At 31.3% G+C, this 56,490-nt stretch carries 60 protein-coding genes, 1 other RNA gene and 1 riboswitch; of the genes, 17 read left to right on the top strand and 44 right to left on the bottom strand.

Translation table 11 applies throughout. The features are described from left to right. Together ACP5FO_RS01850 and ACP5FO_RS01855 are read right to left on the bottom strand one after the other, a co-directional pair. A partial coding sequence (locus ACP5FO_RS01850; RefSeq protein ID WP_428156939.1) for a sulfurtransferase occupies window positions 1-807 on the bottom strand: 807 nt, incomplete at its 3' end. A 75-nt stretch (window positions 808-882) separates the two neighbouring features. Next, complete coding sequence (locus ACP5FO_RS01855; protein ID WP_428156940.1) at window positions 883-1,755, bottom strand: patatin-like phospholipase family protein; 873 nt, start codon at window positions 1,753-1,755, stop codon at window positions 883-885. An 86-nt stretch (window positions 1,756-1,841) separates the two neighbouring features. On the opposite strand from ACP5FO_RS01855, the gene ACP5FO_RS01860 reads away from it, so the two are divergent. After that, entirely contained in the window at window positions 1,842-2,726 is an 885-nt protein-coding gene (locus ACP5FO_RS01860; RefSeq protein WP_428156941.1) for a ketopantoate reductase family protein, read from the top strand. Here ACP5FO_RS01860 and ACP5FO_RS01865 read toward each other — a convergent pair. After that, window positions 2,723-3,115, bottom strand: coding sequence for a TlpA disulfide reductase family protein (locus ACP5FO_RS01865; protein ID WP_428156942.1), 393 nt, complete (start codon window positions 3,113-3,115; stop codon window positions 2,723-2,725). The genes ACP5FO_RS01860 and ACP5FO_RS01865 overlap by 4 nt on opposite strands. Before the next feature lie 149 nt (window positions 3,116-3,264). Here ACP5FO_RS01865 and ftsH point away from each other — a divergent pair, with 149 nt between their 5' ends. Both ftsH and folP read left to right on the top strand, forming a co-directional pair. Beyond that, window positions 3,265-5,061, top strand: a complete 1,797-nt coding sequence (ftsH, locus tag ACP5FO_RS01870; protein WP_428156943.1) for an ATP-dependent zinc metalloprotease FtsH — start codon at window positions 3,265-3,267, stop codon at window positions 5,059-5,061. Then, entirely contained in the window at window positions 5,051-6,247 is a 1,197-nt protein-coding gene (gene folP, locus ACP5FO_RS01875; protein ID WP_428156944.1) for a dihydropteroate synthase, read from the top strand. The genes ftsH and folP overlap by 11 nt, the downstream gene beginning before the upstream one ends. On the opposite strand, the gene feoB is transcribed toward folP, so the two are convergent. Together feoB and ACP5FO_RS01885 are read right to left on the bottom strand one after the other, a co-directional pair. Next, window positions 6,236-8,128 carry a ferrous iron transport protein B gene (gene feoB, locus ACP5FO_RS01880; protein WP_428110196.1) on the bottom strand — a complete coding sequence of 631 codons (1,893 nt, stop codon included), beginning with the start codon at window positions 8,126-8,128 and terminating at the stop codon, window positions 6,236-6,238. The genes folP and feoB overlap by 12 nt on opposite strands. Continuing rightward, the gene (locus ACP5FO_RS01885) at window positions 8,125-8,349 is read right to left on the bottom strand and encodes a FeoA family protein (RefSeq protein WP_428110199.1); all 225 of its coding nucleotides are present in this window, start codon (window positions 8,347-8,349) and stop codon (window positions 8,125-8,127) included. The genes feoB and ACP5FO_RS01885 overlap by 4 nt, the downstream gene beginning before the upstream one ends. 105 nt (window positions 8,350-8,454) lie before the next feature. Here ACP5FO_RS01885 and ACP5FO_RS01890 point away from each other — a divergent pair, with 105 nt between their 5' ends. Beyond that, window positions 8,455-9,084, top strand: a complete 630-nt coding sequence (locus ACP5FO_RS01890) for a site-2 protease family protein (protein WP_428110202.1) — start codon at window positions 8,455-8,457, stop codon at window positions 9,082-9,084. Then, window positions 9,085-10,080: a tryptophan--tRNA ligase gene (gene trpS / locus ACP5FO_RS01895; protein WP_428110204.1), complete on the top strand. Its 996-nt coding sequence runs from the start codon at window positions 9,085-9,087 to the stop codon at window positions 10,078-10,080. On the opposite strand, the gene accC is transcribed toward trpS, so the two are convergent. From accC to ACP5FO_RS01920, 5 genes are all read right to left on the bottom strand, one after another. Then, on the bottom strand, window positions 10,068-11,417 hold the full coding sequence (gene accC / locus ACP5FO_RS01900) for an acetyl-CoA carboxylase biotin carboxylase subunit (protein ID WP_428110208.1): 1,350 nt from the start codon (window positions 11,415-11,417) through the stop codon (window positions 10,068-10,070). The two genes, trpS and accC, sit on opposite strands and share 13 nt — an antisense overlap. Window positions 11,418-11,422: 5 nt before the next feature. After that, complete coding sequence (accB, locus tag ACP5FO_RS01905) at window positions 11,423-11,896, bottom strand: acetyl-CoA carboxylase biotin carboxyl carrier protein (RefSeq protein ID WP_428110211.1); 474 nt, start codon at window positions 11,894-11,896, stop codon at window positions 11,423-11,425. Window positions 11,897-12,065: 169 nt separating this feature from the next. Continuing rightward, window positions 12,066-12,821 (bottom strand): enoyl-CoA hydratase/isomerase family protein, encoded by a 756-nt coding sequence (locus ACP5FO_RS01910; RefSeq protein WP_428110214.1) that lies wholly within the window; start codon window positions 12,819-12,821, stop codon window positions 12,066-12,068. Between the two features lie 359 nt (window positions 12,822-13,180). Beyond that, window positions 13,181-14,074: a methylisocitrate lyase gene (prpB, locus tag ACP5FO_RS01915; protein WP_428110218.1), complete on the bottom strand. Its 894-nt coding sequence runs from the start codon at window positions 14,072-14,074 to the stop codon at window positions 13,181-13,183. A 1-nt stretch (window position 14,075) separates the two neighbouring features. Next, window positions 14,076-15,446 carry an MmgE/PrpD family protein gene (locus ACP5FO_RS01920; RefSeq protein ID WP_428110222.1) on the bottom strand — a complete coding sequence of 457 codons (1,371 nt, stop codon included), beginning with the start codon at window positions 15,444-15,446 and terminating at the stop codon, window positions 14,076-14,078. Between the two features lie 165 nt (window positions 15,447-15,611). On the opposite strand from ACP5FO_RS01920, the gene ACP5FO_RS01925 reads away from it, so the two are divergent. Genes ACP5FO_RS01925 through hemW form a run of 3 tightly spaced genes read left to right on the top strand, consistent with a single transcriptional unit; the run spans window position 15,612 to window position 18,179 of the window. Next, complete coding sequence (locus ACP5FO_RS01925; RefSeq protein ID WP_428156945.1) at window positions 15,612-16,574, top strand: tRNA methyl transferase PRC-barrel domain-containing protein; 963 nt, start codon at window positions 15,612-15,614, stop codon at window positions 16,572-16,574. Continuing rightward, the gene (locus ACP5FO_RS01930; RefSeq protein WP_428110231.1) at window positions 16,564-17,076 is read left to right on the top strand and encodes a hypothetical protein; all 513 of its coding nucleotides are present in this window, start codon (window positions 16,564-16,566) and stop codon (window positions 17,074-17,076) included. Before ACP5FO_RS01925 ends, ACP5FO_RS01930 begins: the two co-directional genes overlap by 11 nt. After that, window positions 17,073-18,179: a radical SAM family heme chaperone HemW gene (gene hemW / locus ACP5FO_RS01935; RefSeq protein ID WP_428110236.1), complete on the top strand. Its 1,107-nt coding sequence runs from the start codon at window positions 17,073-17,075 to the stop codon at window positions 18,177-18,179. Before ACP5FO_RS01930 ends, hemW begins: the two co-directional genes overlap by 4 nt. Window positions 18,180-18,220: 41 nt before the next feature. Here the strand turns inward: hemW and ACP5FO_RS01940 are convergent, their stop codons facing one another. Beyond that, the gene (locus ACP5FO_RS01940) at window positions 18,221-18,511 is read right to left on the bottom strand and encodes an RNA recognition motif domain-containing protein (protein ID WP_428110239.1); all 291 of its coding nucleotides are present in this window, start codon (window positions 18,509-18,511) and stop codon (window positions 18,221-18,223) included. A gap of 157 nt (window positions 18,512-18,668) precedes the next feature. Here ACP5FO_RS01940 and ssrA point away from each other — a divergent pair. After that, window positions 18,669-19,036: a transfer-messenger RNA gene (gene ssrA, locus ACP5FO_RS01945) on the top strand. Between the two features lie 3 nt (window positions 19,037-19,039). On the opposite strand, the gene ACP5FO_RS01950 is transcribed toward ssrA, so the two are convergent. After that, the gene (locus ACP5FO_RS01950; protein ID WP_428156946.1) at window positions 19,040-19,888 is read right to left on the bottom strand and encodes a tetratricopeptide repeat protein; all 849 of its coding nucleotides are present in this window, start codon (window positions 19,886-19,888) and stop codon (window positions 19,040-19,042) included. A gap of 125 nt (window positions 19,889-20,013) precedes the next feature. Here ACP5FO_RS01950 and ACP5FO_RS01955 point away from each other — a divergent pair, with 125 nt between their 5' ends. Beyond that, the gene (locus tag ACP5FO_RS01955; RefSeq protein WP_428107845.1) at window positions 20,014-21,087 is read left to right on the top strand and encodes a mechanosensitive ion channel family protein; all 1,074 of its coding nucleotides are present in this window, start codon (window positions 20,014-20,016) and stop codon (window positions 21,085-21,087) included. Next, window positions 21,062-23,260, top strand: a complete 2,199-nt coding sequence (locus tag ACP5FO_RS01960; RefSeq protein ID WP_428107850.1) for a bifunctional alpha,alpha-trehalose-phosphate synthase (UDP-forming)/trehalose-phosphatase — start codon at window positions 21,062-21,064, stop codon at window positions 23,258-23,260. The genes ACP5FO_RS01955 and ACP5FO_RS01960 overlap by 26 nt, the downstream gene beginning before the upstream one ends. A gap of 1 nt (window position 23,261) precedes the next feature. On the opposite strand, the gene ACP5FO_RS01965 is transcribed toward ACP5FO_RS01960, so the two are convergent. Together ACP5FO_RS01965 and ACP5FO_RS01970 are read right to left on the bottom strand one after the other, a co-directional pair. Then, a complete protein-coding gene (locus tag ACP5FO_RS01965; protein WP_428107854.1) occupies window positions 23,262-24,491 on the bottom strand; it encodes a glycosyltransferase in 1,230 nt (409 codons plus the stop codon). An 8-nt stretch (window positions 24,492-24,499) separates the two neighbouring features. Continuing rightward, window positions 24,500-25,153: a DUF5752 family protein gene (locus ACP5FO_RS01970; protein WP_428107856.1), complete on the bottom strand. Its 654-nt coding sequence runs from the start codon at window positions 25,151-25,153 to the stop codon at window positions 24,500-24,502. 112 nt (window positions 25,154-25,265) lie between these two features. Between ACP5FO_RS01970 and hisC the strand changes: the two genes are divergently transcribed. Genes hisC through cmk form a run of 3 tightly spaced genes read left to right on the top strand, consistent with a single transcriptional unit; the run spans window position 25,266 to window position 27,805 of the window. Further along, window positions 25,266-26,354 carry a histidinol-phosphate transaminase gene (gene hisC, locus ACP5FO_RS01975; RefSeq protein ID WP_428107858.1) on the top strand — a complete coding sequence of 363 codons (1,089 nt, stop codon included), beginning with the start codon at window positions 25,266-25,268 and terminating at the stop codon, window positions 26,352-26,354. Continuing rightward, window positions 26,347-27,195, top strand: a complete 849-nt coding sequence (locus ACP5FO_RS01980; protein WP_428107861.1) for a prephenate dehydrogenase — start codon at window positions 26,347-26,349, stop codon at window positions 27,193-27,195. The genes hisC and ACP5FO_RS01980 overlap by 8 nt, the downstream gene beginning before the upstream one ends. Further along, a complete protein-coding gene (gene cmk, locus ACP5FO_RS01985) occupies window positions 27,188-27,805 on the top strand; it encodes a (d)CMP kinase (RefSeq protein ID WP_428107864.1) in 618 nt (205 codons plus the stop codon). Before ACP5FO_RS01980 ends, cmk begins: the two co-directional genes overlap by 8 nt. Here the strand turns inward: cmk and trxB are convergent. The 9 genes from trxB to nadA are packed head-to-tail and all read right to left on the bottom strand — an operon-like array spanning window position 27,802 to window position 34,419. Continuing rightward, a complete protein-coding gene (trxB, locus tag ACP5FO_RS01990; RefSeq protein ID WP_428107867.1) occupies window positions 27,802-28,722 on the bottom strand; it encodes a thioredoxin-disulfide reductase in 921 nt (306 codons plus the stop codon). The two genes, cmk and trxB, sit on opposite strands and share 4 nt — an antisense overlap. A gap of 44 nt (window positions 28,723-28,766) precedes the next feature. After that, window positions 28,767-29,090, bottom strand: a complete 324-nt coding sequence (trxA, locus tag ACP5FO_RS01995; protein WP_092128182.1) for a thioredoxin — start codon at window positions 29,088-29,090, stop codon at window positions 28,767-28,769. Window positions 29,091-29,143: 53 nt separating this feature from the next. Next, the gene (coaE, locus tag ACP5FO_RS02000; protein ID WP_428107872.1) at window positions 29,144-29,749 is read right to left on the bottom strand and encodes a dephospho-CoA kinase; all 606 of its coding nucleotides are present in this window, start codon (window positions 29,747-29,749) and stop codon (window positions 29,144-29,146) included. Continuing rightward, a complete protein-coding gene (locus tag ACP5FO_RS02005) occupies window positions 29,740-30,345 on the bottom strand; it encodes an endonuclease III domain-containing protein (RefSeq protein ID WP_428107875.1) in 606 nt (201 codons plus the stop codon). Before ACP5FO_RS02005 ends, coaE begins: the two co-directional genes overlap by 10 nt. Next, complete coding sequence (locus ACP5FO_RS02010; protein WP_428107878.1) at window positions 30,335-31,072, bottom strand: SIR2 family NAD-dependent protein deacylase; 738 nt, start codon at window positions 31,070-31,072, stop codon at window positions 30,335-30,337. The genes ACP5FO_RS02005 and ACP5FO_RS02010 overlap by 11 nt, the downstream gene beginning before the upstream one ends. Beyond that, the gene (locus ACP5FO_RS02015; RefSeq protein ID WP_428107882.1) at window positions 31,069-31,896 is read right to left on the bottom strand and encodes an NAD+ synthase; all 828 of its coding nucleotides are present in this window, start codon (window positions 31,894-31,896) and stop codon (window positions 31,069-31,071) included. Before ACP5FO_RS02015 ends, ACP5FO_RS02010 begins: the two co-directional genes overlap by 4 nt. Then, window positions 31,883-32,680, bottom strand: a complete 798-nt coding sequence (locus ACP5FO_RS02020; protein WP_291492658.1) for a nitrilase-related carbon-nitrogen hydrolase — start codon at window positions 32,678-32,680, stop codon at window positions 31,883-31,885. The genes ACP5FO_RS02015 and ACP5FO_RS02020 overlap by 14 nt, the downstream gene beginning before the upstream one ends. After that, window positions 32,681-33,508: a carboxylating nicotinate-nucleotide diphosphorylase gene (gene nadC / locus ACP5FO_RS02025; protein WP_428107889.1), complete on the bottom strand. Its 828-nt coding sequence runs from the start codon at window positions 33,506-33,508 to the stop codon at window positions 32,681-32,683. After that, complete coding sequence (nadA, locus tag ACP5FO_RS02030) at window positions 33,505-34,419, bottom strand: quinolinate synthase NadA (protein ID WP_428156947.1); 915 nt, start codon at window positions 34,417-34,419, stop codon at window positions 33,505-33,507. The genes nadC and nadA overlap by 4 nt, the downstream gene beginning before the upstream one ends. A 106-nt stretch (window positions 34,420-34,525) precedes the next feature. Then, a riboswitch (cobalamin riboswitch) is annotated at window positions 34,526-34,693 on the top strand. 57 nt (window positions 34,694-34,750) lie between these two features. Between nadA and ACP5FO_RS02035 the strand changes: the two genes are divergently transcribed. Both ACP5FO_RS02035 and ACP5FO_RS02040 read left to right on the top strand, forming a co-directional pair. Beyond that, window positions 34,751-36,703 carry a TonB-dependent receptor gene (locus ACP5FO_RS02035; RefSeq protein ID WP_428156948.1) on the top strand — a complete coding sequence of 651 codons (1,953 nt, stop codon included), beginning with the start codon at window positions 34,751-34,753 and terminating at the stop codon, window positions 36,701-36,703. Next, on the top strand, window positions 36,678-37,430 hold the full coding sequence (locus tag ACP5FO_RS02040; protein WP_428107898.1) for an energy transducer TonB: 753 nt from the start codon (window positions 36,678-36,680) through the stop codon (window positions 37,428-37,430). The genes ACP5FO_RS02035 and ACP5FO_RS02040 overlap by 26 nt, the downstream gene beginning before the upstream one ends. Here ACP5FO_RS02040 and ACP5FO_RS02045 read toward each other — a convergent pair. The 20 genes from ACP5FO_RS02045 to ACP5FO_RS02140 all read right to left on the bottom strand — a co-directional run bounded on the left by ACP5FO_RS02045 (window position 37,417) and on the right by ACP5FO_RS02140 (window position 55,281). Beyond that, window positions 37,417-38,604: a 3-deoxy-D-manno-octulosonic acid transferase gene (locus ACP5FO_RS02045; RefSeq protein WP_428156952.1), complete on the bottom strand. Its 1,188-nt coding sequence runs from the start codon at window positions 38,602-38,604 to the stop codon at window positions 37,417-37,419. The two genes, ACP5FO_RS02040 and ACP5FO_RS02045, sit on opposite strands and share 14 nt — an antisense overlap. Next, on the bottom strand, window positions 38,597-40,333 hold the full coding sequence (locus tag ACP5FO_RS02050) for an ABC transporter ATP-binding protein (RefSeq protein WP_428107902.1): 1,737 nt from the start codon (window positions 40,331-40,333) through the stop codon (window positions 38,597-38,599). Before ACP5FO_RS02050 ends, ACP5FO_RS02045 begins: the two co-directional genes overlap by 8 nt. Further along, window positions 40,330-41,262 carry a tetraacyldisaccharide 4'-kinase gene (gene lpxK / locus ACP5FO_RS02055; protein ID WP_428107905.1) on the bottom strand — a complete coding sequence of 311 codons (933 nt, stop codon included), beginning with the start codon at window positions 41,260-41,262 and terminating at the stop codon, window positions 40,330-40,332. Before lpxK ends, ACP5FO_RS02050 begins: the two co-directional genes overlap by 4 nt. Next, window positions 41,249-41,836: a lysophospholipid acyltransferase family protein gene (locus ACP5FO_RS02060; RefSeq protein ID WP_428107908.1), complete on the bottom strand. Its 588-nt coding sequence runs from the start codon at window positions 41,834-41,836 to the stop codon at window positions 41,249-41,251. The genes lpxK and ACP5FO_RS02060 overlap by 14 nt, the downstream gene beginning before the upstream one ends. Beyond that, window positions 41,833-42,948, bottom strand: a complete 1,116-nt coding sequence (gene lpxB / locus ACP5FO_RS02065; protein ID WP_428156949.1) for a lipid-A-disaccharide synthase — start codon at window positions 42,946-42,948, stop codon at window positions 41,833-41,835. The genes ACP5FO_RS02060 and lpxB overlap by 4 nt, the downstream gene beginning before the upstream one ends. Beyond that, window positions 42,945-43,721 (bottom strand): acyl-ACP--UDP-N-acetylglucosamine O-acyltransferase, encoded by a 777-nt coding sequence (lpxA, locus tag ACP5FO_RS02070; protein ID WP_428107913.1) that lies wholly within the window; start codon window positions 43,719-43,721, stop codon window positions 42,945-42,947. The genes lpxB and lpxA overlap by 4 nt, the downstream gene beginning before the upstream one ends. 11 nt (window positions 43,722-43,732) lie before the next feature. Then, window positions 43,733-44,164 carry a 3-hydroxyacyl-ACP dehydratase FabZ gene (gene fabZ, locus ACP5FO_RS02075; protein WP_428107916.1) on the bottom strand — a complete coding sequence of 144 codons (432 nt, stop codon included), beginning with the start codon at window positions 44,162-44,164 and terminating at the stop codon, window positions 43,733-43,735. Continuing rightward, the gene (gene lpxD / locus ACP5FO_RS02080) at window positions 44,151-45,185 is read right to left on the bottom strand and encodes a UDP-3-O-(3-hydroxymyristoyl)glucosamine N-acyltransferase (RefSeq protein WP_428107920.1); all 1,035 of its coding nucleotides are present in this window, start codon (window positions 45,183-45,185) and stop codon (window positions 44,151-44,153) included. The genes fabZ and lpxD overlap by 14 nt, the downstream gene beginning before the upstream one ends. Further along, window positions 45,182-45,700 (bottom strand): OmpH family outer membrane protein, encoded by a 519-nt coding sequence (locus ACP5FO_RS02085; RefSeq protein WP_428156950.1) that lies wholly within the window; start codon window positions 45,698-45,700, stop codon window positions 45,182-45,184. Before ACP5FO_RS02085 ends, lpxD begins: the two co-directional genes overlap by 4 nt. A 28-nt stretch (window positions 45,701-45,728) precedes the next feature. After that, on the bottom strand, window positions 45,729-47,975 hold the full coding sequence (gene bamA, locus ACP5FO_RS02090; RefSeq protein WP_428107928.1) for an outer membrane protein assembly factor BamA: 2,247 nt from the start codon (window positions 47,973-47,975) through the stop codon (window positions 45,729-45,731). Continuing rightward, entirely contained in the window at window positions 47,959-48,579 is a 621-nt protein-coding gene (locus ACP5FO_RS02095; protein ID WP_428156951.1) for an ABC transporter ATP-binding protein, read from the bottom strand. The genes bamA and ACP5FO_RS02095 overlap by 17 nt, the downstream gene beginning before the upstream one ends. A 50-nt stretch (window positions 48,580-48,629) precedes the next feature. Then, complete coding sequence (locus ACP5FO_RS02100) at window positions 48,630-49,820, bottom strand: FtsX-like permease family protein (RefSeq protein WP_428107932.1); 1,191 nt, start codon at window positions 49,818-49,820, stop codon at window positions 48,630-48,632. A 9-nt stretch (window positions 49,821-49,829) separates the two neighbouring features. Continuing rightward, window positions 49,830-52,211, bottom strand: coding sequence for an endopeptidase La (gene lon / locus ACP5FO_RS02105; protein ID WP_428107935.1), 2,382 nt, complete (start codon window positions 52,209-52,211; stop codon window positions 49,830-49,832). Between the two features lie 3 nt (window positions 52,212-52,214). Further along, window positions 52,215-52,559, bottom strand: a complete 345-nt coding sequence (locus ACP5FO_RS02110; RefSeq protein ID WP_428107939.1) for an Hsp20/alpha crystallin family protein — start codon at window positions 52,557-52,559, stop codon at window positions 52,215-52,217. 2 nt (window positions 52,560-52,561) lie between these two features. Beyond that, window positions 52,562-53,326 carry an outer membrane protein assembly factor BamD gene (locus ACP5FO_RS02115; RefSeq protein ID WP_428107941.1) on the bottom strand — a complete coding sequence of 255 codons (765 nt, stop codon included), beginning with the start codon at window positions 53,324-53,326 and terminating at the stop codon, window positions 52,562-52,564. Window positions 53,327-53,347: 21 nt separating this feature from the next. Then, a complete protein-coding gene (locus ACP5FO_RS02120) occupies window positions 53,348-53,650 on the bottom strand; it encodes a DciA family protein (protein WP_428107943.1) in 303 nt (100 codons plus the stop codon). 4 nt (window positions 53,651-53,654) lie between these two features. Beyond that, a complete protein-coding gene (locus ACP5FO_RS02125; RefSeq protein WP_428107946.1) occupies window positions 53,655-53,927 on the bottom strand; it encodes a hypothetical protein in 273 nt (90 codons plus the stop codon). Window positions 53,928-53,936: 9 nt separating this feature from the next. After that, complete coding sequence (gene rpmE / locus ACP5FO_RS02130) at window positions 53,937-54,137, bottom strand: 50S ribosomal protein L31 (RefSeq protein ID WP_428107949.1); 201 nt, start codon at window positions 54,135-54,137, stop codon at window positions 53,937-53,939. Between the two features lie 62 nt (window positions 54,138-54,199). After that, a complete protein-coding gene (locus tag ACP5FO_RS02135; protein ID WP_428107951.1) occupies window positions 54,200-54,385 on the bottom strand; it encodes a hypothetical protein in 186 nt (61 codons plus the stop codon). After that, complete coding sequence (locus ACP5FO_RS02140) at window positions 54,382-55,281, bottom strand: class I SAM-dependent methyltransferase (protein ID WP_428107954.1); 900 nt, start codon at window positions 55,279-55,281, stop codon at window positions 54,382-54,384. The genes ACP5FO_RS02135 and ACP5FO_RS02140 overlap by 4 nt, the downstream gene beginning before the upstream one ends. 209 nt (window positions 55,282-55,490) lie before the next feature. On the opposite strand from ACP5FO_RS02140, the gene ACP5FO_RS02145 reads away from it, so the two are divergent. Then, the gene (locus tag ACP5FO_RS02145; protein WP_428107957.1) at window positions 55,491-56,198 is read left to right on the top strand and encodes an RsmE family RNA methyltransferase; all 708 of its coding nucleotides are present in this window, start codon (window positions 55,491-55,493) and stop codon (window positions 56,196-56,198) included. On the opposite strand, the gene ACP5FO_RS02150 is transcribed toward ACP5FO_RS02145, so the two are convergent. Beyond that, window positions 56,191-56,424, bottom strand: coding sequence for a CC/Se motif family (seleno)protein (locus ACP5FO_RS02150; RefSeq protein ID WP_428107959.1), 234 nt, complete (start codon window positions 56,422-56,424; stop codon window positions 56,191-56,193). The genes ACP5FO_RS02145 and ACP5FO_RS02150 overlap by 8 nt on opposite strands. Window positions 56,425-56,490 lie beyond the last annotated feature (66 nt).

A 56,490-nucleotide genomic window follows, 5' to 3' on the forward strand; every position in this document is an offset into this window, starting at 1 on the left:
TGCTAAGTGGCCGGTATTGCAATAGGAAATTATCGGTTTGTTTATATTAACACCTGCATTTTTTAGGATTTCTTCTATTTGAGCTTTTGGTTTTATAACCCAATAATTTTTTTCTTTTTGCATATAGTTTGCAACAGAAACCCATTTGGCACCCTTTAAGTGACCAAATCTTGCTAGCCTTTTATCTTTTGTGTCCTGCCCGCTAAATTGTTCATAATTTCTTGCATCAACAAATTGGACAAGATTTTCATGATTCAATGCCCATTCAACAAATGGAAGAAAAGAAAAAACTGTTGTTCTGTTTCTTTCAATTACAAAATTTGATTTAGGCAATCTATACTCACCTTTAGCGATTGGCTTTTTCTCATCTACCCATTTTTCATACCCACCATCCATGTAGTAGATATCTTTTATACCAGCCCAATACAAAATAGCTGCAACTCTTGTTGCATTTGTTAAAAAGAAATGCGGTTTATCAAAATTTTCACCAGAATACACTATATAAGTAGCATCCCTTTCTAAACCAAAATTTGATAATTTTTCTTCGAGTTGCCTGTTATAGGGAACCAAACCTACCACTTCACCTCTTTTTTCGCTTAACATAGCATTTGTTAAGTTAATTGCTTTAGGCAGGTGACCGTTTAAATAATCTTTTTCGCTTCTGGTGTCAATTACAATAACATCCTTGTTTGCACTAATAAGTTGAGCAGCTTGGTCTGTTGTAATAACTTCAAGTTTTGCAAATGCCAGATTGAAAAAGCCAAAAAACAAAGTAGCCAAAATAACCAAAAACCACTTACGAAACATGTGGACCTCCTTTTAATATAATCTTGTAATATAATAATTTAGTTATTAAATTTGTCAAGTATTTATTTAACTTACTTATATACTTATTTTTTCTTTATAAAATTCCAGAGTATTTTTTGTGGCAATTTGACCTATCTGAATCAATTGTGAGGCTTTGTGAAAATCATACATTTTACAAACATCCTGAGGAATTTCTATTAAAATATCTACTTTGTTTTCAGCCAGTCTATAAGATTTGAGAGCGTTTTGCATTATATCAAATGATGTAGCTGCTATATCAAAAATAGAATATTGCTTTTTTTGATCTTTTTTAAATTTTTTTGAAATTTTATTAAATTGTTTTAATAGCAAATTTTGCTGTTTTTCTTCATCTTTTTGTATTGTTATGTCATACTTAGTTTTAACATTTGAATTTATATCAACTGCAATAACATAATCACTTTGAGTGTTTCTTAGTGCACCAACCGGTAAATTATTTAGTATTCCGCCATCAACATACAGATGACCATCTTTTTCAACTGGATAAAAAATAGATGGTATAGCACTTGAAGCTTTTATTGCAAAAAGCAGATCACCTTTATCAAACCACACTTCCTTTTTATTTACAATATCAACACTAACAGCACAAAATTTAACTAGTAAATCTTCTATTAAAATATTTGACCCAAGCATTTGCCCAAGTACATTAAAAAGCTTATCTGTTTTAACCAAACCACCACCTACACTAAAATCAAGTAAACCAATAATATCCATTTTGTAAAGGTTTCTAACCCATTCTTCATATTCGTTTAATCTATTTGCTGCAAACATAGCGCCCACTACGGCGCCCATTGAGGTAGCTGCTATTGCATTGATTTTAAAACCATTATTAATCAATTCTTTTATTACACCAATATGGGCATAGCCTCTTGCAGCGCCACCACTTAGTGCAAGTGAAACTGTCTTCATTGACAACAAAATACATTTTTTTTATTTATAGTCAATTTTTTGACAAAAATTTGTGTTTGCTTTAAATTACAAAAAGGAGGCTTGCAATGAATATTTTAATTTATGGTAGTGGTGCTTTGGGTTTACTTATGGGATATTTTTTAGAAAAAGAAAACTCTGTTGACTACATAGGCAAAAACCCATCACAAAAAACTTATAATATCAATATAGGCTCAACTGTTAATACACATACATTTAATATTAAGGACAAAATTGATAAAAAATACGATTGCATTATTCTGGCTACAAAATCTTTTGATGTTGATTATGCCATCGAAAATATTCTAAAAGCCACACAAAATACACCTATATTAACAGTTCAAAATGGCATTTACACAGAAGAAGTATTGCTATCAAAACTTGATAAAACGCTTATTTTTCCTATTGCAAGTTTAATTGGCGCAACAATAAACGACAATGTGTTAGATAATTTTATGAATAACGGTCAAAAAATAGGTTATTTTTTAAATAAGCAAAAGGCTATGTATTTTGCCCAAAATTTTAATAAATGTGGATTAAATACAATGGTTGTTGATGACATAATGAGTGAAAAATGGTGGAAGTTTACATTTTACTGCAGCTGTGCCATTATAAACGCTCTAACTGGCCTTAAAAGCTTCGAAAAAAGCGAACTTGAATTTTCTTCAAAGCTATCTAGAGAAATTGTTGATGTATTTGACAAACCTCACGGCATAGATTTAGATCAAATTGCCGATCAAGTAATAGATTTTGCAAGCAAATTTAAACCAGAAGTATGGAAAGCAAGTGTTGGCGAAGACTTAAGAAAAGGTAAAAAAACAGAAATTGAATACCTAAATGGCTATGTAGTTAAAGTGGCAAAACAAACTGGCAAAAATGCCCCTTATAACGAAAGTTTATATAACATTGTAAAAATACTTGAAAAAACAAAACTCTTTGGGAGTCTTAACTAAAGCAACAAATTTATGTTTGTACTTAAAAAGTAAAAATCTCTAATTCCAACAAACCTTTCAATTATATTGCCGTTTTTGTCAACTAAAATTGTAGTAGGAGTATAGGCAACACCTCCAAGTTTTGATAAATCTGATTGGTTTATTGTATATACAGGATATCTGATTCCATAATAATCAATAAACGAATTTAAACCGTCTGAATTTAAACTTATACCAATGATTTTAACATTTTTATTATTTTTGTAGTAATTATAGAGCTTATTTAAAGAAGGAATTTCTTCTTGGCAAGCAGGGCAATCTGTTTGAAATATATTTATTAAAACAACTTTACCTTTTAGTGATAATAGGTTTATACTGCCAGTGTTAACACCATGTAGATTTATATCCATGCTGGTTTTTTTTGGGCTACATGAAACTATGGCAAAAAAAAGTATAAAAAACAAAACCCATGTGAACTTTCTCACAATGTAGAATAGTATCATATTATCTTGAAGAATACAATAATTTTTGATATAAGATTTAGCGGGAGGAATGAAAGATGGTGAATTATAGAAATATTGTCCTTTGGCTTGCTATTATCATAGCGACTATAATTTTATTTAATATATTCAATAAATCTCAGTATAGCCAAAACCAAATGAGTTATAGTGAATTTATCAATGAAATTAATTCAAATGCTGTTAAAAAAGTTACGATAAAAGACGATAAGGAAATCTACTTTTCTATAAATAATCAAAATTATAAAACTTATATTTTGCCTATTAGCGGTCAAAATATTATAGATTTGTTGGCTAAGCATAATGTAAAAATTAATATTGTACCAAAAGAAAAGAACACAATGCTTGATATTTTTTTAATGTATTGGGCACCTATGATTGTCTTTTTGCTTTTATTTTTTTACTTTTCAAACCAGATGCAAAAAGGTGGCAAAGTTTTATCATTTAACAAGAGCAATGCTCAACTTATAACATCTGACAAAAACCCTATAACTTTTAAAGATGTGGCAGGCGTAGAAGAAGCAAAAGAAGAATTAGAAGAAATCATAGAATTTTTGAAATACCCAAAAAAATTTATTCAACTTGGCGCAAAGATACCAAAAGGTGTTTTGCTTGTAGGAGCACCTGGCACTGGCAAAACATTGCTTGCAAAAGCTGTTGCTGGTGAAGCAAAAGTACCTTTTTATAGTATAAGCGGTTCTGATTTTGTAGAAATGTTTGTAGGCGTTGGTGCAAGCAGAGTTAGAGATTTATTTGCACAGGCAAAACGCTCCGCTCCCTGCATTGTATTTATTGACGAAATAGACGCAGTAGGCAGACAGCGAGGAGCTGGCATAGGTGGTGGGCACGATGAAAGAGAGCAAACTCTAAATCAATTACTTGTAGAAATGGATGGCTTTCAAACGCACGAAAGCGTCATTATAATGGCTGCAACAAATAGACCAGATGTATTAGACCCAGCACTATTAAGACCAGGTAGGTTTGATAGAAGAGTAATTGTATCAAAATCAGATGTAAAAGGGAGATTTGCAATATTAAAAGTTCACACAAGAAACATACCTCTTGCTGACAATGTTAATTTAGAAATAATAGCCAAATCAACACCTGGATTTTCTGGAGCTGATTTATCAAACCTTGTAAATGAAGCGGTCCTTTTTGCTGCCAGAAAAAATAAAAAAGAAGTTGAGATGGAAGATTTTGAGCTGGCAAAAGATAAAGTGCTTATGGGACCAGAGAGAAAAAGCGTTATTATTAGCGATGAAGAAAAAGAAATTACGGCATATCACGAGTCAGGACATGCAATTGTAGCTAAACTTTTACCAAAAACGGATCCAATCCACAAAGTGACTATAATACCGCGAGGCATGGCTCTTGGCGTAACACAACAGCTTCCTGAAGGCGATAAATACACCTATGATAAAGAGTATTTAATTAATAGAATATGTGTACTCCTAGGTGGCAGAGTATCAGAAGAAGTTATGTTAAATACTATAACTACAGGAGCTGGCAATGACATTGAAAGAGCCACAGATATAGCAAGAAACATGGTTTGCGAATGGGGTATGAGCGAACTTGGACCACTAAATTATGCTACAAGCAAAGATGAAGTATTTTTAGGTAGAGAAATTGCGACACACAAAAACTTTAGTGAAGATACGGCTCGTCTTATTGATAGAGAAATCAAAAGAATTATAGATGACGCATATCAAACTACAAAAAATATAATATTGCAACACAAAAGTCATATTACAAAAATGGCCCAATCACTTCTCGAAAAAGAAGTTATAACATCAGCTGATATAGATGAAATCTTAAATGAACCACAAAGTGAAGTTTGATCTAATAAAAATATACTCAAAAGATCAGGCAAAACAATTAATGCAAAACATTAAAGCTGACAATATTGGCATTGAACTAATGATAAATAAAACAATTAACCTTTCTTTTTTAATTTATGATTGTGATTTTTATATAGCAAATATTATAAAACAGGAAGCCCTATCATGCGGTATTGACGCATGTGTGTCAAAAGATACTATTACAGCAAAAACTGCAAAAACTGACTGCTTAGTTTTTGGTGACATAAAAAGGCTATATCAATTATCCAATAAATTAAAAATTCAAAACTTTAAAGATTTAAGAGATTTGGGCGAAAAATTAAACAATCAATTAGATGCTTATTTTGGTGAATTTTTATGGAAAGTAGGTGAACAAGTCTTTGATCTAAAGAAAAATTACCTTATTATGGGTATACTTAATGTTACACCAGATTCATTTTACGATGGTGGAAAATATGATACTGTAAACAAAGCATTATTTAGATGTGAACAAATATTAAATGAAAAGGCAGACATTATTGATATTGGTGCTGTATCAACACGACCCTTTAGTGAAACAGTAACACTTGAAGAAGAAAAAAAGCGTTTATTTCCTGTTTTAGAAGCCATTAAAAAAAGATTTCCTCAGGCAATTTTATCTGTTGATACATTCAATTCAAGTGTTGCAAAAGAAGCTTTTGAGTATGGTGTTTCAATAATCAATGATATAAGTGGTTTTACTTTTGATGAAAAAATGAGCGAGTGTATATTGGATTGTAATTATTCTTGCGTTATAATGCATATAAAAGGCAAACCAAAAATTATGCAGGAAAAACCAATATATCAAAATTTAATTACAGAAATAAATGAATTTTTTGAAAACGCTATCAACAAATTACTAACAAATAACTTTGACACAAAAAAGATTGTGTTGGATCCAGGTATTGGTTTTGGCAAAACACTAAGTCATAATATTGACATAATTAAAAATATAGAAAGTTTTAAAATATTTGGCAGACCTATATTAGTTGGCTTATCAAGAAAAAGCTTTATTGGCAACATTTTAAATAAAGATGTAAATGAAAGACTATTTGGTACAATTGGAGCAAATGTTGCAAGTTATTTTAATGGTGCGCGCATCTTTAGAGTCCATGATATTGCAGCAAATAAAGAGGCTCTTGAGTTAGCTTATCAGCTAAATAACTAAAAATATCAAATGAGCAATAAAAGCTAATATCGTAGCAATCAGTACACTTGATACCGTAATTACAATTGTGCCTTTAAGCCTAATTTCTCTATACAGCGTAGAAATAGTTGCCAAACAAGGTATATAAAACATAACAAATATAGTAAATACAAAGATTTGTTCAACGCTAAGCATTTTTGAAACAGCAGAAATTGAACTTAAACCCAAAGCCTGTGCAAGCATAAGTAGCGTTAATTCTTTTTTAAATATGCCAAAAATTAAAACAATGCCAATAGCAATAGGTAAACCCAAAAGTTCCATAAATGGAGCAAAAACATAATTTATATATTTTGCAAAATTAAAATAATCAATTAACGAAAGCACAATACTTCCGCCAACCAAAAGCGGTATGGCTACATAAACAAAGTCTTTTATTCTATACCATGTTTTTATAATCGTTGTTTTTAATGTTGGTGTCCTGTATGGAGGAATATCAAATAAAATCTCAGGACTAATCCCAGGCAATATCTTTTTTAGAATTGCTCCAGCAATACCTATCACAACAAGATTTAATAGGTAAAGCAAAATTGCATACACAGGACCAATAAAAAATGCTACAAGTCCCATGATTACTGTGGTTCTTGCAGCGCACGGTACAAGTGTAGCCAAAAAAGCACTGATAAATTTTTCCCTTTTGTCCCTTATTATCCTCGTAGCCATAACAGCAGGAACACTACATCCATACCCCATAATAAAAGGTATTACGCTTGTTCCATGAACACCAATTTTATGCATTAATGAATCCATTAAAAAGGCTATACGAGATAAGTATCCACTATCTTCAAGTATGCTGAGTATTACAAAAAAAGGTACTAAATACGGCAAAGCAATACCAATTGCAGCGCCTATGCCATCAATTGCACCTTTTGTTAGCGACAGCAAAAATGCATTATGGATGTTTGCTTGCAAATATTCATCTGTAAATGAAAAAAACTTATCAATTAAACTCTCAAATGGAGAACCGCCCTCAAATACTATAAAAAAAATAGCTATAAATATTATAAATAAACTTACATAACCCCATATAGGATGCAACAAAATTTCATCGATTTTTTCGCTTATTGGTAAACCTTTTGAATCTTTTACTTTTGCACTATATTCAAAAATATCAAGACACAAAGCATGCCTTTCTTTTGTAATTTCAGCACCATTGTTTAATAAAACCCTCGTAGTTTCAAGTAAATCTTGACACTTTGGATACCAGCTGACGATTTCTTCGCATGCAGAAAAACCTTCTATGGCTTTTATTGCAACAAGCTTTGGAGGCAAAATCAATGTAGTTGCCTGAGATTTAAGACATTGCTCCAAACTTTCTATAAAGCTTTCAAGTCTTTTTGAATATATGCATCTTTTAATGGGCTTTTGAGCTATTAAGGCTGCACTAATTAAGTCTTTGATACCTTTTGCCTGTTTTGCGATTACAGGTATTACTTTTACACCAATTGAATCTTCAAGTTTTGATATGTCAATTTCTATACCTTTCTTTTTGGCTTCATCCATCATATTTAATGCAACAACCATTGGTTTGTTTAAAGAAATCAACTCTAGTGTTAACTCTAGGCCCCTTGTAATAGTAGATGCATCTAAAACATTGATAATACAGTCAAAATCCATGCTCGAAAGTGCCTTTACACTTTCCTTTTCGGCATCATCGTACCAACTTAATGAATAAGTACCCGGTAAATCTACAAGCTCTATAGATTTGTTTTGAAAGTAAAATTTGCCAATTGTATATGAAACTGTAGCACCTGGAAAATTAGCACTTATACTTTTATATCCGGCAAGTTGATTAAATATTGTGCTTTTACCGCAATTTGGCTGACCTATTAGAGCTATTCTCATAATATTTCAACTATAATTTTCTTAGCTATGCCACGTCCTAACACTACATCATTGCCTTCAATTGAGACAATTAAAGGGCCAGAAAAAGGTGCAAGTCGCTTTATTTTTAAAATAACCCCTGGTATTATTCCCAACTGAAATAATCTTTCTTTGGATCTGCAACCGGATTCAAATCCTACTACTCTTACTTCTTGCATTAATTCACAATCTATTAGCCTCATAAGACAATTTATATATTAAGCAAATGCACTTGTCAAATGCTTTTGTTTAGTAGTTGACATTTTAAAAATTTTAGTGCAATATAAAAATAGTTTTGGAGGAAAAGTTTGACTGCGAGCATTATTTTAGCTCTGCCTGTTTTGTTATTGGCTATCGTTATTCATGAAGTTTCACATGGATATGTAGCATATCGCTTTGGTGACTCTACAGCCAAAAGAGCAGGAAGACTTACGCTAAATCCTATAGTGCATATTGATTTATTTGGTACAATACTTTTGCCAGCGCTTTTGATTTTTGTACATTCGCCTATACTATTTGGTTGGGCAAAGCCAGTGCCTGTAAATTTTTATGCACTAAAAAACCCCAAGAGAGATTCAATATTCGTTGCTCTTGCAGGCCCTGTATCAAATATTTTAATGGCAATTTTTTTTACACTGGTTTACTGGTTTATATTTGCAGCAGCTGCCAACCCTACTCTCTTTTTGGAAGATTTGCGTATTATGTGCTTATACGGAGTACAAATTAACATAATTTTTGCATTGTTTAATTTAATACCAATTTTACCTCTTGATGGAGGGAGAGTACTTGCTGGATTACTTCCAAATAGACTTGCATATCAATATTCAAAATTAGAGCCTTACGGTATGTACATTGTAATATTGCTTCTTTTCCTTGGTGTTTTAAACTTTATAATAGCTATATCAAACCCAATTGTCAGTTTTTTATTAGGAGGCTAAATGGCAGTAGTTTTAAGCGGTATGAGACCAACTGGGAAATTGCATTTGGGAAACTTGTATGGAGCTTTACAAAATTGGATAAATTTACAGGATAAATATAAATGCTACTATTTTGTGGCAGACTGGCATGCACTAACTACTGGTTTTAATGAATCAAAAGAGATTTATGATAATACGCTTGAAATGATTATAGATTGGCTTGCATTTGGGTTGGATCCTAACAAAACTACGTTGTTTATACAATCTCTTGTGAAAGAGCACGCAGAGCTTTTTTTGCTACTATCCATGATAACACCTGTAGGAAAATTGGAGCGTGTACCGTCTTACAAAGATCAAATTGCTCAACTTGGTGAAAGTAGAACCGCAAATTATGGCTTTTTGGGTTATCCTGTTCTTATGAGCGCAGATATTATTATTTACAAAGCAAACTATGTACCAGTTGGCATAGATCAAATAGCACATTTAGAGTTTACAAGGGAAATCGTTAGAAGCTTTAACAATATAGTGGAAAAAGAAATATTTATTGAGCCAGAGCCACTTTTAAGCGAATTCCCAAAGATACTGGGCACTGACGGTCGTAAAATGAGCAAATCATACGGTAATGCAATTTATTTAGCCGATAGTGAAGAACAATCCACAGAAAAAATTAAAACAATGTTTACAGACCCACGCAGACTTAGAAGAACCGATCCTGGTGTGGCAAAAGATTGCGGTGTATTCGCACTTCACAGTATCTTTACAGACTCTCAAACTTGCAACGAAATAGAGGTTTCTTGCGCAAATGCTTCTATTGGTTGCACAGATTGTAAAAAAATACTTATTAAAAACCTAAATGAAAAATTAAAACCCATAAGAGAAAAAAGGGAACAATTACAAGAAAACAAAAAGAATGAAATTATCGACAACATTAAAGAATCTAGCAAAAATGCTTCAATTATAGCAAAGTCAACTCTAGATCTTGCCAAAGAAGCAATCTTTAGCAATTATCTGGAGTGATTTAAAAATAATCTATCTATAAAATTTGTGTCGTAAGTATTGTTTATAAAATCCTTCGAAGACAGCAGTTTCTGAAAAAAGCTTATATTTGTTTTTATGCCTTCTATTTTAAACTCGCTTAAATTATTCAGCATCCTTTTGCGAGCTTTCTCACGCGTATTGCCACTTACTATTAATTTTGCTATCATAGAATCATAATATGGACTTACATTGTAACCGCAATATATATGAGTGTCTATGCGCGTATGGGAACTTGATGGCAAAAACAAGAAATTAATTTTACCAGGAGATGGAATAAATCTTTCTGGATCTTCGGCATTTATCCTGCATTCAATTGCACAGCATTTTGGTTTTAGATCTTCTTGTTTAAATGATAATTCATAACCATAAGAAACCATAATTTGTTCTTTTATTAAATCTACATCGTAAACAGTTTCACTTACGGGATGTTCTACTTGAATACGTGTATTGATTTCAATAAAGTAAAAATTTTTTTCTTCATCAAATAAAAATTCAAGTGTGCCTGCATTCCAATATTTTAATATTGAAGCTGCCCTAACAGCCGTTTCTAAAAATTCTGCCCTTTTTTGTTCATCTAAATATGGACTTGGGGATTCTTCAAGTAACTTTTGGTGTCTTCTTTGCAGCGTACAATCTCTTTCGCCAACATGCACGATGTTGCCAAATTTATCTCCAATTACTTGTGCTTCAATATGTCTTGGATGCTCTATAAATTTTTCTACATAAATATCTTCTCTACCAAAAGAACTTTTGGCTTCGCTTTGCGCTGCATTAAATTCATTAATAAGTTCATTTTCGTTGTGTACAACCCTCATCCCTCTGCCACCACCGCCCCATGATGCCTTAAGGAGTATAGGATAGCCTATTGTGTTTGCTACAGACTTTAATTCATCAAGATTTTTCACCGCACCATCGCTGCCTGGGATTGTTGGTATGCTATTTTCTTTTAAAATTTGCTTAACTTTTGATTTATCAGCCAAATTAGCGATTGTTTCTTCGTCTGGTCCAATAAAAACCACATCCAAATCATTGCAAATTTTGACAAAAGTTGGGTTTTCACTTAAAAAACCGTATCCTGGATGCACCGCATCTGCACCAGAATTATGAATAGCTTGTGCTAAGGAAAATAAATTCAAATAACTTTGCATAGATTGGGCCGGACCTATGCAGATAGCCTCATCTGCAAGCATAGCAGGTATTGAGTCTTTATCTTCAACTGAGTAACCAATGCAAGTTTTAATACCCAACTCTTTGCAAGCCCTGATAATTCTTAAAGCAATTTCTCCTCTATTTGCAATAAATATTTTCTTAAACATAGTTTTTAGTTCACCTTTCTTACCAAAAATAAAGGTTGGTCGAATTCTACTTTCTGGGCATTTTCAACAAGAATCTTTTCTATAGTACAATCAAACTCAGCTTCAAGTTCGTTCATTATTTTCATTGCTTCTAAAATGCAAAGCACCTCACCTTTTTTTACTTTTTGGCCTTCCTCAACATATGGCTTTGCATCAGGGGCTGGCGCTCTATAAAACGTTGAAACCATGGGAGATCTTATCTCGACTAAATTTGGATCTTGAGTTTTATCAGATGTTTCTATACTCTGAGCCTGTATAGATTGAGTTTGATATTGAGGTATAACCTCTGTTACTCTAAAATTATCTTGCGAAGAGGCATTTTCTGGAAACGCCTCTTTCTTTTTTAAGGTAATTTCTAGCTCGTCATCTTTGTAGTTAAACTCAACAAATTGACTGTTCTCAACAATCTTAATAATATCTTTCAAAGTCTTAATATCCATTTTTTCCTCCTTTTTACATACTGTATTAAAAATATCATAAATTTATTTTTTTTACAACTTTTAAATGATAACTTAGAATAAATACATTTTTTAAGTAATACTAATTAAATTTCTTTTTTTTAAAAGACTTAACAAATTGTTTCAAATGAATTATTTATAATTTGGATTATCAATCCCTTCTTTTTTTTAAACTTTTCTCTATCGTTTGTTTTGTAATATTTGTATTAGCTAAATAATTAAATAGATCACTAGAATAATCAACTGCCTTGTCAAATGGCATATCCATTAAGTTTTCCATGCCTGTTTTTGTAATCTCAATTGCAGATGCATTATTTTTAGCTACAGTCAAAGCTAATTTATGAGTTTCTTCATCCAACTGCTTTTCATCAACAACCTTATTGATCAATAACATTCTTTTTGCTTGATAAGCATTTAGAGTTTTACCGGTAAAAAGCATCTCCATTACAATTTTTTTACTCAAAGAAAATCTAAGAGGTAAACTAGCTCCAATACCAGTTAAACCTACATTAATAGCAGTTATTCCAATTTTAACAGACTTTGAACAAACTGCCATATCGCAAGCAAATAACAGTCCCGCTCCATTTGCAACAGCAAAACCATTAGCACTTGCTATAGTTGGTTTTTTTAAACGATGAATAGTATGGTAAAATTCATTCATAGAATAAATAAATTCTTTCATCTGTCTAGCATTTTTATCTTTAAATTCTTCTAATGAAATACCTATACTAAAATACTTTCTACTACCTTGTATAACAATAACTTTTATTGACTCATCATTATTGAGATCTTTTAATGCATCGTTCAAATCCCTTGCTAATTCTATATCAAACGCATTAAACTGTTTAGGTTTATTTAGTACAACCCAGGCAATAAAACCATCCTTTTTAATTAAAACACTTTCCATTATACCTCAAATATCAGCTTAAGTAACCATGCAAATAACGTCTGGATAGCTACTCTAAATATCTTTAAACTTACCGTACATACACATCAAACCAAAAAACCTAAACGTTAGATTGATAATAAAATTTATCAAAAACTAACTATATTAGCAAAAATCTTTATTTATCATGCTATATTAAACCTTGCCATAAATCCCCCTCTTTTTTAGTAGCAATGATAAGATTAATTTAAAACTAACCTACCAGTTAACTTTTATATTTTAACAAAAAACTCACTTCAAGTAAAGAAAAAAATAAAAATTTTTAGCTTTGATGTCTTAATTTTTTTAGCATTTCTTGTTAAATAAATATTTATATATTTTTATTCATCTATTGACAAAAATACGTTTTTATCTAATTTTTCATACTCAAAATATCTTATAAGCCTATATAATTCTTCTCGAGTTTGCATTCTATCAAGCACATTTTTTTGAGAACCAGATATTTTAATAAATTCAAAAACCTCCTTTATGGCTTTGTTTGCAATTCTCAAAGCACTTACGGGAAAGATTACTATTTTGTAGCCAAGCTCTCTAAATTCATCTACACTAATATATGGGGTTTTGCCAAATTCAGTCATATTTGCCATAAGGGGCACATTTATGGCTTTTGAAAAGGCTAAAAACTCATCTTTGCTTTCTAAAGCTTCAGGAAATATTATATCGGCACCAGCTTTTTCATATATTTTTGCTCTAAAAATTGCCTCATCTAAGCCATCTACTGATCTTGCGTCAGTGCGGGCAACAACAAGCAAATCTTTTGCACTTTTTTTTGCAGCTTTTATTTTTTCTTCCATATGATGCGCATCGATTAGCTCTTTGCCAGATAGGTGACCGCATCTTTTTGGTAGCTTTTGGTCTTCAATCTGAATAGCTGCAGCTTTCGACTCAAACATTTCTTTTGCTGTTTTAGCGACATTTAGCGACTCGCCAAAACCCACATCCACATCCACTATCATAGGCAAACTGCAAGCCCTGTAAATGTATCTTGTCATGCTCGCCACTTCATTGAGTTCAATCAAGCTTAAATCCGGCAAACCCAAACTTGCGCTTAATGCAGCACCAGATAAATACAAACATCTAAACCCTACCTCGCGCGCAATCAAACCAACTATGGGATTATACACACCAATAGCAACTATGGTATCTTGTTCTTTTAATAGTTTCTTGAGTATTAAAGAAGGGTTATTGTCCTGATTTTCTACAAGCCAACTCATACTACAACCATGTCAATCTTAAAAAATCATCAATATCGTTGAATTTTTCAATATTAAACACCGCATCAACAATCCTTTCCTGTTCTTTTGGGTTTAAAATTTCTTGCGTGCAAGTTTTAAATTTTCTTATCACTTCTTCGTCGCTCATTGGGTTTTTCGCATGCCCTTTTGGATATTTCAAATCTTTAGTGTATGTTTTACCATCTTTGGTTTTTAGCGTAATTTTATTTGGTATGCCATCGGGGTAGCCTTTTGTAAGCTCGTCATTTTCTTTTAAGATTACCTTGTTTTTTAAGATTTCTTTTATTTTTTCATCTGAAAGTTTTTCTTTGCTAAAAGAATATTTTGAAATATCACCATCAATTAAACCTACCACAGTGATATACTGCAAACTGTGGTCTGCTGTTTCTTTTGTTTTTGGCTCCCATTTTTCTTTGTCTTTTGCAATAATTTCATAGGCTGCCTTAAATGTTTCTATCGTTATAGAATCTATATCCTTAGATGATTTTATATAGGGCGACAATTGCTTTGCAATATCAACTGCGCTTTGAGCATGGTATTCTACAGGATAAAACTTAATGTGCGTATCTAAAATACGCCTAGGAGACTCCAATCTAAATAAAGACTCAAGGGCTTTATCGTCAAAGCTAAAAGAATTAAGCAGTTGATTAAAAAACCCCATCTCTCCAACAAAAGGTTCATAAGGACCGCTTACACCTTGTTGAGCCAAAAAAACAGCAAATAGAGCATTTTTTGCAGAATTGGCAGCTGCTGCGCCTTTCCACATCGAAAGCTCGCCAGCTCTTGTTTGTCTTAGGGAAACATTGGGTATTGTTGCAATCGAAATAGCGTGCTCAATTTCTTGTTTTTTTAAGCCAAGTAGCCTTCCAAGACCGCATACTTCACCAATTGTTATATAGTTAACATGGTCAAACCCGTGAGCACGCAAACTCGCAGCATCGCATAAATTTACAGAAATCTCATATGCAATAACGATGGCTTTTAAAAACTCCGAGACGCTCTTGTGCTTATATTGAGCCAAAGCCAAAAGTCCTGGGATTAAATCCGAAGGGTGTAGCGGTTCTTTTGACAGATATGTATCGTTAAAATCTAAATACCTAAGTAGCACACCATTTGCAAAAGCCGCAGTCTCTGGTGTTGTATAAAAATTCAAACCAAATAAACTTGAGCCATTTTTAAAACCAAAGTTGTAAGCGTAATTTCTCGCCGCTTTCGGCGTGTCTTCACCAAAAGCGAGATACATTACACCAAAAGAATCCAGTATCCTTCTTTTTGATTCGTGCAATGTTGATTGCTCAAAATCATTTACACTACAAACATAATTTGCGAACAGGTCTGTGTATTTATCCATATTTTACCTCCTTATTTATTATATTATATTAAAAAAATACATGAATAAAAGTTATTTTTTAAAACAATATTTTTGCAATGTATAAATTTATATGGTATGATTTTTATGTGAAAGTTTTGGTTAAAAAAATGAACAAAGTGTCCTTATTAGCTAAAATTAGATAAAATGAAAAGTGTGCTTGTCGGCGTAAGTGGTGGCGTAGATAGCACATTTGCTGCTATCTATCTATCAGAGACTGGATACCGTGTAACTGCCATAAATTTTTTGCTAACAAATAAAGACAAAATCTCACAAAGTGTCGTAGATTTGCTTAAAAAACACAATATTGATTTTTATATACTTAATATAAAAGATTATTTTAAAAAAACAGTAATTGATAGATTAGTAAATGATTATAAAAATGGTTTTACACCCAATCCGTGCAGTATTTGCAACCCACTTGTGAAATTCAAAATCTTAGCAGAAGAAGCAGATAAACAAGGTATAGATTCTATAGCAACAGGACATTATGCAGATTTGAAAGAAGGTTTTATAAAAAAACATTTTTCTATCAAAGATCAATCATACTTTTTAGCATATCTGCCAAAAGAATACATACAACGCATAATTTTTCCACTCAATAGTTTTGAAAAAAAAGATATAAAAATTAATATACCGATCGATTTAAAAGAAAGTAACGATTTGTGCTTTGTAAATAATTATAGAAATTTAATTGACAATACAAAAAAAGGTAACATTTTGTACAATGATAAAATAATTGGGACTCATGATGGTTTTCACAACTATACAATTGGTCAAAGAAAGGGAATAAAATATTCTAATGAGCCCTACTATGTAAAAAACATTGATATTTTAACAGGCGACATCTACATTGCAAAAAAAATTGAACTTTATTCGAAACAATTTTATATCAACAACATCCATTTGTTAAAAGATGAAGAATGGTTTAAAAAAAATAAAATAGAGTGTTTAGTGAGATATCGCGCAAAAAGCACAATGGCTGAATATGAACCAATAACAAAAAAAGTATTGTTAGATGAAGAAGCATTTGCCATAACAAAAGGTCAGATTGCTGTATTTTATCATAATGACCTGATTGTTGGATGCGGAAGAATAGATGGGATTTGAAGATTTATTTAAAAAATTTGTAAAAGTAAAATTTGTTAGAAATTTAAGATACGAACCTCACATAATTGAAACAATAAAATATATTAATCCAGAAAGTTTCGATAATATTTTAGTGTTTTATAAAGAAGTAGATTACTTAAAGTCAATTTTGCTTGAGCACCTATCAAAAGAAAATATTTTTGAGTGCAATGTAGAAAATTTAGATAAATGCTCATTCGATGTCAAATTTGATTGTATTATAGTGTTTCTTTGCAAAAATAGTGCTAACCAAAATTCAATATATGAAATCATAAATAATGTAGCCGAAAAGAGAGCCAATGTCTTTGTAGTAGATTACTTATTGGGTAATAAGCTTTTTAATCTTGCATTAAGGTTTTCTGATAAAATTTCATACCAAGACATAAAGCAGCAAACTTTATCTGTATTTGAAAAAAATTATCGTTTAACTGATGAGTTAAATAGTAAAAAAAATAACATATCGATTAAAAAATATTCAGTATGAATTTGCATGTCTATTTACACATACCATATTGCTATAAAAAATGCCCTTACTGTTCTTTTATTTCTTACGAAAAATCCTTTGACACAAAACAAAACTATTTAAATACCCTAATTAAACAAATTGAAAATTTTTTTGCCTTTGAGAATGAATATATTATTAAAACAATATATATAGGTGGTGGCACTCCATCGCTATTAAAATTCAATGAAATAAAATCAATTTTGGATACTCTTAAAAAAAATAGAATTTCTAAAGACTGTGAAATAACAATAGAAATTAATCCAAATAATGCAACAAAAAGCTACTTAGAACAATTGAAAGAAATCGGTATAAATCGAGTAAGTTTGGGCATTCAGTCTTTTATTCCTAAAAAGCTGCTTTTTTTAGGCAGACTTCACACCGCTAATCAAAGTTTTAAATCTATAGAAAATGCAATTGAATTTTTTGACAATACTAGTATTGACTTGATATATGGTTTTGAAGATTTTAGAGATTTTCAAGAAGATTTGCATTATGCATTAACTTTCCCAATAAAGCATATGTCTGCGTACATATTATCTATAGAAAAAGGCACACAGTTTTATAAGCAAAATATTTACTTATCGGAAGAAAATATAGAAAAGCAATTTTTATACTTAGTTAAATTTTTAAAAGCAAACAAAATATATCAATATGAGGTTTCAAACTTTTCAAAAAAAGGCTTTGAAAGCAAGCATAATCAAGCTTACTGGCAAAATTACAATTATATAGGTTTTGGCGTAAGTGCAAGTTCATTTATCAACGGTATAAGGTTTAAAAATACAAATAAATTAAGTGAATATATAAAGAAAATTTCAGAAAACAATAGCCCTATTGATTATAAAGAAAAATTAAGCACTAACAAAAAAATCAAAGAGGCTTTTGTTTTGGGTTTGCGTACAATTAAAGGCGTAAATATAAAAAGTTTTAACCAAAAAAACAATTGTGATGTAGAAAAACTCTACAAACCTCAACTACTTAAACACTATAATCTAAAAACATTAAAAAAAGTAAACGGTTCAATAAAAATTGCAACTACCAAAAAAATCCTCATTTCAAATTATATTTTATCGGATTTTATTTAAATATTTATTGCAGAGCTTAGAAGCCCTGCAATAAAAGAAGATTAAAATCTGTTTCTTGAATTAGAATAGTTAGATCTTGGTCTTGAATTTGGGCTTGACTCCCTTGGTTTTGCTTCATCAACCCTTATGTTTCTACCGTCTAAATCTGTGCTGTCCAATGCTTCTTTAGCTTTTAAAGCATCATCTTTTGATTCCATTTCTACAAAACCGAAACCTTTGCCTTCAATAACTTTAACCGATACCACACTACCATAACCTGAGAAAACTTCTTTAAGTTTCTCTTCCGTTGTTCGGTAATTTAAATTACCGACGTACAACTTGTTCGTATTCACAAAACACACTCCAAAAAAAGAATTTTCCGATGAGACCGCTTTATAGTCTTCACCAATTAATATTTAGTATAAACATTTAATAATCAAAAGTCAATAAAATTTTTAAAACTTGACAAAATAAAAAATTTGATTATATTAAACCTGCCCCAAAATGCTTGGGGGTGTATTTGGATTCGACGGGATGTAATAGTGGTTGGGGATCATGCCGATGTCTTATCTGATCGTTAAACAGGTAAGAAAAAATAAACGCAAATTCTGAATTAGCTTTAGCTGCTTAATTAATTGCAGCTAGGTGGTTTTAACTTATCGCTTGCTTTGGGTTAAAGCTGCCTAATACTTTAAGCAAGCATCACCAAATTGAGTTTGTTTGCGCACTCAAGCGGTGATTAACGAGCGCAAAATCGGACTCTGATGGTTTGGCCTTTGCCAAAAGGAGTCTTAAAATTAAAAAAGGCCTAAGCATGTAAAAAGTTTCCAGCTGCGAGACATTACTGGACGCGGGTTCGACTCCCGCCACCTCCACCAAAATTAGCTACCATAAATTTCGTCTTTTATTATTTTAGATTTTAAGTCGTATATTAAAGTTGAGAATTTGTCTGTTCGCTGAATGAGGTCCACACATTGATAAGCAGCCTCTCTTTTGTTGTCTTTTATATACAACAAACCAGCTTTATAGAAATCAACCGAAGCACTTTTTGGATCATCTTGTCTTTTGTACACTAAACCTCTATTAAAATAAGCATCTACATAATCTGGATTAATTTCAATAGCATTTGTAAAGTCAGACTCGGCAGCCGTTAAGTTCTTCAGAGTGTAATATACGATCCCTCTGTTATAGTATGCTTTATAACTAAGCGGTTTTATTTGTATTGCTTTTGTAAAGTCATCAATGGCATCCTGATAAAAAGCCAATTTATAATTTACTACACCTCTATTTATATAAGCTTTATAAAAATTTGGATCTTTTTGTATAGCTTTTGTAAACTCTGTTCGTGCTTTGTTGTAGTATAGATAAGTATTATCATTTTCTAGTTTATTAGAAGCCAATTTGTTATAAACCACACCACTATTATAATATGCCTTAGAATTATCCGGATTAATGCTTTGAGCTTTTTTAAAATCCTTTAGAGCTTCATCACATCTATTTAGCTCATAATAAATTATACCTCTATTTATATACGACATGTAGTTGTTTGGGTTTTCTTGAATTGATTTGGTATAATCATTTATCGCTTGTTGAAACTGGTTTTGTTCATAGCTACTTTGAGCTTGAGTAAAATATTGCATAGATTTTGCTATATTTGATATCTCTTGAGCATAAGTACTACCTGAAAATATTAGCGCTATAACACCTATTGTTAGGATAAGCTTCCTCATTCTAAACCTCCAAAATATTTCGCTATAATTAGGTATATACAAAATAATTACTCAAAATGCAACAAAAAATTTAGTTTTTTAAACCAAGTTGACATAATCAATAAATTTTGATATAACAAAAAATTATGATAAACAACTTATTAATAAACGATAAACTATTAATCTTAGGTTTATTAATTTTTTCATTTCTTATGGGTCTTATCTTAAATAATGGTATAAGTAGAATATATAAATTTATCGCAAAAAAAATTCCAATCCGTGATGAAATTAAAAAGTATTTTTATTTTCCAGCATGGTTTCTAATAAGCATTCTGATTTTTAGTATAGCCAGTTCTGTAATAAATTTTAAATTGGAAAGTAGCGATTATATTATTACAAAAACTATTCAAATTTTATATATTCTATTTTTTGGTATATTGTCAATTAGAACAATATCTTTTTTGGAATATATTTTAAACGAAAAACAACCAAAAGATATTGCTGATTTCCATAAAAGACAATTAAATACACAACTAAAAATTATAAAAAGTATTGCTACGGCTATTATTTCAGTAATTTGTCTGGCATTAATTTTTTTAAGCTTCAGTTCTTTAAAAAGCTTAGGTTCAACAATTTTAACATCTGCTGGCATTATTGGCATAATTGCTGGATTTGCAGCACAGAAAACACTTAATTTGCTATTTGCAGGCATTCAAATTGCAATCAGTCAACCAATTAAAATAGGGGATGTTTTGATAGTAGAAGGAGAATGGGGAACAGTCGAAGAAATTACATTAACTTATGTAGTACTGAAAATCTGGGATTTAAGAAGATTGGTTATACCTATCAATTATTTTGTTGAAAAATCATTCCAAAACTGGACAAAAACAAGTACACAACTTTTGGGAACAGTGTATATATACCTAGATTATTCAATAGAAGTTGAAAAATTAAGAAAAGCTTTAAATGATATTCTAAACAATACCTTACTTTGGGATAAATTTGCAAGTGGTATTCAAGTTACTGATGCTAACGACAAAACTATACAGGTCCGTGCACTTGTTAGTGCAAAAAACTCTTCAGATTTGTGGAATTTACGATGTCTTGTTAGAGAAAAACTTATTGAGTACATAAAAAATGAAGCACCGCAAAATTTACCAAAATTAAGAAATATACTTCAATTGGAGGAAAAGAATGAGAATAGTGATAGTATCAAATAGACTGCCTGTAAATATTATAAAAGACAAAAAAACTAACAATAACAAATTTCAAAAAAGCTCTGGGGGTCTTGTAACAAGCATCGGTGCATATACTGAAAAAATGACAGATCTTTCTTATGCCTGGATAGGTTGGCCTGGTGTCAGTATAACAAACAAACAAGATAAAGAAGAAATAACAAGCTCACTTAAAGATATCCACAGCTATCCTGTTTTTCTAAGTGAAAAAGAAATGGATAAATTCTACTTGGGATTTTGTAACCGCACTATATGGCCATTGTTTCACTATTTTCCCACCATTACTGATTTTAATAAAGACCAATACGAAGAATATAAATCTGTAAATGTAAAGTTTCTAAAGACTTTAAGTGAAATAATAAATCCACAGGAAGATATTATATGGATTCATGATTACCATTTAATGCTTTTGCCAAATTTACTAAGACAAGAATATCCCAATTTAACAATAGGTTTTTTCTTGCATATACCTTTTCCTGCTTACGAGGTTTTTCAACTCTTACCATCTAAATGGCGGCTTGAAATTTTAGAAGGCATGCTTGGTGCAGATCTAGTTGGTTTTCATACCCACGAATATGTAGACAACTTTTTAAGAGCACTATTGCGTTTTAAAGGACTTGAAAATAACTTCGGTATTGTTAACGACAAAGGTAGACTTGTTAAAATTGGTACACATCCAATAAGTATAGATTATTTAAAATTTAGCAATACATCCAAAACTCCATTCGTAGTAAATAAGGTCAAAGAAATACACAGTCAATTTAATAATCAAAAAATTTTATTTAGCGTAGATAGGCTTGACTATACAAAAGGTATATTAAATAGACTACTGGGGTTTGAACATTTTCTCGAACATAATCCTAATTGGATTCAACGCATAGTGCTAATAATTATAGTGGTGCCTTCACGAATAGGTGTATATCATTACCAACAAATGAAAAGACAAATCGACGAGACAATTGGCAGAATCAACGGCAAATTTTCAACTGTTGACTGGATCCCTATTGTATATAAATTTGATTCTTTAGACTTTGAAAATTTGATTGCTTTTTATAATGCCAGCGATATCATGCTCGTAACACCACTTCGAGACGGAATGAATTTAGTAGCTAAAGAATTTATTGCCTCAAAAACAAATAAAGAAGGCGTCCTTATTCTAAGCGAAATGGCAGGATCGGCAAAAGAATTACTAGAAGCAATTATAATAAACCCAAACAGTGTAGAAGAAATTTCAGATGCAATAAAGCTTGCTTTAGATATTCCAAAAGAAGAGCAAATACAAAGAATAGAAAAAATGCAAAATAGAATAAGCAGGTACAATGTTTTTAGATGGGTTAGCGATTATTTAAATGAATTAAACAAAATTGTACTCTCTCAAAATCAAATGGAATCACAATTTATCAATGAAAAAGTAGAAGAGAAAATTATTTCTTTGTACTTAAAATCTAAAAAAAGGATTATTATACTAGACTACGATGGAACATTAGTAGAGTTTACAGAATCGCCTAAATCTGCTTTGCCTACAAAGGAATTAATTCACCTTATGCATACACTACTTCAAAGCAACAATGTAGTTGCTATAGTTAGCGGACGCGATAAAGAAACTCTTCAGCATTGGTTTGAAAATTTGAATATTATACTTATAGCAGAACATGGAGCTTTTTATAAATACCCTAACACTAGTTGGAGACTCTATCAAAACAATATTGATTTAAATTGGAAAAAAGCTATAAATAATATATTACATCTATACACGGATAGATTGCCTGGCTCTTTTATAGAAGAAAAAACATTTTCTACAGTATTTCATTACAGAAATGCTGACTCTGAAACTTCTTTGTCTTTTATACCAGAGCTTAATGGGCACTTGCAAAATTTTTTAGCAAACACAAATTTAAAAGTATACAAAGGAAATAAAATATTAGAAATTAAACCTTCCAGTATTGGAAAGCACAATATAGTAGAAATCTTGAATCTTAAAGAATATGATTTTTGTCTAGCGATAGGCGATGATTATACCGATGAGGATATGTTTAAAGTTTTGCCAGAAAACGCTATCACAATAAAAGTTGGTGAAATTTCAACTTTAGCAAAATACAACATAAAAAACCCTCATCAAGTAAGAAAGTTACTAGAAAAACTTGCTAACGCCATTTAAATTATAAAGTTACGTTTGTGTTTGACTGATCTAATATAACAAGTAACGTTAGGTATTCCCTTACATGTCTGGTAATAAGAAAATTATCTTTTACAAATTCTCTGCCTTTTCTTTTAAGTCTTTTAAATAAATCATCATCACTTAAAAGCTGCTTGATTCTAAGCGCTGCACCTTCTGGCGTATTAACTAGAAAACCATTGTAGTGATCTATAACTTGAAGCCTTATTCCTCCAGTGTTACCACCAATAACAGGTTTGCTTTTCCATAATGACTCTGCAACTGTCAAACCAAAACCCTCTTTTGTTGATTTTTGTATGACAATATCAGCTGCTCTTTGAAGCGCATTGATTTTAATATTTGCATCGGGTGGCAAAGACAAAACATGTATATCCTTATCAGAGTTTGCAGCAGTAAGCGTTTCTTCTAATACAATACTGCCTTCTGGATCATCATCTGCACTTCCACCTGCCAGAACAAGCTGTATAGACGGAATAGATTTTTTTACTAACTTGTAAGCGCTAATTACACCTATTGGGTCTTTAAATCTATCAAAGCGTGAAACTTGTAATAATACAGGTCTTGAAGGATCTATATTAAATTCTGTATAGACTTCCTCTATATCTTCTTTATTTAAATCTTTATTTTTGTCACTTAATGGATTTATGCTTGGAGCAATTATGTATTGCGGATGAGGTAAACTTCTTGCAAAATCAACCAATGAAAAAATACTTGCATCGTAGTAGCTAACAAATTGTTTTAGAAATTTCCATACCTGTCTATTTGGCCTTGAAATATCAATATGGCATCTCCATATCCATTTTCCTTTTCTGTTTGGAAAAAACTTTATCAATGCTGCTGGTTGTGGATCATGAATAAAAACAAAATCTGCTTCATTTAGTAAATCATATAACCTTTGAGCGTTTTCTTCATTTGTTTGTTCATACACTTTAAGTAGTGTATCTGGCACAATCTGATTTTTAACTCCTTGTAATAAATTATGAAACATTTTTGTACATTTGTAAAAATCGGATTGACCAACAACAATTTCCCATACAGCGTCCAGACCTAACTCATGTTTTAGCGGCAATATATTTGTCAATAATTCTGCAACACCACCGCCAATTTTTGTTGAATTTATATGGACAATTTTTTTTCCTTGTAAAAAACTTGATAATTTAACCAGATGATCTATTTCGCTTATACCTACTATTGATTCTAATTCGGAAAGCATCTAAATCCTCATTTAAAATACATATTAAAAATTTTTGATATCTTTTCTTTTAATTTAGATAATGGCAAAAAAAACGGATCGATATTAATTATCATATCAATAAGCTCTTCATATCCATCAAATAATGCTATCCAATTTGAAAAATCATCACGATGATTTGGCGTTCTTCTTCTTGCATCAATGAAATGAAAGTACAAAGAACCATAAGATAATTCATCAATTGTATCCAAAAATCCTCTGGGCTCATCTATAATTTTAGATGTATTGAATACAACCATACCAAGCTTTAAAAAATAAAAAGGCTCCTGGGCGTTGGTATACAGTAAAACTGTATTTTGTTCTAGAGAATTTTGTATAATGTCAAGTAGCTCCTGACGCAAATCATCAATAGAACCAAAATCTTGTGGCTGCAAAACAGATAACTTTTCTGCTAAGGCTTCATCGTGAATTTGTTCTGCTACCCATTGAGCAAAATCATTGTTAAATTCGGGTGTACTAAAAGATGTACGAAGTAGCTTACCCCAAAAATGGTAGTAAATAGAATCTGTATCAATATTCAATAGTTGCGTAAATAATTCTTTTGTGTTAAGTGCATGTTTGCCTGTTGCAATCGATAAAATAGAACAATCTTTTATTTCAAAAGGTAAAATATTACTTTCCATAACTCTCTCCAACATATTTCATATTATATACCAAATAAATAAATAATCAACTATTGCAATTTTTGTTGCAAAAAAATACGCTACATTGTATAAATAAAAAAGGAGGCAAACAATGAAAGTAGCTGACTATCTTTTAAAAATTACACCTTACGAAGGTGGTAAACCTATAGAAGAATTGCAAAGAGACTTAGGATTAAGCGATGTAATAAAACTCGCTTCAAACGAGAATCCTCTTGGACCATCAAAACTTGTTATTGAAACAATATGCAAAATGGCAGCTAGTATAAATTTGTATCCCGACGGCAATGCCTATTATTTAACACAAAAATTAGCTAAACACTTAGGCATTAGTGAAAAAAATCTGATATTTGGAAACGGTTCAGACGAAATAATAGAACTATTATACAAAGCATTTGCTACCAATCAAAACGATGAAATATTATACTGCTACCCTACTTTTATAGAATACCGTATAATTGGTATGGCTTTTAACAAAAAAATTATAGAGCTTCCGTTAAAAAATTTTGCATACGATATTGATAACTTGATTAAACATATTAATGAAAATACAAGAATTATTTTCATTAATACTCCAAATAACCCAACAGGAACACTTACAGGACTAGATGACATATTAAAAATTATAAACAAAGCATCAAAAGACACGCTTATTGTAATAGATGAAGCTTACTATGAATACGCAAAGCCTTCAACGCATTACAAAGAATTACTTGATCTTTATAAAAAAGAAAATGTTATAATTTTAAGAACCTTTTCCAAAGCATATGCGCTAGCTGGCTTAAGAATTGGCTATGGTATTGCAAACGAGTTTATTATTCAAACACTTAATCGGGTAAGACCACCTTTTAATGTAAATATTGTAGCACAAGCAGCGGCGATTGCTGCCCTTGATGACAAAGAACACTTAAAAAAAAGTATACAAACTAACGAAGAAGGAAAACAATTTCTATACGAGCAATTCAATAAATTAAACCTATTCTATGTACCCACTTTTGCCAATTTTATCTTATTTTCAACACCAATTGACGCTTCAATAGTTTATGAAGATCTATTAAAAGAAGGTGTTATTGTAAGAAGCATGAAACCTTACGGTTACAATAATTTCTTAAGAGTCACAGTTGGAACCCGAAAAGAAAATGAAATTTTTATACAAAAACTTAAAAAGGTTTTGCATGTTTAATACCATTGGTATTGTTGGACTTGGGTTAATCGGTGGCTCTTTGGGTCTTGCAATTAAACATAAAAAGCTTTCAAAAATTCTAATTGGCTTTGACAGAAATGAAGAAAACCTAAATAATGCGCTAAACCTAGAACTTGTTGATATAAGCGCAAGTTCTTACAAATCTTTTTCAATTTGCGATTTTGTAATAGTTAGCGTTCCTCCTTCTCAAACAGTCCAGGTAATTTTGGATTTATTTAATGTGTTAAAAAAAAATACTATAATAATAGATGTAACAAGTGTAAAAAAACCCATTATAGATAGCATTAAAGACTTTATTCCAAAGGATATAAGCTATGTCCCAACACACCCGATTGCAGGCACAGAAAATTTTGGGCCTAAATCGGCTTTTAGGCAATTATTTGAAGATAAGTATTTTATAATAACACCAATTGCTGATGTTACCTTTGCAGAAAAAAAAGTTGAAGAGTTTGCAAAAACAATTAACATGAAAGTAAAATATATGGATGCAGAAAAACACGATAAGGTGTTTGCATATGTTAGCCATCTACCACATGTCATTGCTTATAGTCTTGTAAATCTTATATGGCAAAAAAATGAAGATGATGAAGCGTACGGCTTTGTCGGCGGCGGGTTTAGAGATTTTACACGCATAGCAAAATCAAATGAAAAGATGTGGAGTGATATATTTTTACTAAACAAGAATAATATTTTAACTGCTATAAATGATTATATTGGCAGTTTATCGGACTTAAAAAAATTCATTGAAAATAGCCAGGAAGACAAGCTTTTAGACTTTTTAAAAAATATTAGGCTCTTTAAAGAAAAATTAAATGTCTAATTTTATTTTAACTGTTGATGGACCAAGTGGCAGCGGTAAAAGCACTCTTTGCAAAATACTAGCAAAAAACGATTGCTTTATACATATCGATTCAGGCAAAATTTATAGAGCTATTTCTTATTTATTGGATGTAAATTTCAAGCAAAGTACATTAAACAACCTAAAACTAGACTTTAAGTTGGAAAACTCTCAAATATTGTTAATATACAATAATATAATATTAAATGAATTATTGGCTGACGAAGAGATCGCAAAAAAAGCTTCATTGATTGCACAAAAACCTTTTATTAGAGAATATGTGAATAATTTCATAAGAAGAATTGCCCATCATGGAAGGTTTGTTATAGATGGCCGTGATGCAGGCAGTGTAATTTTTAAAGATGCTAATTTGAAATTTTTTCTGACAGCCGATGTAATAGAAAGAGCAAAAAGACGCTCAAAAGAATTAAATACAGATTATAATCAATCTTATAAAGCATTAGTCTCCAGAGACGAGCAGGATACACAAAGAAAAATTGCCCCTCTTATTGTACCGCAAGGGGCAATAATAATAGATACAACGTTTTTATCTATAGAGGAAGTTTACAATAAAATAAAAAGTTACATTTAAGCTTTCATTTTTTCTATGTATTTTTGAGCATTAGATGCGGCAATAGCACCATCAGCGCAGGCTGTTACAACCTGTCTTAGAGATTTTTTTCTAACATCGCCTGCTGCAAAAATACCAGGAATGTTTGTTTCCATTTCTTCATTTGTTATTATGTAGCCATACTCATCTGTTTGTATTAAATCAGAAACAAATTTTGAGTTTGGAGTAAGGCCAATGTATATAAATATACCATCTATATCTAATCTTGATTGTTGTTTTGTTTTTACATTTTCAATGAGGACACCTTTAACAAATTTATCACCTAAAATTTCTTTAACAGAACTATCAAATACAATTTCTATTTTATTACTTTTCTTTACTCTATCCTGTAAAATTTTTACAGCCCTAAATTGGTCTCTTCTGTGAATTAAATATATTTTTTTTACAAGGTTTGCTAAATATAAAGCTTCTTCTAAAGCAGAATCACCACCTCCTACTACGGCAACTGTTTTGCCTTTAAAAAATGCACCATCGCATGTCGCGCAGTAAGAAACGCCTTTTCCAATAAACTTTGCCTCTCCTGGACAACCCAATCTATCTGCGCTTGCTCCTGTTGTTAAAATAATTGTTTTTGTTGTTATACAGCTTTTATTTGTAAGTATTACCCTTTTGCAAGAGATATCGTTTTCTATCTTCTCAACACCATCATAGCTAATTTCAACTTCAAATTTTTTTGCTTGTTCTAAAAATTTATCTATTACATCCATGCCACTTATACCTTCTGGAAATCCAGGGTAATTTTCTAAGTCAGCGCTAAAAACTATCTGTCCACCGAATACTTTTTCTTCCAAAATAATTGTCTTTAAACCACTCCTTGCTGCATAAATACCTGCTGTTAAACCAGCTGGTCCACCACCTATTATGACAACATCATACATCCAATACCCCTTTTAAAAATTGGACCGAGAAAACCTCGATCCAATTATAAAATTTTATCCAACCTTTGAGTGAAATATTCTTTTGGTGCAGCACCGATAATCTGATCTACCACTTCTCCGTTTTTGAAAATCATAAGTGTTGGTATGCTCATAATTCCATATCTAACAGCAATATCAGGCTCTTCATCCGTGTTTAATTTTCCTACTTTAAGTTTACCTTCATATTCATGTGCAATTTCTGATACTACAGGCGCAACCATCCTGCATGGCCCGCACCATGGAGCCCAAAAATCTACTAAAACCGGAATATCCGATTTTAATACCTCTTGTTCCCAGTTATCAGTAGTCAACTTTACCTCGACTGCCATAATTCCTCCTTGAATAAATCTCGCCTAGATTCTATAACGAAAAATACTTTTTGTCAAATGTAACTCATTAACTTAATTTTTTCAAACAGCCTGGCAACTTGTTTTTTTGTGTATTCTAACGAATAAGAATTATCAATTACAAAATCAGCTTTTTGTTTTTTTTCTTCTATATCCATTTGTAAATTGATTAGTTTTAACGCTTCAGTGTATGTTAAATTTTGCCTTTTCATTAATCTTTCTATTTGTATTTCTTTTTTTGCATAAACAACTATTGTTTTATCAAAGCTGCTTTCTAAGTGCTTTTCAAACAACAATGGAACATCGTAAATAATTATAGCATTTTTTTCTTTTTTTAATATAGATTCTTCAATTTCTTTTCTTTTTTGCTGAACATAAGGATGAATAATCGACTCCAAAAGAGTCAATTTTTGTTTATCATTAAATACAATTGCGCCTAATTTTTTTCTATCTATATCACCGTTTTCATCAAGTATTGATTCTCCAAACACTTCAACTATTTGCTTATGCGTTTTTTGTGTTTTTTTTAGTGCTGTGTGTGATATCTCATCTGAGTCAATAACATACGCGCCAAGTTCTCTAAACATATTAGCAACGGTTGATTTACCGGTGGCTATTGAGCCAGTTAAACCTACGCGCATTTAATTGGGCACTCCGTACAGTATGGGTTTTTTCTGCAATATGTTTTGGCTAATTTTACAATCAAAGCGTGATATTCTTTAAACAATTCAACATCTTTTGGTAAATTTTGCATAAAAAAAGACTGAACCTCTTCATATTTGCTTGAGTCAAAAAGCTTTTTTCGCTTTAAAAGTCTTATTGTATATGCATCTATAACAAAAACAGGCCTTGAAAACGCATAAAGCAAAATTGAATCGGCTGTTTCCAAACCTATGCCTTTAACATTTAAAAGCATTTTTCTAAACTGCAAAGTATCTGTAGTATTTTCATCAAAGTTTCCAAAAAATTTTGCAATTTCTTTTAAATAAACGCTTTTTTGTTTATAAAAACCTGCAGGTTTTATTAACTGTTGTATATATTCTAAAGGCATGTCTCTAATTTTGCAAAGATTGCAAAAACCTTCTTTTTTTAGATTAAAAATAGCTTTTTCTACATTTTGCCAGCTTGTATTTTGCGTTAGAATTGCTCCAATTATTATTTCATCTTTCGTTTCAGCTGGCCACCAGTATTGCTTGCCAAAAAATTGTAAAAGCGATTTGTAAATTTCAATGAGCATTAAGTTCGCTTAAAATCTCTTCCAAAATTTCCGAAGCGCTGCCTTCTAAAAATACATCCACAATCTTATCAGTATACTCACTAAATGTTTTGTTAATTTCGATAACTTTTGCACCTTTCTTCTTTGCCATAGCTGGTAAAAAGGCTGCTGGATAAACCAATCCGCTTGTTCCAATAATTATTAACAAATCACAATTGTTCATTAATTGTTCACTTTTTTCCTGTGCTTCTTTGGGTATCATTTCACCAAAGAAAATAAAATCAGGTTTCAATGGCACTTTGCAGTATGGACAATATGGAGCGCTTGATAAATCAAAATCGCTTATATTAAATTTTTTACCACAGTTTCTACAAACAAGCATTCTTGAGTTACCGTGGTATTCAACGATGTTTTTGCTGCCTGCTAAATAGTGCAAATTATCTATATTTTGGGTTATCAGCGCTTTTATATAACCTAATTCTTCAAGTTTTGCAAGAGCAAAATGAGCTTTGTTTGGCTTTTTGTCTTTGAGTACTTCAAAAAAAATTTTGTTGATCAAAGCCCATGATTTCTCTGGGTGTTTATAAAAATAATCTATTTCAAACATGCTTGGATCATACTTTTCCCATAGACCATCTTCTCCTCTAAATGAAGGAACACCACTTTCTACACTTATTCCAGCACCAGTAAAGCAAACTGCAAATTTTGATTGTTTTATCAAATATGCTGCTCTTTTAACCTGACTCATATTTGCCCCCAATCCCTTAAAAATCTGAAATCCCAGTTTATGCTTCTTCTACTAACTTTAGCTATGATTGGCGGCAACCTTTTAAACTGGTTTTTCCTTACTCTTTCAAATATACCATTTACAATGTTTTCACTAAAGCCTAGATTAACCACTTCATCAATGCTCAATCTCTTGTCAAATAAGTGATACAAAATCAAGTCTGCCTCATCGTAAGAAAAACCCAATTCTTCTTCATCGCTTTGACCTACCCATAAATCGGCAGTAGGTTTTTTATCAATAATGGATTGAGGCACTCCCATGTATTTTGATAAAATTCTCACTTGCGTTTTGTACAAATCACCAATTGGGTTTAGGCTTGATGCCATATCACCATACCATGTACCATAACCAAGCAATAATTCTGTTTTATTGCTTGTTCCAACAACAAGTGCATTTGTTTCATAACTTTGATCAAATAAAATTATCATTCTAAGTCTAGCTAAAATATTGCCTATTCTTACTTTATCAAAATTATTTTCAATATAGCTATCAGCCATATTTGTTATATCAACTTTTTTATAATTTATCCCAAGTTCGTTTATTATTTTAAATGCATCATCAACACTTTCAGCAGAGCTAGTTTTATATGGCAGAATAATCGCATATACATTTTCTTTTCCTAAAGCTTCTTTTAATAAATAAGCCACCAAACCAGAATCAATACCTCCTGACAAACCAATTACTGCTTTTTCAAAACCAACTTTATGGATCTCGTCCCTTAAAAACTCAATTAAATAATCTGCAATTTTAGACTCATCAAAACTCAACACCTTATATGGATCCATAGCTTTTATCCTTTAATAGTGGCATAAATTCTTTAGCGTGCGCAATATCACTTAGCTCTAAATCAAGTATATACAGATTCTCTTTTAGAAAATCTCCTTTAAATATACACTCACCAAATGAATTGTAAACGAGAGAGCTACCAAAAAAACCCACGCCATCTTCAAAACCTACCCTGTTTACATATATTACAAAGTTGCCGCTTAATGATGAGATATTGTTGCAAATATTGTCCCATATTTTTGTTTTATCTGCCTTATTTTCATAAATCCAGTAAGGAGAAGCAGAAATGATAATTGTCAAATCACTTTTACTTTGTTCAACAAAATGGTGAACACTTAAATGAAATGCTTCTTCACATATAAGTATATTTACTTTGCCAAATTTTGTTTGAGTTGTTTCAAGTGTATCACCCTTTGCAAAGTATCTTGCTTCTTCAAACATTCCGTAGTCTGGCAGGTATACTTTTTTTCTGTTTGTTAAAATAAGGCCATCTGATAAATAAACAGCACTATTGTAGTATAAATTATCTTCTTTTTGAGAATAACCAAGCACAATATCTATAAAATTACTTTTTTGAATAATATTGCTTAAATCTTTGTTTTGTAAGTTTATGCTAGCATAACTAACCAAATCACGAAGCGCATACCCGCTTGTGGCTAATTCTGGGAAAATAATTAGCTCGCTTTTTTTGTTTATAGCTTCATCTATAAAAATTTCAATCCGCTCTAAATTTTCTTTTACCTTGCCAAGTTTTGGCTTGAATTGAGCAATAGCAATTTTCATTTAAACACCAATTTTCATATTTACATCTACCCAAACGGCATGATGTATTATAGAACCACTTGATATAAAATCCACACCTGTTTTTGCAATCTCAACAATATTATCCTCATTAACATTGCCAGATGCTTCAAACAAAACTTCACCTGCAAACATTGATACACAGTTTTGTATAGTTTCTACATCCATATTGTCAAGCATAACCACATCAACTTTTAATGATACAGCTTCTTTTACTTCTTCAATGTTTGAGGTCTCAACTTCTATTTTTTTCATAAAGTTTGTTTTTCTAGCAAGTTCTACTGCTTTTGTTATACTACCAGCAATTTTTATATGATTATCCTTAATCAGAATTGCGTCAAACAAACCAATGCGGTGATTTAAGCCACCCCCAACAAGAACTGCATATTTTTCAAAATATCTAAAGCCTGGTGTAGTCTTTCTTGTTTCAACAATTTTAGCTTTATAGTCTTTTATCAAGTGGCTATAAAATTTAGTTTTGGTTGCAATGCCAGATAATCTTCCAATGATATTTAAAATAAGCCTTTCTGCCTGTAGCAATGCACTATCTTTTGCTTCAATTACAGCAATATGACTACCAGCTTTAACAAATTGACCTTCTTGAACATAAAACTCAATTTTGGCTTCTTCTTTTAAAACATCAAAGATCGGTTTTATAAAAATCAAACCCGCAACTATAAAATCTTCTTTTGCTTTAATTAATGCTTTTGTTTTAGATCCATTACATATACTTTCTGTAGTTACATCGCTATAGTAAATGTCTTCTAATAGATATGACTTGAGTAAATCTTCCAAAAATAATCTGTTCATTGTCTTTTTATGGATATCATGCGTTCAATTGGCTTCTTTGCTTTTTGAATTTGCTCATCTGTAAGAATTATCTCATAAACTTCTCTTTCAAGTGCATTTAATACATCTTTTAATGTTGTTTTTTTCATATTGGCACAAATAGATTTCGAACCTAATGTATAAAAAGTCTTATCTGGCGCTTGTCTTTTAAGTTCAAAAACTATGCCGCTTTCGGTTGCTATTATAAACTCTTTTGCACTGCTTTTTAAGCAATAGTTTATAATCCCGGCAGTAGATCCTACAAAATCTGCAAGCTCAATAACCTCCATTGGAGATTCTGGATGTACACATACTTTAGCTTCAGGGTGAATTTTAAGCAAATCCTGTATGTCTTTTCTTGTAAAACTATCATGAACCAAACAGTACCCATCAAATAAATAAATTTCTTTATCTGCTACATTTTGTTTTACATATTCACCTAAGTGCTTATCTGGTACAAAAAGTATCTTTTTGGCTTCCAGACTTTTTACAACATTAATTGCATTTGCTGAAGTACAACAAATATCTGAAACCATTTTAACATCTACATTTGTATTAACGTAAGAAACAATGCTCACATCACCAATTTCATTTTTCATATTAAGCACTTTTTCGGCTGTTGCCATATCAGCCAAAGGACATCCAGCGTCTATAACTGGTAAAATTACCTTTTTTTGAGGCGATAAAATCTTAGCAGTCTCTGCCATAAACTTAACACCACAAAACACTATTATATCAGCATCAGTTTTGGAAGCTTCTATTGATAAAGCCAAAGAATCACCAATAAAATCAGCTAATTCCTGCACTTCATCTCTTTGATAATAATGTGCTAAAATAATAGCATTTTTTTCTTTTTTAAGCCTTGTTATTTTAGATTGTATTTTTTCTTCCATAAAAACCTCGCTTTTTAGTATATAAAATTTAAATATTTAATCAAGCTTTTTATACCGCTTAAACTCATACTTTTATTAACAAATTGACAAATACTTAACTATATGCTAAAAATGAAGTGTTGCAAGTTCAAGGGAAGAAAGGGTGAGATTCCCTCGCTGTACCCGCAGCCGTATTAAGGCAAAAAGCTTAAGAAACAGCCACTGCCTCTTTGGTGGGAAGGCCTTAAGCCATAAGCCTTTAAGCCGGAAGACCTACTTGCAGCAAAAGTATCTTTTTATGCGGCGGGAGCTCTGCTAAAAAGATTGTAAATTTTCATATAGGAGGCTTTATATGTGGTATAAGTTAATGGTTGGTTTTGTATTGGTGGGATTTTTGTGTAATTTTGCTTTAGCTGATGAAAATGTTGTTGTAACTGCTTCTAAAGTAGATACACAGATTGCTAAAACGCCTTCTTTTGTTGAAGTTGTTACCCAAAAACAAATTGAAGATTCTGGCTCTATTTTCACACAAGATGCGTTAATTGGCTTACCTGGTATATCAATTTCATCAAATGGTCCATTTGGTGGTCAAACCTCTTTTTATATGAGAGGGCTTAGAAGTTACTATACAAAGTATCTAATGGATGGCGTAAATATAGGCGATCCATCTGGCCCGCAATCTTTCTTTGATATGTCCTCACTTTTGCCATACAATTTAAGCAGAATTGAGATTGTTCAGGGCTCTCAAAGCGGACTATATGGAGCTGATGCAATTGCTGGCGTGGTAAATTTTATCACAAAAAAAGGCGAAGGTAAACCTCATGCAACCTACACTCAAATGTATGGTTCGTTTGGCACATACGCAGAAAACCTATCTTACTCTGGTAAGGTTGGAAATTTTTCTTTTTATTTAGATGGCACCAGATTTGACACTACAGGTACATCAAAAACCAATTCTTACAATCCCCAAACTGATTCATATTCCTATGGAGGCAAAAGGGATGGATATCACCAAAGTGCTTTCAATTCAAGGTTAGAATATGATTTAAATGATTTTAAAATTGGTTTACTCATTAATGCACAAAAAGTACAAAACTATTTAGATCAATATAGTCCAACATATTCTAAACCAGACAATAGCTCATGGTTAAACACGACATATCCAGGCAAATCCTATAGAGAAGATAGCGAAACCTACCTTACAAAAGTTTACGCTCAAAAAACTTTTGATAAGCTGACATTAAAGCTGGATGGTTATTATTTTCAAAACTTAAGATACTATAAGGATAATTACAGCTACCCATATCCGGCTACTATACCGGCTCCACAAAGCGACTTTTACAGCAATAACTACAAAGGCTATCGCTATGGAAGTGATCTGCAACTTGAGTATGTTTTCAGTAAAAATTTTAAAACCGTAGCTGGCTTAAACTATACAGTTGATAGAATAAGCTATGACTACCCGAGTTATTTTAGTAAAAACAGAGACAATGTAGGTGCTTTTGTCGAATTTTTGCCAAGCATAGGCAATTTAAACCTTCAAGCAGCTTTTAGAGAGGATCATTTTCAAACATTTGGAGACCATGGCACATACAAGCTTGGCGCAAGCTACTTAATTGAACCTACAAACACAATTTTAAAAGCCAACTGGGCAACAGGTTTTGAAGCACCTACTTTATTTGAGCTTTATGCATCCGGCGTTCCTGCATGGTTTTTTAGCGGAGGAAATAGAAATTTATCACCAGAGCAATCAAAAAGCTGGGATATAGGATTTATGCAAAACCTATTTAACAATAAAGTCATGCTAGGCGCAACATACTTTAGAACAACAATAACAAATAGAATTGAATACTATACAAACCCAAATACATGGGAGTCTACATATAAAAACGTTCCAGGCAATACAGTAGCAACAGGTATAGAATCCTACATAAAAGTAAAACCAATAAAACAAATTGAATTAGGTCTAAACTATACCTATACAGACAGTACAAACCCAAACACAAATATGCAGTCGGCACGTATACCATACAGCATTACATCGGGCTATATAAACTATTCACCAATAGAAAACCTAACACTCCACTTAGATGGTAGATATATAGGCACAAGGTATGACAATGATTCTCACACACATCAAACAGGCAGATACACAGTATTTGATGCAAATATTGCATATAACATTACAAAAGACCTGAAGGCATCTGTTGCTATCTACAATATTTTTAATAGATTCTACCAAGATGTTTGGGGTTACACAACACTAAAGCGCAGTGCCTATGCAACGCTTAACTACACATTCTAAACCCATAAGCTGGGCTTTAGCTTTTTTGCTAAATATGGCAATAGTCATGGGCTTTGCCCAGCTTTTTAAATTTTACCATATAAAAACATCAAAAATATACACAGTAGATATTTATAATGTAAATCAATACCAAAAAACAATAAGAGCTAATCAAACTTTAACACAAATCAAGCCAGAAAATACAAAAAAGTCTTTATTTCAAAAAATACCAAAAAACGATATATCAAATCAAACTATCAATCATAATCGCACATTAATTACACAAAAAGCTCTACCACTTAAAAACGATAGGAAATTTTTCGCTAACGCTCAAAATGACAATGCAAGCTTTCCGCAAACAATAACAAACAAATCAGGTAGTCAACCCCAAACAAGTCCCATACAAAACCCACAAACAGCCACTTATGATGCAAACCCATCAAACACATCTACTGACCCAATTGACATTCAAAGTACTCCTCAGATTGCAAATTGGATTGAAAAACATAAATTTTATCCGCAAGAAGCTATTTTTAAAGGTGAAGAAGGTAAAATTAAACTGGTTTTTTTGATTGATAAAAACGGCTATCTAAAAAACATTTCAATATTGGAAAAATCCCCATACGATAGTTTAAACAAAGCAGCAATAAAAATAATACATAATTCTTCACCAGTTCCTCAAAAACTATTAACAAATGTAAATTTGCCATTTTATGCAAAGATAAATATAATATTTAAGCTTGAGTAAGTTTCAACAGTAAACTTTTATAGCAATTTTCAATTTCTTCTTTCTTTTTATCAAAACTCAAAATACGCAAGTTTTGAATCTTTAGTATATGTTCTTTTAAATTATTAATATTATCTATTTGAGTCAAACACCCTAAATTTTTTAAATACTCAACTTCTTGAGCAAAACTATCCATAAACCTTCCACAAAACACAAAATTGTTATATACTGCTGGCTCAATAGGGTTATGACCCTTTAGCTTGCCTGACAAAGAACCGCCAACAAACACCATTGAGCTAATTGAGTAAAGGGCTTCCAAAATACCAAATCTGTCAACTAAAACACAATCTTTTATATCGCTTAATTTTGACAACATTGAATATTCTACAGCAATTCCTTTTAAAAATTTTTCAAACAGTGGTAAATCTTCCATGTATCTTGGTGCAATAATCACTCTATAACCTAAACTTAAAACCTCATTTATCGCTTTTTGCAAAAACTCCAGTTCTTGTTTATGAAAGCTTGCAAAAACAAAATTTTTCTTATTATCCATTTTTAAAGTGAGCAAAAAATCATAATCAAAAGTTTTTTTTCCTAAAGCGTACTTGACGTTATCACAAAATTTGACATTCTTATTAAATTTATTAAATTTTTCCATATCTTTTTGTGATTTTGCAATTATAATATCAAACTTTGATATAGCTTCATAAAACACTTTAAATCTTAGGTAAAATTTATAGCTTTTATCAGACATTCTAGCATTAATCAAAATAACTCTTACATTATACTTTCTAAGATAATTAATATAGGACGGCCATATTTCTGTTTCAAAAAAAATAGCTAAATGAGGCAAATTATGTCTAAATAATTTTTTGTATAAAAAAATAAAATCCAGGGGAACTAAAAAAACCTCTAATCCTTGAGATTTTAGGTAATCATAGCCGATATTGCTTGTTACACTGAAAAGCAATTTTTTTTTGAATATACTTTCAATTGTATTTTTAATATTTAAAAAAGCTTTTGCTTCACCTAAGCTTGCAAGATGTATCAAAATACAGTCGTTTTGTTTTATGGGTTCTGGGTTTATTCTATCAAAAAACCTGTACCTAAAGCGTTTGCTTGATATAGCTTTTATTAGCAAATAGGGCAAACTTAACAAAAAAACAAAAAAAAGTATAATATTGTATCTAAGCATTTTCAAATTGAAGCTCTATAAGCCTTTGGTAGTATTTATTGTTTTCCAATAGTTCTTTGTGTGCGCCTATACCAACAATCTGACCTTGTTTCATTACCACAATTTTTGATGCGCTAAGTGCAGTGGACAATCTATGAGCTACCAAAAAAACCGTTCTATTTTTAATCAAGTTTGAAATAGCTTTTTGTACATAACTTTCTGCTTCTGCATCAAGTGCGCTTGTTGCCTCATCTAAAATCAAAATATCAGGGTTTTTCATAATGGCTCTTGCGATTGCGATTCTTTGCCTTTCTCCCCCAGATAAAATTACTGCCTGTTCGCCGAGATTTGTATCGTAGAGGCTAGGTAGCTTCATTATAAAATCATGCGCATAGGCTAGTCTTGCAGCTTCAATTACTTTTTCTTTATCTGGATTTTCTATACCATAAGCTATGTTGTTAAAAACTGTATCAGCAAAAAGCAGTACATTTTGTGAAACACTGGCAATTTTTTTTCTTAAACTCTTAAGCTCAAAATCCTTTATATTAATCCCATCTATTAAAATTCGCCCTTGAGTTGGATCATAAAAACGAGGTATCAGATCCATAAGAGTTGTTTTACCACCACCGCTTTCACCCACAAATGCAACTATTGTTTTTGCTTTAACTTCTAAATTGATATTTTTTAGAGCATATTTTTTACCATCATATGAAAAACTTACATTGTCAAATACAATTGATTTTTTAACACCCTCAAAAACAATTCCTTTAGCTGTTGTTTCTTGTGCAGATTTTGTATCTAAAATAAAAAACACACGTTCTATTGCGCCAATAGAAGAATTTATGCTGTTACTTGCTTTGGCAATTGTTTTAAAAGGCCTATATAACATAAAAAGGCCTGCCATAAATGAAAAAAAACCACCTACACTAATTGTACCTTTAAATACAAGCAATCCTCCAAACCAAATCAAAAATGCAATACCAAGCGAACCAATAAATTCCATCAATGGACTCGTAATTTCTGATATTCTAAAGCTTTTTAAATTAATATTTAAAAATTCCTGACTTTTTTTAAAAAATTTTTCTGTTTCTTTTTCTTCGGTCAAAAAACCTTTTATAAGGCGTATATTAAAAAATGATTCCTGAATGAGTGTAGTAATAGCTGCTATTGAAACCTGTCTTTTTTTACCAAGTTTTTTCATATCCTTACCAAATTTAATAATAGGGTAAAGTGCAATTGGAAACACAATCGTTGAGATTAAAGCCAGTTTAAAGTCTATTGTATATATAACTATAAATAAAAAAATAATCGTAAAAAACTCTCTTATTGCTTCAGGCATTACCCTTGCAATTGTATCTTGAAGACGCTCGGTATCGTTTAATACCCTGGATAGAAGCTCTGATGTATGGTATTTTTCAAAGAAATCAACAGGTAAACTTACTATATGCTTAAACATCTGGTTTCTTATGTTAAACAAAATATTTTCTGCTACATATGCTGTCTGATAGGATTGAATGTATGTAAATAAACCCTTAAAAAAATAAGTTGCCATAACGGCAAATGGTAGCAAAATAAGCATTTTTTTATCTTTTGCTATAAAAATTTTGTCTAAAACAGGTTTAATTAAGTATGCAGTAAGCGAAGTTAAAGCACCAACAATAATCATAGCTATAAAGGATAAGACAATCCTTTTCCAGTAAGGTTTCATATACAATAAAAGCCTATTTAGATATTCCTTATTTATTTTCATACCACTCCTTTTAAAAGTGTTTTGTAATCAAGCATAATTTCAATATCAAGGTAAACTATCCCTGGCTGCTCTATTTTTACAAAATCCTTGTAGGTAGTAAGTAACGCCTCAGATTTAGTTTTAGATTTTAAATCTTTTAGAGCTTCTATGTCTTTTTTAGAATAATAATAATGATCTTTAAAAAATCTAAAGCCGTTTATTACAATGCCAATCTCGGTGAGACTTGATAAAAATTTATCAGGATTTCCAATTGAGCAAAACACGAATGCGCTTTGTGGTTTATTAGTTTTACCATTAATATCAAAAAAACCATTGTTTACTATTTTTGCTTTTATTTCGCAATCCCCTTTAAAACATATAAGCTTATTACACCTTTTTAAGCTTTTTTTGCTGTCGCGCAAAAGTCCAAAAGGCAAATAAAACCTTTCTTGATCTATTATACAAACCTCTAAATCTTTTGCAATTTTTCTATACTGTAGGCCATCGTCTAAAATAACATAGTTGGGTTCAAATTTCTTTAATAATTCTACAGCGCTCAATCTATCTTTTGCGCTTGCTACAATTGCTTTAGTTTTTTTAGCAATAAGGTATGTTTCATCATTTACAAAAGGTGTTTTGTAAATGATGCTTTTGCCATCAGAAACAATCAAAGCATTTTTGTGTTTTGCTTTGTAAGCATTTGTAACAATAGCTACTATATATCCTAAAGAATGCAAATAATTTGCAATTCCTATGCAAAGTGGCGTTTTACCTGTGCCACCTGCTTTAATATTGCCTATGCTTATAATTTTTGCACCATCAATTTTTACTGTTTTAAAGATACCAATATCGTATAAAAAATTCCTTGCGCTTACTATAGCTAAATATAGTAATGAAACCGGAAATAAAATTGGCGCTAAAATCGTTTGGAAAAATTTAATATTCTTCATTGTTTAGCTTGCTTTCAAGCTCTGCAACCTTTGATTTTATCTCTTCTTTTGTTTTAACGTAAATGGGTTTTTTGTATATGAATGTGACACTCGAAAAAGGTTTTGGTATGGCAAACCTATCCCAGCTATTTAGCCTCCAGGCGCTTTTTGGCTCAAAAGCTATAGGTACAATAGGGTATCCAGAAAAATAAGCAAGCTCTAATACACCAAGTTTTGCCTTTCTTCTTGGACCTCTTGGTCCATCTGGCGTTATACCTATATCGCAAGCTTGATTCTTAATTAGTCTTAACATCTCTAAAAATGCTTTTTTAGGATTTCTGTTGACTGAGCCGCCAATTGTTCCCATTTTAAAATACTTTATAACATCGCTTGCCAATTTGCCATCTTTATGAGTACTTATCAATACACTCAAATTATTACCTAAATAAACAAAAGGCAAAAATAAAATACTTTCGTGCCAAAAAGCATAAATTATAGGTGAATTAATAGATTTTATTGTGTATTCTTCAACAACATTTATTCGCAAAAATAACCTGTAAAATCTCAAAAAAATATAAAAAATAAATGCCTTCATGCTAAATAATCTAATATGGCTTTTGCTATTTTTGGTGTTACAGGATAATTTCCCAAAGCATAGCTTATTTGCTTAAAATCATGTTTTATTTGCTGCTGGTAATTGTTGCTTTGAAGGATTAATTTTGAGTACTCATAAATTTTTTTAGGTGTTGCGTCAAATTGTATTAACTCTGGTATAATTTTTTTGCCGTATATCACATTTGGCAGAGCAATTGAATCAACTCCATGAATTAAAGCTTTTCCTACCATATAGCTCAAATTTGACAGTTTATATGCAACAACACATGGCAAACCAAACAAAGCAGCCTCTAAAGTAACAGTACCGCTTTTTGTAATTGCAAAAGAAGCTTTTTTCATCATATCGTATGTATCGAGGCTGAATTCAATAAATGGAAATTCACTTTTGAATTGCTCAAAATATTTTAGAAAATGCTCTTGCGTTGCCACAACAAATCTATAGTCACTAAATTCTTTTTTTAGTAAATACGTGGCTTCAAAAAAAATTCTAGTATGAAAATGCAATTCTGACATTCTTGAGCCTGGCAAAATAAGAATAATTTTTTCTCTGTCCAGGTTTTTTTCTATGTGTTTGTTAAGTATGTCTATTAGAGGATGTCCAAAATATACCACCTTTTTAAAATCAAAATCATACTTAAGGGATTGAGTATTAAAAAATGTACGTTCAAACGGTAATATTGGTATAATCAGGTCTACATATTTAAATAATGGCTTTATACGAGCTTTTCTCCATGCCCACAGCTGGGGTGTAATGTAGTAGATAACCTTAATATTATTTTTCTTAGCAAATTTTGCAAGTTGCATATTAAAATCTGGAAAATCCATCAAAATCAATGCATCTATATTGTTTTTTAAAATAGCTTTTTTTATATCATTTAAGATTTCTATTGCTTTTGGCAAAATCGACAGGGCTTCTTTAAAGCCAATTACACTTATATCTTTATAATCAGCTATCTTTTGGGATTGGGTCGCCAGCAAATCTGAACCAAACGATAAAACTTTAATTGAACTATCGGCTTTTTTAAGCTCTTGAGCCAACAAAAATGCGTATTTTTCTGCAGATCTTTCTCCTACGGATAAAAAAAATTTCATCGCTCTCTGCAAAAACCGCGCTCTGATTTCCTTAAAAACTCAATTATATCAATAACATGCTTGGATGGACTTTCTTTGAGTTTTTCATAAGCCTCATCAAATTTTAGGTTTGACCTAAATATAACCCTGTATGCTTCTTTTAGTTTCTCAATTTCAGAAAGGCTAAATCCATGCCTTTTTAGGCCTACCAGATTAAGTCCATTTAGTTTTGCCCTATTTCCAACGGCAAGCATGTAAGGAGCAACATCAAGTGATACGCCACTCATACCGCCTATCATAGATAAACTGCCAATTCTTGAAAATTGGTGTATTGCGCTCATCCCACCTATAACTGCCCCATCATCTACAACAACATGACCTGCAAATTGAACCATATTGGCAATTATGCAATTGTTACCAATCACACAATCATGCGCTATGTGCACATAAGCCATTATTAAATTATTATTGCCTATTTGGGTTTTGCCAATACCACCTTTTGTGCCTCGATTTATCATAGCAAATTCTCTTATTGTATTGTTGTTACCTATAATAAGCTCGCTAAATTCACCAGAAAACTTTAAATCCTGAGGAATAGTACCTAATACAGCAGAATGAAATATCCTACAATTTTTCCCAACAGTTGTAAATTCATCTATAACAACATGGCTTAAAATTTCGCTATTATCGCCAATTTTGGCACCAGCTTTTATAATAGAATAGGGTCCGATTGTTACATTTTCGCCTAACTCAACATTGTCTTCAATTATTGCTGTTTTGTGTATATTTACCATATTTTAACTCCTTAATCCAATTTTGCACTCATTACAGCCTCTGCCACAAGTGTATTATCTACAAAACACTTGCCAGACATTTTCCATACCTTCATCTTGTGTTTTATAATCTCAACTCGCATTAGCAACGTATCGCCAGGCACAACCGCTTTTCTAAACCTAGCATTTTCTATACTCATAAAATACACAACTCTATTAGCATTATCTCCTTCTTCTAAAGACAAAAAAGCCAGTATCCCACCTGCTTGCGCCATTCCTTCTACAATTACAACACCAGGCATAATATGTTTTTTTGGAAAATGCCCTTGAAAATAAGCTTCATTATATGTAACATTTTTTATTGCTTCTATAAACTTAAATTTTTCATAATTTATAACTTTATCTACAAATAAAAAAGGGTACCTATGTGGTAAAATTTCTTTTATTTTTTCAATGTCTATCATCTTTTTCAAGCTCCTTTAACCTACTTTCTAATTCTTGAATTTTTTTGTAAAGTTCTGGAAGTCTAGGTATTATTGCACTTGATTTTAACCACTTAGAATGATCATATACTGGTATACCACTGTAGATGCCACCTGATTTGATGTTTGTTCCAACTCCAGACTTTGCTGTAATAACAGTATTATCAGCTATACCTAAATGACCTGCTACACCAACTTGACCTGCTAAAATAACATTATTGCCAATTCTTGTAGAACCAGATATGCCACACTGCGATACTAATATAGAATTTTCGCCTATCTCTACATTATGTGCAATTTGGACTAAATTATCTATCTTTGAACCTTTTCTAATTATTGTTTCATCAAGCGTTGCTCTATCAATTGATACGTTTGAGCCAATTTCAACATCATCTTCTATAATAACTTTCCCGACCTGTGGTATTTTATAATGCTTACCATTATTATTAACATATCCAAAACCATCGCTGCCAATTACGCTACCAGAATGGATAATTACATTATTTCCAATCTCTACCTTTTCCCGTATTGTAACATTTGGATAAATTATACAATTGTCCTTAATAATAGAATCTTCGCCAATATAAACCATTGGCATTATATAACTATTGCCAATGTTTGCATTTGATCCAATGTATGAAAAATCACCAATGTAAGCTTTATCACTTATTTTTGCAGTATTGTCAATGGTTGCTTTTGAGCTTTTAAAACTGCTTTTAAGATCTCTTTGATAAAAATAAGTTAAAGCTAGAGCAAAGCCAAGATAAGCATCTTTGCAAACAATAAAGTTTTTATCTTTATAAGGACCAATATCAAACGTTTGGTCAACTATAATACAACACGCTTTTGTATTTGAAATATATTTTGTATACTTTTTGTTTGACAAAAAACTAACTTTACGTTTATCCGCGCGATTTAAGCTAGCAACACCATCTATAGTAATATCATTTTTGCCAATATAAACTCCATTAATTACTTTAGCCAACTGTTGTGCATGAATCATTTCTTACTTTGCTCGTATATTTTGTTGTACTCTTTTATTACTTGGGATGTAATATCTAAAGCGTCATTCCAATACACTAATCCTTGGTGAACTTCAAAAACTAAATCTATTCCATCTTTTTGGCTAATATTTTTAACAGTTTCAACAAGACCATTTATAATATTTTGCGTATACTCTCTTTCTTTAGACACAACATCATCCGTAGCATCAGCTTTATATCTTTCTAAATCTCTCAATTTTGTTTGGTATTCAAGTTCTAACTGCTGTTTGTCCTTTTTATTTGTAGAAGTGTTTTGAATTTTTTGTGCTAAATCATTGAGTTCTTTTTGCTTATTATCAATAACGGTTTTTTTTGCATCAATAATTTTTTGCAGCATAGACTTTGCATCAATACCAGCTTGACAATTTTGCAATGCTTTATTTAAATCAACAACAGCTACTTTAAACGCAAATGCATTACTACTAAAAGCTAAAAATGCAATAAGTGCACTAAACCCCAAAAAAAGTCTTTTCATAAATCTTCATATCCTCCTTATAATAACTTTAAAATAAAGCTCCCATTGAAAATTGAAATACATAAGATTTTTCACCATTTTTAGGCGCTAAATTTTTGCCAACTTCAACTCTAATTGGCCCAAGCGGTGATATCCACTTAATACCGACACCCACATCTTTTTTAAGATTTCCAAAATCGTAAGAATATAACCATGAATTACCTATATCAAAGAAAGCTTCACCGTACAACTTTAAAGCCTCAACTAACGGGAAAATAGTTTCTGCTTGAGCATAAGCATCCCTTGTGCCACCTATATAGTTTCCATATTCATCGGTAGGGCTTACTGTGCCGTAATCAAAACCCCTAAGACTATCTATGCCACCCAAGAAATATCTATCCTGCAAAGGAACTCCTTTCCCACCTATGCCTTTTGCAAAACCTACACTACCTTTTAGGTGTCCAATCATACTCCAAAAAATTGGATGAAAGTATTCTACAGTATTGTCCCATTTTATATATCTAGTGTTTCCCCCAAAACCAGTCAATCCTAAACTTGAGGATACAATGGTTCCTCTTGTTGGGAAAATTGTATTGTTAATAGAACTCCATTTAATAAATGGCGTAATTGTACTTTCTGTAGTTGTGCCTTCTTCTTGCAATAAGTAATAACTTGGTGTACCTGCTGTTATATTAATTTTATTTTGAGATAATGAATAAGAAGCGCCAACACTTAATTGATCATCATAAAATCTTTTGGCAACAGTGAATTTAAAACCATATGTTTTCTGATCATAATCCCAGCCATAATACATCATATTATACAAATCTAAGCCTACAGATATTGGCCTATTATCAACCCATGGATTTACAAAACTTACATCAAACAAATGGCTGTTGGCAGAAAGATTTGCATAAAGCTTACCATATATACCAGAACCAAATAAGTTTCTTTGCGTAACAGAACCCATAACACCTACTTTGTAGTACGAACTATATCCAACGCCAAGCGAAAGCATACCTGTCATTTTTTCTTTTACATTAACTTTCATATTCACTTCATCTTTCCCAGGCACACGATCTGTGCTTATCTTTACATCATCAAAATAATCTGTATTGTAAATTTTTTCTCTTGATTCTTTGATTTTTGACTCAGAGAATAAACTACCTTGATCTAGGCGGATTTCTCTTCTTATTACATTATCCCAGGTTTTGTCGTTGCCTGTTATTTCAATTCTGTGAATATAGACTTTATTGCCTTTGTTAATATCAAATGTAACATCAACCGTATGGTTTTTCCTATCAAGCGTAACTATTGGGTTAATATCACAAAAAGCATAACCTTTATCTGCGTATGCTGTTGTGAGGTTTTCTATATCTTTTCTTAATTGTACACCGTTAAATATCTTATTGACCTTTAATTGTACTATCTTTTCAAGCTCTTTTAAAGTATATGGTTCAATATGCTCAAATTTTAGACTTTTTAGTGTATATTTAGCGCCTTCGTCAATAGAAATATCCATATCAATATAGCCAGTATCAGGCTCTATATTTACAGTTGGACCCTCAACCTTAACATCTGCATAACCTTTTGAAAGATACAGATCTCTAATTGACTGAATATCAGAGTCTAAATCTTGAGGATTCAATTTACCAGTATAAAACCATGGTAAAAAAGTTAATAAATATGGTCCATATTTTTTATGATTCTTCATAACATCCAATATGTCACTTGTTTTAATATGTTTATTACCAATAATGTTTATCTTATGTATGAATGTTTTTTTACCTTCTCTTATTTGAAAAACTACATCTACACGATTACCTGAAACTGGTTCTAATTTATAAGAAACGTTCGTCAAATAAATTCCTTTTGCAGCATAAAATCCTACGATAGCGGCTACACTTTCCTGAAGATTTTTTTTACTTAAGATCTGGTATTCTTTAGTTTTACATACCTTATAAAGTTCTTCATCTTTAAACATCTTGTTGCCTTCGAATTTTACAAATCTAATCGATGGTTTTTCTTTTACATTAAATGTCAAAATAACCCCATCAGCGACATTTTTAATATTTGCCGACACTGTTTCAAAGAAACCTAAATTATAAATATTTTTAATGTCTTCGTTTACTGCTTTAATGTTTAAAGGTGAGTTAGTTTTTTCTTTTACAACACTTAAAATTGTTGGTTTATCTATTCTAACATTACCCTCTACATTAATTTCGACAATATTTTGTGCATATGCAAAATCAACCAAAAATAAAAATATTAATAAAAAACTAATTATTGTCTTCATCGATTAAAACCCCTTCTGATAAAAAATAAGTAATATCACAAAATTTAGCTATTTTTTTACTGTGTGTGGAAATAATTACTGTAGTATTAAAAGATTGTTGCAGATCTCGCAAAAGAGACATTAAAAGCATTGCGTTATTTTCGTCTATATTAGATGTGGGCTCATCTGCAATTATTAGTTTTGGTTTATTAACTAAAGCCCTAGCCACTGCAACCCTTTGTTTTTCTCCACCCGACAAATTATAACTCCGTTTGTTAAAAAGCTCTTGATTAATACCAACCCTCAATAAGAGCTCTTTTGCATAATCTTGGTTTATTATACCATTAATCATCATAGGAAGCAAAACATTTTCTAATACAGTAAGCTCATTTATAAGGGAATAAAATTGAAAAACAAAACCAATATAATTATTTCTTATCTTGGCTAATTTTTTCTTGTCTGTAAAATTAACTTTATCGGCAAATAAATAGACATCTCCACTGTCTGGTTCATCCAGTAAACCTAAAATATGCAATAAAGTAGATTTTCCAGAACCTGAAACTCCCATAATGGATATCATCTTGCCTTCTTGCGCTACAAGGTTTATATTATTCAACACTTGCATTTGACTTTTTCCACTTTTAAATGATTTTTTTATATAAGTAGCCGACAAAATCACTGTCTTAAAACCTCTATTACATTCATTTTAGATGCTTTAGATGCAGGATAAAGACTTGCTAACGTACATAAGCCTATAGAGATTATAGAAATACCAACAACATATGTCAAAGTAATATCCACTGGTATTTTTGTAATGTAATAAACTTGTTTTGGTAAACTTACAATATTGTAGTGCTTTAATATATAACCTAGCGACAAACCTAAAAAATCGCCAATTACTGTACCTATAATACCTAAAATTAAACCCTGTTTTATAAAAATGTTCTTAATATTTTTTGAAGTTGCTCCCAAAGATACTAGTATTGCTATATCTTTAACTTTTTCCATAACAAGCATGGTAAGAGAATTCATTATATCAAAAGCTGCTACAATTATTATTAAAAGAAGTATTATTCCCATGGCAATCTTTTCTAATTTTAAAGCAGTAAAAAAATTTTTGTTCATTTGCGCCCAAGTAACAAAATAATAATTACTGGGCAATACATGATCTAAGAAGTTACCAACTTTATTAATATTGTAAGGATTGTATAAATTAATGTTTATAGTATTTATTTGATCGTATGTTTGCATATTTTTCCAAAGTAAATTAATAGGTATATAAGAAAAAGCCAGGTCATACTCATACATACCAGAATCAAAAATACCCGTTACAGGGGCTTCAAATGATACAGGTGAAAATCCTACAGCTGAAGGCTTAGCATAAGCAAGCGTTACTCTAACATTTTGTCCAACTGATACACCAACTGCTTTCATCAACTCTTTTCCAAGAACTATACCATTCGTATTACCTTTTATGTATTTTTCAATATATGGTTTGCTTTTAAAATCTATACCATTTAAAATAGATCCACTTGATTGACCGTTTGCGCTTATTATACACTGTTCTATTAAAGAAGAGTAAACATTTGACACTAACTTATCAGATTTTATTGTATTAATGATTTTGTTGTCTAAAGTAAATGTGCCATTAAAATTTTTAACCATTATATGAGGATTTGCCCCTATAATTTTCGATTCTAACATTTTGTCAAATCCATTCATAATACCAAGAACTAAAATAAGAGCCCCCACGCCTATTGCAATGCTAATAATTGAAAGCAAGGAAGAAAGCGATATAAGCTTTTCTTCTTTTTTTGAACTTATGTATTTTATAGCTAAAAAATTTTCGAAATTGAATTTTTTCATTGAGAAAATTTAATCTTCTTTCAACGCGTACTTTAAAACTTCTTTCATGTCTTTAACAAAATAAAATTTTACATCCTTAAGTTTGATATGTGATTGGAACTCTGATACATCTTTCTTGTTATCAAAAGGTACAATAATTTCTTTTATGCCTGCACGCAAAGCAGCTAACGTTTTTTCTTTTAGTCCTCCGATGGGTAACACTCTACCAGTAAGTGTAATTTCGCCAGTCATTGCAATATTAGATTTTACTGGCTTGTTTGTTAGAGCAGAAATCATTGCACATGCTATAGTTATGCCTGCACTTGGCCCATCTTTTGGTGTTGCACCTTCTGGTACATGTATATGGAAATCATACTTTTCATAAAATTCTTCTTCTAGGTTTAGTTCTTTATATTGGGTTCTTGCAAACGAAACAGCCGCTTGTGCCGATTCTTTAAAAACATCACCTAAAGAGCCTGTTAGGGTAAGTTTGCCACTACCTTTTAGTTTTAGAGCTTCAATAAATAATATATCTCCACCAACTGGCGTCCAAGCAAGACCTGTAGCGATGCCAACATAATCCTTATCTAATTTTTCATTACTTAAAAACCTTGGTATGCCCAAATATTTTTCTAAATTGCCAGTATTTACTTCATAAGAAGCCAATTTATCTTTTTTTGAAGATTCTACAATCTGTCTTACAATTTTTCTCAAGATAGATGTAATATTTTTTTCTAAATTCCTAACACCAGCTTCTTTGGCATAATTTTCTATAATACTTTGAATAGCTTTATCAGTAAACTTGACATTGTAACCTTCAAGGCCATGATTTTCTATCTGTTTTGGTATTATGTACTTTTTGGCAATTTTCATTTTTTCTATTGTAGTATATCCAGAGAGCCTAACAACTTCCATTCTATCTAACAGTGGTCCAGGTATCGTATCTGTAGCATTGGCTGTTGTGATAAAAAAAACTTTTGATAAGTCAAAAGGGACGCCAATATAGTGATCTTCAAACTCATAGTTTTGTTCTGGATCTAAAACTTCTAACATTGCGCTTGCAGGATCGCCTCTAAAATCACTGCCCAATTTATCAATTTCATCTAATACAAACACAGGATTGTTTGTGCCTGTTTGTTTTAAACCCTGTATTATCCTACCAGGCAATGCACCTATGTAGGTTCGTCTATGACCCCTAATTTCAGCTTCATCTCTAAGGCCACCTAATGATATTCTCCAAAGCTTTCTGTCCATAGCCCGCGCTATAGATTTCGCAAGAGAAGTTTTACCTACTCCCGGGGGCCCTATAAAACACAAAATTGGACCTTTCATATCATTTTTAATTTTCTTTACAGCTAAATATTCTAAAATTCTCTTTTTGGCATCCTCAATGTCATAATGATCCTCATTAAGTGTCTTCTCTACTAGTTTTATGTCTAATTTATCTTCTGATGAAACACTCCATGGTAGACTCACCATCCAGTCAAGGTAAGTGCGAATAACATTAGCCTCAGCGGAATCAGAATACATTTTTTCTAAGCGAGAAAGTTGTTTTAAAGATTCTTTTTTAGCCTGCTCACTCATATTGGCTGCTTCAATCTTTTGCCTTAACTCTTCTATTTCATCTGAATCTTCTTTTTCGCCCAATTCTTTTTTAACTGCTTTGAGCTGTTCTTTTAAAAAATATTCCCTCTGCGCTTTAGAAATTTCTTCTCGCGCTTCTCTTTGAATTTTAGCTTGCATATCTAGTATTTGTAATTCTCTATTCAATATACTTATAATCTTTTTTAGTCGTTCCTTTACAGATAATATTTCTATCAGCTCTTGCATTTGGTTTATCTTTAATTGCAGATTCGTAATAATTATATCTGCAAATTGCTCGCTTCTTTCGATGTTATTTGCAATTACAACAATATCATTTGGTATATTCTTGTTTAGAACAACTAATTTTTGTAGTTGATCCTTTATGGTTCTAATTAAAACTTCTACCTCAATTTCTTCATCTTGATTAGTTGGCAATTGATCTTGTAGAGGTGCAATTTCAGCCTCAAAAAATGGGCTATCTTTTATCGTTTTCGTATAATTAATAATTGAAGCCTTTTTTAAACCTTGGACTAAAATCTTTACTCTGCCGTCTGGCATTTTAAGCATTCTTAAAATTAAGCACACCGTACCTACTTTATTAATATTATCTGTGCCTGGTTCGTTTTCATCAAAGTTTTTCTGGCTTACAGCAAAAATCATTCTGTCTTTCGATAAAGCCTCATCAATTGCTTTAATAGAAAATTCTCGGCCAACCAATAATGGTGTTACCATATAGGGGAAAACAACCATATCTCTAAGCGGTACAACAGGAAGAATACTGGGTATTTCTATATCTTGATTAATTAAATTCTCGTTATTATTGCTCATAAATTAAAACCTCTCCAAAATAATCTCTAGTATGCCATTGTTATAGTTTACTTCACTCACATCTTCTATATGAAATGGCAAATCTATAAATTTCTTAAAATATCCAAAAATACGCTCTGCCCTAAAATAAGTTGCATTATTTTTTGCCTTTTTTTTCTTAAAGCCAGATATAACTAAAGATGGATAGTTTTTTTCTATTGTTAAAGTATCAATTTCCAAGTCTGGTATCTCAAGCTCAATGTAAACTTTTCCATCTTCTTCATACATATCTGCCAAAATCGAGTCCGAACTTGCATTTTTATGCAAAGCAAAAAAATAGGCAAAAAAAATCACTTTGTTAGTATTCATATCTACTTACTCTTTTTTTCTAAAACTTTTTCAAATAATGCAATATATTTACTGGTTGGGTACTTCTTTTTTAATTCATTATAAAAGCCCAAGGCTTCCTGTTTTTTACCTAAGTGGTAATAAGTGGATCCCAACAAATACAACATTTCATCGTTAAAATTCAAATCAGAAAAATGTTTTGCCATATAATCTAGCTCAATTTCAGCTGCCCTATATTTACCTAAATCATAATAAAATCTAGTGATAAATAATTGATGCCTATAAAGTTGTTTTACGCAATCAGATAAATGATCATATGCTTCGTCTTTATAAGGATTATCGGGGTACTTATCCAAAAGTGTAAGAAAATTCTCTATAGCGTTTTTAGTCGGTGTTTGATCGAGTTTGTAGCCATTCATCATTTTGTAATAGCTCATAGCAATTTTATACTGTGCCAACATAGCATCGTTTGTATTTGGGTACAGCTCTATAAATTTTTTATACTCATCTATAGCCAAAAGATAATCCTCTTCACCGTAATAAACATCACCTAAAATTAAATGCGCTTTCTTTGAATAAATGCTACCTGGATGTTGCTGATTAACCATTGATAAGCTATGCTCGGCTTCTTTATAGTTATGATTAATATAATATTGAACACCTTCATTATACCACTCATAAGCACTCTTTTCTGGCTCAGTTTTTACCAATTCTTTTGGCGCAGAACAAGAAGAAATAAGAAAAATAGTTAGAGAAAAGAATATATATGTAAATATAATTTTTCTCATCTTAACAACCCACTTTTTATGTCAAGTATTGCACCAATCATAAGCTATCTCCTTTATGATAATTCTTTTAAATTTTATATCAGTTGATAGTACATTCAATTTTTCGATAAGTGCGTTTTTGATACTCTCCATTTCTTGATGCCAAACCGAATTAAAAACACCTATAGTCAAAATACCACTTTCATAGTTCAATATAACAACATCGCGACTATCAAAGTTTAGCTGTTTAAAGGCATCCTGCGCTTTTAGCATATCTACAGCTTTTCCTAACCCAAGTTCTTTTAATACATCGAAAGTGGCCGTTGATATATCAACTAACGCCATAAATTTAAGCGTTTTCTGTTTGTTTTACATCATTTTTAATCATTATAAGGAAATCACGCTCATTTTTTTTGAGCACATTTTCTATATAAGCGCCCAGCGCAGGCAATTTTTGTGCTATTTTGGTAATTTTGTCATATTCGTTTACATATGCAAGAACGTATCTTCCTTTTTGTATGTTTTTAATTGTACTATCTAAAATGTTATAAACTTCGCTCTCGTTTTTGTCCCTTAAATCGATCTCTTTTGCTATATCAAAGCTATCACTTTTGCCGTCCATAAAAGCCTCCTATTTTTTTGCGTATTTTTTTTGAAACTTATCAACTCTCCCACCTTCATCAATAATTTTTTCTTTTCCCGTAAAAAATGGGTGACACTTGTTACATATTTGAACTTTTAGGTTTTTAATCGTTGAACGCACCTCTACCTTATTACCGCATGCACATTCTATAGTGGTTAACTCATATTTTGGATGAAAATCTTTTTTCATTAAATACCTCCCTTTTTGCTAATCGTAAAATATCATAAATCAAACATTTTATCAAGTGTACATTATTTATTTTTAGATACATAGTCTTGTATTGCTTGGTTGAGTTTTTTGATTTCATTTCTAATAGAAAAAAGAACCATTGGTAAAGCTATCCACATAAAAATACTCGCGGTCAAAAATACAATCAATACTAGTATAAAAACATCGTATATGGTTGAAGTAAAAGATTTACTTATTATTGAAATCATTTTTCACCTACCAAAACACTAAAACCACCTAAGCCAAAGCCTTCTTTAGGTTCCTCTACAATGTTTATTTTTTTATAATCACCAAAAAGTACCTGATAGGATTCTCTAAAACTAAATCCTGACCGTTTAAGTAAATCAATAATTTGTTTAGATGAAAAAAATTTGGCTTGTTTATAAAATATGCTATTTTTCTGTTTTTCTAAATAAAATTTACCTAGCTCGGTATCCAAATCAACAATACCTATTATGATTACTCCATTTGGCTTTAATATCCTATATGATTCTTTTAAGCTTTTCAGAGGATCGTTTACAAAACAAATCGTAACTGCCATTAATGCAAAATCAAAGCTGCTATCTTCAAAAGGCAAACTTTCTGCTACACCAAAAAATACCTCTATGCCATGCCTTCTTGCAATTTCTGCCATTTTTCTTGATGGTTCAACACCTATTTTAATTCCAAGTGGCAGAGCAAATCTACCGCTACCCACACCTATTTCCACACCTTTGCCTTGTTTTGGCAATGCTTTTTTCAATGCTTCTATTTCTGATAAATAAGCGTATTTATTATTTTCAAACCACTCTTCATATTCTGACGTATAATTATTAAATATTTCAATTTTACTTTTATAATCACTATAATACCTTAAAGCATCATCGATATCCAAAAAATCAAAAAATAAAAAATCCACCTCTTTGCTTTGAATAATCTTTTTAAATTGTTCTGAAGCCTTTTTGCCAATTAATACAAAATCATCAATCTTTTTTAAATCAAGTGAGCAATCTCGAATCTTTTTCTTTGAAGTTTCGCTTTCTACTATTAAATAAAATGGTGCGTCTTCAAAATTGCCATTGAATAATTGACCATCCTCATAAATGCTTAATAAAGCTTTTTTCATTTTCCACCTACTTTTTATTTTTTATTATACTATAAGATTTAAAAATCTCAAAATAATTTTTTATTTTTTTCTTGCAAATTTATAAACTTTTGATAGAATTTAAACCTGTAAGGTCAAAGTAAAAGATTGGTAAGATTCTATAGTTTTAAAATGCAAAACAAAGGTGAACGAAAACCTCAATGAAGTAAGTTACAAAAAATTTGATTGAAATGGGATTGCCTTGTTTTATTGGAAGAGTTTTAGATAATAAAATTATTATTGAAAACGAAGAATATCATCATGCGATAAACGTTAAAAGGCTTAAGTTAAACGATAGAATTGAAGTAAACGATCTAAGTGGCAACTTCTTTGTTGGAACAATCTATAAAATAGAAAAAAATTCTTTGATTGTAATAATTGAGGAAACAGTAAAAAAAATACCTTCGCGCATTAATATTACACTTTATCAGTGTCTTTTAAATAAACTATCTAAAATTGACGAGCTTATAGAATCTATATCACAACTGAATGTTACGACATTTGTGCCTGTTATGCCGACTTTTAGCTCATTAAAATCCAAAGATATTCAAAATAAAATACAAAAATGGCAAAAAATTGCCATTCAATCAATAAAACAATGCAAAAGGCTTTTCCCTGTCAACATACAGAATCCACAAAAACTTTACAACATTGATCCAATAGAAAATTTAAAAATCGTGTTTTATGAAAATGAGAAAAATAAAACACTAAAAGACATAAATATTCAAAATATTAATAGCCTTGCAATAATAATTGGACCAGAAGGAGGATTCAGCAAAGACGAAATTACCTATTTACAAAAAAAGGGTTTTATACCACTGAGTTTATCAGATAATATACTAAAAACCGAAATTGCAACTATAGTTGCACTGTCTCAAATTGAACTTAAATTTAGATAGTTTTCCAGCCATCAAGCACTAAGTATTTAAAACCAAGAACTTTATTGAGCTTTATTGTGAAATTTTCACTGTCTCCTACAAATTTATCTATATAAAAATCTATGCTGTCAATTTTGAGCAAAATATATTTATCTGGTGTTAGGGGTAATCCGATTGACACTTCAGGAATTGTTTTAACATCTATGCAGGTATTTGCAACATCATGGTATGTGTAAATTCCGATCAAACTGGACGGGTATTACGATTTTAACTGGACACCCATTACGAAATAAACTGGACAGTTTTTGTGTTT

Origin of the sequence: Desulfurella sp. (genome assembly GCF_049977265.1) — a bacterium.
GTDB lineage: Bacteria > Campylobacterota_A > Desulfurellia > Desulfurellales > Desulfurellaceae > Desulfurella.

Bases quoted from the DNA above. Each gene is read 5' to 3' on its own strand.
- ACP5FO_RS01855 (WP_428156940.1), bottom strand. From the start codon at position 1,755: ATGAAGACAGTTTCACTTGCACTAAGTGGTGGCGCTGCAAGAGGCTAT.
- ACP5FO_RS01860 (WP_428156941.1), top strand. From the start codon at position 1,842: ATGAATATTTTAATTTATGGTAGTGGTGCTTTGGGTTTACTTATGGGA.
- ACP5FO_RS01865 (WP_428156942.1), bottom strand. From the start codon at position 3,115: ATGGATATAAATCTACATGGTGTTAACACTGGCAGTATAAACCTATTA.
- ftsH (WP_428156943.1), top strand. From the start codon at position 3,265: ATGGTGAATTATAGAAATATTGTCCTTTGGCTTGCTATTATCATAGCG.
- feoB (WP_428110196.1), bottom strand. From the start codon at position 8,128: ATGAGAATAGCTCTAATAGGTCAGCCAAATTGCGGTAAAAGCACAATA.
- ACP5FO_RS01885 (WP_428110199.1), bottom strand. From the start codon at position 8,349: ATGAGGCTAATAGATTGTGAATTAATGCAAGAAGTAAGAGTAGTAGGA.
- trpS (WP_428110204.1), top strand. From the start codon at position 9,085: ATGGCAGTAGTTTTAAGCGGTATGAGACCAACTGGGAAATTGCATTTG.
- accC (WP_428110208.1), bottom strand. From the start codon at position 11,417: ATGTTTAAGAAAATATTTATTGCAAATAGAGGAGAAATTGCTTTAAGA.
- accB (WP_428110211.1), bottom strand. From the start codon at position 11,896: ATGGATATTAAGACTTTGAAAGATATTATTAAGATTGTTGAGAACAGT.
- ACP5FO_RS01910 (WP_428110214.1), bottom strand. From the start codon at position 12,821: ATGGAAAGTGTTTTAATTAAAAAGGATGGTTTTATTGCCTGGGTTGTA.
- prpB (WP_428110218.1), bottom strand. From the start codon at position 14,074: ATGAGTTGGCTTGTAGAAAATCAGGACAATAACCCTTCTTTAATACTC.
- ACP5FO_RS01920 (WP_428110222.1), bottom strand. From the start codon at position 15,446: ATGGATAAATACACAGACCTGTTCGCAAATTATGTTTGTAGTGTAAAT.
- ACP5FO_RS01925 (WP_428156945.1), top strand. From the start codon at position 15,612: ATGAAAAGTGTGCTTGTCGGCGTAAGTGGTGGCGTAGATAGCACATTT.
- ACP5FO_RS01930 (WP_428110231.1), top strand. From the start codon at position 16,564: ATGGGATTTGAAGATTTATTTAAAAAATTTGTAAAAGTAAAATTTGTT.
- hemW (WP_428110236.1), top strand. From the start codon at position 17,073: ATGAATTTGCATGTCTATTTACACATACCATATTGCTATAAAAAATGC.
- ACP5FO_RS01950 (WP_428156946.1), bottom strand. From the start codon at position 19,888: ATGAGGAAGCTTATCCTAACAATAGGTGTTATAGCGCTAATATTTTCA.
- ACP5FO_RS01955 (WP_428107845.1), top strand. From the start codon at position 20,014: ATGATAAACAACTTATTAATAAACGATAAACTATTAATCTTAGGTTTA.
- ACP5FO_RS01960 (WP_428107850.1), top strand. From the start codon at position 21,062: ATGAGAATAGTGATAGTATCAAATAGACTGCCTGTAAATATTATAAAA.
- ACP5FO_RS01965 (WP_428107854.1), bottom strand. From the start codon at position 24,491: ATGCTTTCCGAATTAGAATCAATAGTAGGTATAAGCGAAATAGATCAT.
- ACP5FO_RS01970 (WP_428107856.1), bottom strand. From the start codon at position 25,153: ATGGAAAGTAATATTTTACCTTTTGAAATAAAAGATTGTTCTATTTTA.
- hisC (WP_428107858.1), top strand. From the start codon at position 25,266: ATGAAAGTAGCTGACTATCTTTTAAAAATTACACCTTACGAAGGTGGT.
- ACP5FO_RS01980 (WP_428107861.1), top strand. From the start codon at position 26,347: ATGTTTAATACCATTGGTATTGTTGGACTTGGGTTAATCGGTGGCTCT.
- cmk (WP_428107864.1), top strand. From the start codon at position 27,188: ATGTCTAATTTTATTTTAACTGTTGATGGACCAAGTGGCAGCGGTAAA.
- trxB (WP_428107867.1), bottom strand. From the start codon at position 28,722: ATGTATGATGTTGTCATAATAGGTGGTGGACCAGCTGGTTTAACAGCA.
- trxA (WP_092128182.1), bottom strand. From the start codon at position 29,090: ATGGCAGTCGAGGTAAAGTTGACTACTGATAACTGGGAACAAGAGGTA.
- coaE (WP_428107872.1), bottom strand. From the start codon at position 29,749: ATGCGCGTAGGTTTAACTGGCTCAATAGCCACCGGTAAATCAACCGTT.
- ACP5FO_RS02005 (WP_428107875.1), bottom strand. From the start codon at position 30,345: ATGCTCATTGAAATTTACAAATCGCTTTTACAATTTTTTGGCAAGCAA.
- ACP5FO_RS02010 (WP_428107878.1), bottom strand. From the start codon at position 31,072: ATGAGTCAGGTTAAAAGAGCAGCATATTTGATAAAACAATCAAAATTT.
- ACP5FO_RS02015 (WP_428107882.1), bottom strand. From the start codon at position 31,896: ATGGATCCATATAAGGTGTTGAGTTTTGATGAGTCTAAAATTGCAGAT.
- ACP5FO_RS02020 (WP_291492658.1), bottom strand. From the start codon at position 32,680: ATGAAAATTGCTATTGCTCAATTCAAGCCAAAACTTGGCAAGGTAAAA.
- nadC (WP_428107889.1), bottom strand. From the start codon at position 33,508: ATGAACAGATTATTTTTGGAAGATTTACTCAAGTCATATCTATTAGAA.
- nadA (WP_428156947.1), bottom strand. From the start codon at position 34,419: ATGGAAGAAAAAATACAATCTAAAATAACAAGGCTTAAAAAAGAAAAA.
- ACP5FO_RS02035 (WP_428156948.1), top strand. From the start codon at position 34,751: ATGTGGTATAAGTTAATGGTTGGTTTTGTATTGGTGGGATTTTTGTGT.
- ACP5FO_RS02040 (WP_428107898.1), top strand. From the start codon at position 36,678: ATGCAACGCTTAACTACACATTCTAAACCCATAAGCTGGGCTTTAGCT.
- ACP5FO_RS02045 (WP_428156952.1), bottom strand. From the start codon at position 38,604: ATGCTTAGATACAATATTATACTTTTTTTTGTTTTTTTGTTAAGTTTG.
- ACP5FO_RS02050 (WP_428107902.1), bottom strand. From the start codon at position 40,333: ATGAAAATAAATAAGGAATATCTAAATAGGCTTTTATTGTATATGAAA.
- lpxK (WP_428107905.1), bottom strand. From the start codon at position 41,262: ATGAAGAATATTAAATTTTTCCAAACGATTTTAGCGCCAATTTTATTT.
- ACP5FO_RS02060 (WP_428107908.1), bottom strand. From the start codon at position 41,836: ATGAAGGCATTTATTTTTTATATTTTTTTGAGATTTTACAGGTTATTT.
- lpxB (WP_428156949.1), bottom strand. From the start codon at position 42,948: ATGAAATTTTTTTTATCCGTAGGAGAAAGATCTGCAGAAAAATACGCA.
- lpxA (WP_428107913.1), bottom strand. From the start codon at position 43,721: ATGGTAAATATACACAAAACAGCAATAATTGAAGACAATGTTGAGTTA.
- fabZ (WP_428107916.1), bottom strand. From the start codon at position 44,164: ATGATAGACATTGAAAAAATAAAAGAAATTTTACCACATAGGTACCCT.
- lpxD (WP_428107920.1), bottom strand. From the start codon at position 45,185: ATGATTCATGCACAACAGTTGGCTAAAGTAATTAATGGAGTTTATATT.
- ACP5FO_RS02085 (WP_428156950.1), bottom strand. From the start codon at position 45,700: ATGAAAAGACTTTTTTTGGGGTTTAGTGCACTTATTGCATTTTTAGCT.
- bamA (WP_428107928.1), bottom strand. From the start codon at position 47,975: ATGAAGACAATAATTAGTTTTTTATTAATATTTTTATTTTTGGTTGAT.
- ACP5FO_RS02095 (WP_428156951.1), bottom strand. From the start codon at position 48,579: ATGCAAGTGTTGAATAATATAAACCTTGTAGCGCAAGAAGGCAAGATG.
- ACP5FO_RS02100 (WP_428107932.1), bottom strand. From the start codon at position 49,820: ATGAAAAAATTCAATTTCGAAAATTTTTTAGCTATAAAATACATAAGT.
- lon (WP_428107935.1), bottom strand. From the start codon at position 52,211: ATGAGCAATAATAACGAGAATTTAATTAATCAAGATATAGAAATACCC.
- ACP5FO_RS02110 (WP_428107939.1), bottom strand. From the start codon at position 52,559: ATGAATACTAACAAAGTGATTTTTTTTGCCTATTTTTTTGCTTTGCAT.
- ACP5FO_RS02115 (WP_428107941.1), bottom strand. From the start codon at position 53,326: ATGAGAAAAATTATATTTACATATATATTCTTTTCTCTAACTATTTTT.
- ACP5FO_RS02120 (WP_428107943.1), bottom strand. From the start codon at position 53,650: ATGGCGTTAGTTGATATATCAACGGCCACTTTCGATGTATTAAAAGAA.
- ACP5FO_RS02125 (WP_428107946.1), bottom strand. From the start codon at position 53,927: ATGGACGGCAAAAGTGATAGCTTTGATATAGCAAAAGAGATCGATTTA.
- rpmE (WP_428107949.1), bottom strand. From the start codon at position 54,137: ATGAAAAAAGATTTTCATCCAAAATATGAGTTAACCACTATAGAATGT.
- ACP5FO_RS02135 (WP_428107951.1), bottom strand. From the start codon at position 54,385: ATGATTTCAATAATAAGTAAATCTTTTACTTCAACCATATACGATGTT.
- ACP5FO_RS02140 (WP_428107954.1), bottom strand. From the start codon at position 55,281: ATGAAAAAAGCTTTATTAAGCATTTATGAGGATGGTCAATTATTCAAT.
- ACP5FO_RS02145 (WP_428107957.1), top strand. From the start codon at position 55,491: ATGGGATTGCCTTGTTTTATTGGAAGAGTTTTAGATAATAAAATTATT.